The organism is Pelotomaculum terephthalicicum JT, from assembly GCF_022410535.1.
Classification (GTDB): domain Bacteria; phylum Bacillota; class Desulfotomaculia; order Desulfotomaculales; family Pelotomaculaceae; genus Pelotomaculum_D; species Pelotomaculum_D terephthalicicum.
Window position 1 is genome coordinate 1 of record NZ_JAKNBL010000026.1, and the last position, 42,266, is coordinate 42,266.

The window sequence follows — 42,266 nt, forward strand, 5'->3', positions numbered from 1 at the left end:
GATCCGAATTCCCAATTGGATGCGGATTTAAAAAAAATTCCTCTATGGTAAGTAGGAGGAATTCAATAACGATGGTTCAAGCAAAGCCTTGTGCCATCTGCCTCGGCGAATGCCGAGAGGCTATTTTGTATAAAACGATTATCGAAAGTATTATTTATTTACGCGAGGGGGACAATATCAGCGTTAATATAACGTTCAAATAAAAGGAGGTGGTTGCGCATGTTATCGGAGAAGAAAGTACCCAATAGATTGGCAAATGAAAAATCGCCTTACCTGCTCCAACACGCATACAATCCTGTGGATTGGTGGCCGTGGTGTGATGAAGCCTTTGCGAAAGCAAAAGCCGAGGATAAGCCGGTTTTCCTTTCTATTGGGTATAGCTGACTAACTTGCATTTATGAACTTGTCACTGGTGCCATGTAATGGAACGGGAATGTTTCGAAGATGAAGAAGTGGCCCGGGTCCTTAACGACGGGTTTGTTGCAATCAAGGTGGACCGGGAAGAGCGGCCGGACATCGATCACATCTACATGTCGGTCTGCCAGGCCATGACCGGGCAGGGGGGCTGGCCTTTAACAGTGCTCATGACGCCTGAGAAAAAGCCGTTTTTCGCCGGCACATATTTCCCCAAAAACAGCAAACGGGGTATGCCGGGCCTGATGGACATCCTGACCCGGGTCAAGGAAAAATGGCATTATGAAAAAGACACGTTTATCCGGGCCGGCGCTCAGGTGGCCGGAGCCATTCAACCCCAGCCGGACAGGCCTGCCGAAGGCGAACCGGGTGAAAACGATCTTAAAGACATGCTAAAAAAAGCTTTTGTTCAATACAAAAACCAGTTCGATGAACAATACGGGGGGTTCGGCGCCGCGCCCAAGTTTCCCACCCCGCACACGTTATCTTTCCTCCTGCGCTACTGGAAAAGAAACGGGGAAATAGAAGCCTTGGCCATGGTTGAGAAAACGCTGGAATCTATGTACCGGGGAGGCATCTATGATCATATCGGGTACGGCTTCTCCCGCTACTCCACCGACGGGAAATGGCTGGTACCGCACTTTGAGAAGATGCTTTACGATAACGCCCTGCTGGCCCTGGCCTATACCGAGGCGCACCAGGCTACCGGCCGTGACCTCTACGCCCGTGTCGCCAAAGAAATATTTACCTATGTCCTGAGGGATATGCGTTCGCCGGAAGGCGGGTTTTACTCGGCGGAGGACGCTGATTCCGAAGGCATTGAAGGCAAATTTTACATCTGGTCTCCCGGTGAAATCAAGGAAATTCTCGGCGAAAAAGATGGTGAAATATTCTGCCGGCTCTATGACATCACCGCCAGCGGCAATTTCGAGGGGCGCAGCATCCCGAACCTGATAGATCAGACTCCGGAAAATATAGCCGTAGCATTTAACATACGTCCCGGTGAATTCACTGATTTAACGGACAGGCTGCGGCGCAAAATCTTTGAAGCGCGCGAAAAGCGGGTGCATCCCTATAAAGACGATAAGATACTGACTGCCTGGAACGGATTGATGATCGCCGCCCTGGCCAAGGCGGCTGCCGTTTTCAACGAGCCTGTTTACAGTCAAGCCGCCGCCTGGGCGGCGGACTTTATCTTCAGAAAGCTTAGACGGGAAGACGGCAGGCTGCTGGCCCGCTACCGCGACGGCGAACCGGCCATCCCCGCCTTTCTGGACGATCACGCCTTTCTTGCCTGGGGACTGCTGGAGCTGTACGAGGCCACCTTTGCAGCTGATTACCTGCGCAAATCGCTTGAATTGACGAAACAAATGATCGCTTTATTTCAGGACAGGCAAAACGGCGGTTTTTATTTCAACGGCGCGGACGCCGAGGAACTTATCGCCCGTCCCAAAGAAATATACGACGGGGCCTTGCCGTCCGGCAATTCCGTCGCGCTGGTCAACCTGCTGCGCCTGGCCTTGCTGACAGGCGACGATGAACTGGCTGAGACAGCCGAAAAGCAAATAAATGCTTTCGCGAACATAGTTAAAGACCACCCCCGGGGCTATGCTCATTATCTCCTCGGAGTATACTTCTCCCTCGGTCCCTCCCGGGAGATAGTGATCGCCGGAAGAGCGGAGGATCCCGGGGTGATAAAAATGCTGCAGGCAGTGCGGCGTCAATTCCTACCTGACACAGTAATAATTTTTCACCCGGCGGGAGATGCTGTTCAAGGAATAGAAGAACTGGCGCCTTTCATCAGGGAACAACAGCCCATCGACGGCATGGCCACCGCTTATGTATGCCAAAACCATGCCTGCCTGTCACCTGTTACGGATGTTGACGAACTGTCCGGTTTATAAGGAAAGGGGACACACCTCCATTTAGGGTCTATCTTTGGGGTCGAAGGAATGTCCCCAATTTATGAAAGGGAACACACCTCTATTTAAGGCTTATTTTCGGGGTCAGAGGAATGTCCTCAATTTATGAAAGGGGATAAGACCGGGGTGTCTAAATGGCGAGCCAAGTCTATTGAACAGCTAATGGCCGAGAAGGAAACCAGCCGTCACCGCCTGCCGCGCACTCTGGGCGCTTTGGATCTGGCCACCCTGGGCATAGGCGCGATCATCGGCACGGGTATTTTTGTGCTGACCGGGGTTGTTTCCGCCAACTACGCCGGGCCGGGCATTGTCCTGTCTTTTGTGCTGGCGGGCATCGCGAGCGGGCTTGCCGCGCTGATATACGCGGAGATGGCTTCAATGATTCCGGTGGCCGGCAGCGCTTATACTTTCACCTATGTGTCGCTCGGCGAGATACTGGCCTGGCTGGTGGGATGGAATCTTATCCTGGAATACATCGTTTCCGCGGGCGCCGTGTCAATCGGGTGGAGTTCATATTTGGTCGATTTGCTGTCCGCCGCCGGAGTGACCCTGCCGGCTTCCATCACCAGCTCCCCTTTCAATGGGGGAGTGCTCAACCTGCCGGCGGCGCTTATTGTGCTCTTGCTCACGGGACTGATTATCACAGGCGCTCAGCACAGCGCGACAGCGAACAAATTCGTGGTAACGGCCAAACTCGCCGCGATCCTGCTGTTTATCGGGCTGGGCTTCAGACACATCGACCCGGCCAACTGGCAGCCTTTTTTGCCGTTCGGCGCCGCCGGCATCGTGCACGGAGCCGCTATTGTGTTCTTCGCCTATATCGGCTTTGACGCGGTATCCACGGCGGCGGAAGAAGTCAAAAATCCGCGGCGGGACTTGACTATCGGCATTGTGGCGTCCCTAATCACAGCCACCGTCCTTTATATCCTTGTCTCTCTGGTCCTTACCGGCATGGTTCACTACTCCACTTTGAACACCGCTTCCCCCGTGTCGGCCGCTTTACTGCGGGTGGGACTGCCGTGGGCCGCCGCCGCTATCTCCGTTGGGGCGTTAGCGGGACTAACCAGCGTATTGCTTGTCGTTCTATACGGACAAAGCCGTATTTTTTTCGCTATGGCGAGGGACGGGCTGCTTCCGCCAATTTTCGACTGGATTCATCCCCGCCTGCGCACTCCCCTGTGGGACAGTCTGCTTATCGGCCTGGTTGTAGCCGCCATCGGCGCCTTCCTGCCGATTTCCCTGGTGGCGGAGCTGGCCAATATAGGCACTCTGAGCGCCTTCATCGCCGTTTCGGCGGGGCTTCTGGTTCTGCGGGCCAAACGGCCCGACCTCCCCAGGCCTTTCCGGGTTCCATGGGTGCCGCTGCTGCCCGTGCTCAGTATGGCCATGTCCGCCTATCTGGCGCTCAATCTCCCCACCCTCACCATGGTCCGTTTCGTTATATGGATCGTCGCCGGATTATTAGTTTACTTCGCTTACGGATACAAGCACAGCAATTTATCCGGAAAAAGCAATCCCTCATTTTCTTTAAAACTCAACATGATGAAACCAGTTTCCAAAAAACTCCCCCCAGACCCGACAAAACGCGACTGATAACTTCTCTTATACCCTGGTATTGCCTTCGTCGGTTTCAGAAACAGATTTCGGCGTTCTGATAAATTTTATTCCCGTCCAGACCAGCACAACTGCGAAAATCATGCGCAAAGCAAGTTCCGGCAGGCTATGGGCAAGAGAGCCGCCAAAAAACGAGCCGAGCAGGATGCCCGGGATTAAACCCGGCAAGGTCTCTCTGCTGATATTCCCAAAACGCCAGTGGGTGTGTGCGCCGGCCAAACCGATAGGAATCATGGCCAGGAGAGAACTGCCTTGCGCGGTATACTGGGTAAAGCCGGTGAACAGCACCATCGCAGGCACCATTGTCGAGCCCCCGCCGACCCCCAGCATTCCGGAGAGGAAGCCGGTAACGCCCCCGGTTAACAAAAGAATGACCACTTTTGTCCATTCTGCTGGGGCTACCGTCATATGAGACGGATAAGATTTTAGCAGCAAAAGTATAGTTGCCACGAACAATAATCCGCCGAAAGACCTCTTCAGTTTCCATTCCGGAAGAGCATTGGCAAAGTTCGCTCCCGCCCTGGCAGTGAAAATGGCGGTAGAAGCCAAAATTATGGCGGCCGGCAGGTCAACGGAGCCTCTTGACATATAAGTGAGAGCTCCTGACACTCCGGTGAAGACTAGGGCAACAAGACTTGTCCCCTGGGCCTTGTGCTGTTCCATCTTTAGAATACCGACCATTAAAGGGATCATGATCACACCGCCGCCAATGCCGATAAGACCGCCAAAAACCCCCGTCGCCAAACCAATTAAAAAATTCAATAGAGATTCCCTCCGGATAACTGAGATCTTTTTTTTGCGTGCTGGAACATATTTACTTGGCCCATTTTTTGACTTTATCTCATAACCTGAAAAAAATCAAGAAAAACGCTAATATTTCCGCATATGAAAGCTATAACCACCGGGGAGTAAGACCGGTGGTTATAAAACGCAGTCTGGTCATCAGTTTGTATTTTTACATTTTAGATGCAGCCGCCACAGAAGCCCACACCGAAGACCAGCAGGATCAGAATTAAAAAGATAATAAACGCCTGGTTGCCAAAACCTAGACCTACAGCTTGCTCCGCTTTGACCTCGGACATAGAGGGTACCTCCTTAATATTGAAAAGTTTTTGTTTATTTCTACACTATATGAAAAGGACGATAAATGTGTTAATCCGCAGACTCCTGGATCTGCGGATTTTACGCGGCCGGAATGCAGAGATTCTTCGCGCCGGCAACATACAGTTTATTTTATGAATGTTTACTAAAATATTAAGTAAAACTGCCAACTTATTTTAAAACTAGGAAGGAGATTTTAATTATTATCAGAATCTATAATCAAAATCTTGAATTAGGTGTGCGGTGAATGAAAATAACATATTTTTTAGCATTATTAATAGCATTTACTGGGTTATACATACTATGGTCAATTTTTTTCAAAAAACCCAAAATTATGGATGATAATAGCAACAATAAAAAAGATAGGAATAAAGAATATAGACTAATTCAATCCCTTATTAGGAATATGGAGGAAGAAAATCCGCAACTTGTCAAAGATTTGATAGTACATTTAAACGCGGTGTCGAGATTAAATATTATCAAAAAATCTAATCCTGATGATATTAATTTGGTGCTTAAATATTGGTTGTATAATGACTGGTAGAGATTATGGAGAGAAATTTCAGCCCAATATATTCTCCAGCCAGCCGGGCGTGCTTAATATCAGCATTTGTTCAGTGATTTCAAGCTCAATTTTCTCAAGAGTTTCAATCAGCTTGAATACATCAACCGGTTTGCAGAAAAACGCATCTACCCCGCTATTCACCGCAGCAATAACAGCATCCATATCACCGCAGCCGGTGTTAATAATTATTTTCGCCTCCGGATTGAGATAGCGGATCTGCTTTAATATTTCAATCCCGTTCAAAACAGGCATTTTCATACCGATAATGACAGCATCATATTGATTACGCGCGTACGCCTCCAAGGCTGCCCCGGGAACGGTGAACTTGTCGCACCAGTGCCCGGCCGGCTCCAACACGGCGGCCAGGTTGTCTATACAATCCCCATCATCATCAAGCAATAGAATATTCATAATTCCTCCTGATTTTTGATAGCTCTTGACAATTTTATATTATCAATTTAATATGTCGGTTTTATGTTGATACTTTGAACATTTTATGAATATATAAAAAAATGGAGGACAACCCTCCATGCAGCCATCTATTAGTGAAACGCCTTCTATATCGTCAACTATAAAATAAGCACGACCCCTTTATTTTCCACGTAACCTTCGTAATAAATAATTAAGGATAAAAAACGGAGGGTAAAGATGATTGTTAAAAGCAGATTTATAATTGTCCTGGGTACAGTTTTATGCATGTTTCTTTCCTTAACCGGGTCCGCTCATGCCAATCTTTTAGATATTCAGGGACACTGGGCGGAACAGCAGATTAGCGATTGGCTCGATAGAGGTTTCGTTGCGGGGTACCCGGACGGAACATTTCAACCCGATAAGAGTATCACCAGGGCCGAATTTATTACAATGGTTAATCAATCATTCGGATTCAACGAAAAAGCTCAAGTTGCTTTCAGTGATGTTTCGCCCACCGCCTGGTTTTACGGGGAAATCGCCAGAGCGAAGGCGGCCGGATACATTGCAGGCTATGAAGACAATACAATAAGATTGGACAAGGCGATTAACAGGCAAGAGGCGGCGGCTATTGTTTTCCGTTTACTGGATATGGAAACCGTTGACGGCAGTAAAGCACTTTCTAAATTTGAAGACGCAGGCAATATTTCAGGCTGGGCAAAACCAATTGTTGCCGCTGTATCTGAGAAAAACCTGATGGAAGGCTACAGCGACCATACTTTCAGAGCACTGGACCGCACCACCAGGGCGGAAGCGCTGGTTATCCTGGATAGGGCTTTTTGGCTGAAATACCCAATAATTATTACCGGTGAAAAATAATATTCACATCAACCCTCTGTTGCCTTATTCCTTAAACCTTTTTTCAATTATCCGACCCATAAGTGCTCCTATAAAACCGCCAAGCATCCCGCCAAACATGGGACTGCCCAAAAGGGACCAGTATAAGCCGAAACTCCCGCCAAACTGAAAACCGATAAAAAATCCATTCCCCTTCCCACCTGCCCGATAGTATGCCTGCCACATGCCCAAATTAAGTATCGACGGGTAAAATAGAATCCATTTCCAATCCACCACTTTAAAAGACTCAGCAAAATCACCATTAAATGTGTAGTAAATAGACAAGTTTAAATTGCTGTTGATGTTTACTATTATTTCTAGAATTATCAGGACTATCCCGACTAAATAATCGCCGTTATAAAACTGTCCAAATCCCGGGAAAATGAACGACCATAAAGCGGCAACCCAAGGTTTTTTACCTTGCGAATCCTGATTCAATTACATCCACCAAGTTTCATGTTTTTATATCGTTCACTACAATAGTATTTACTATTAAGCTCAGTAAAATTAATCTGACCGCCGATACCTAATAAATTATCCCACGAGGAGTCCGCTATAAAAACAACCCCTGGGTACTCCAGGGGTTTCCTTTGCAATAAAAATCGGCTTTAAAAAATAACCACCGATTTAACGGGAACCGGTGGTTGTTATTTATATAATTTTCAGCCTAAATGCCGCAGCCACATACGCCCACTCCGAAGATGAGCAGAATGAAGATCAGGAAAATAATAAACCCGAAGTTGCCAAAACCAGTTCCGCAACCTGTGCCGCAACCTTCAGCAGCAGTACCGTATCCCATTTATATCACCCCTTTTTTCTTATAATATGCGGGATACGACAAAAATGTTAACCAGTGGATATTCACCCAAATTAATCTATTCACATAAGCTATAATGACAGTGGCAATAACTGTCACATTGACCTCCTTAGCAAAACCTGGCCGAATAAATGGCCAGGTTTTTGTTTTCCCGGCTGGAAAAAGCCACGGGCCGGTTAGTAAATTAAGTTTTTGAAATGTACAGCAATAGATTTTGGGTAATAATAATTGAAAGTGACTGATATCAAAAATTTGGAGACACTTACATAATGGCAAAACCGCGGGTAGCAATCATTGGTGCTGGTGCTGCCGGTCTGTCCTGTGCTCATGAATTGGAGAGACTGGGGTGTCAACCGGTAATTTATGAAATATCCCGTTCTGTCGGACACCCCTTTCCCCATACAGGAGCGATACTGGAAATTTTGTTTCGGTCTATTACTACCCAGGATCTTTTAGCATTTGCCCGGCAGACCTATGATATTTCTCTTATGCCTCTTAATAGAGTAAAAAAAATCATCCATATTTCCGCCAACAGCCGTTCCATAGTTCAAGGTGATTTGGGCTATCTTGTTATCCGGGGACAATTAGAAAACTCTATTGATAATCAGATTTCCGATTCATTGAAAAATACGCATATTTTATTTGACCATGCCCCGGACTGGCAAAAACTTACCAAGGTGTATGATTATGTGGTCGTGGCAACAGCACGTAAAGATATCCCCGCTTCCTTGGGATTATGGCAAGACACGGTGTCCACTTCCATTATGGGTGCCATTGTATTGGGCAGTTTTGACGAAAATACCCTTTCTATATGGCTGAACAATGATTATACTAACAAGGGCTATGCCTACCTGGCTCCATACAATTCAAAGCGTGCCAGCTTGGTTTTATGTGTGGCTAATATAGATACCGAACAACTTCCGGCCTACTGGAAAAAGTTTTTTACCATAGAAAAGTTCAATTTTACGGTTGTTGAAGAGTTTCAGACCACTCTAACAGCAGGCTTAGTCTACCCTCACAAGGTAAAAAATTTATATTTTGCCGGTGTATCCGGGGGCTTTATAGATCCTTTACTCGGCATGGGTGCTTTTCCCTCAATTGCCAGCGGAGTGATAGCCGCGCGCTCTACCATTTATCATTTGGATTACGAAAAGGAAATTTCTTTTTTGATAAATTTAATTAAAAAAGTTAACAATATACGTAATGCATTTATAAAACTGAATAATACGGATATCAACCGTCTAATAGCCATCTTGGGACTGCCTGGAGTGCAGCAACTCATTTACCGGACTAAAATAAACGTTATTGATCATATCCATTCATTAATAAATTTATGGTAAAGTCTTCGTCAGTTAAAAATCCTAGTTTGCCGGCTATACACGTATCCGGGTATACCATGGAAGTTTACTAATCAAATACCTGGAAAACTTATTTCATTGCTTCTTCAATTGCTACGGCAACCGAGACTGATGCTCCAACCATCGGATTATTACCCATACCAATCAGCCCCATCATCTCTACATGCGCCGGTACTGAGGATGAGCCCGCAAATTGTGCATCGGAATGCATTCTTCCCATGGTATCTGTCATTCCATATGAAGCAGGACCCGCTCCCATGTTATCAGGGTGAAGGGTTCTACCGGTGCCCCCTCCTGAGGCTACTGAAAAATATTTCTTTCCTTGTTCGATGCACTCTTTTTTATAAGTTCCGGCGACCGGATGTTGAAAACGTGTGGGGTTCGTTGAGTTGCCCGTAATTGACACGTCAACTGATTCATGATGCATGATGGCTACGCCTTCACGCACATCATCACAACCATAGCATTTAACCAAAGCTTTTTCACCTTTGGAAAACGGTTTTTCTTCAATAATTTTCAACTCACTGGTAAAATAGTCAAACTCTGTTTTAACATATGTGAAGCCGTTAATTCTAGAAATTATATAGGCAGCGTCTTTACCGAGACCGTTTAGTATAACCCTTAACGGTTGTTTTCTAACTCGGTTGGCGGATTTCGCGATGCCTATCGCTCCTTCTGCAGCAGCGAAGGATTCATGGCCGGCAAGAAACGCAAAACATTTCGTATCTTCCCTTAGCAGCATGGCAGCCAGGTTGCCGTGTCCGGTGCCAACCTGCCGCTGGTCTGCAACCGAGCCGGGGATACAAAAAGCCTGCAGTCCTTCTCCTAATGCTTCGGCAGCTTCGCTGGCTGTTTTTAGTCCCTTTTTTATCGCAATTGCGGCGCCGAGAGTATAAGCCCATACGGCATTTTCAAAACAGATTGTTTGAATAGCTTTTACAATGGTCTGCACGTCAATACCTTTATTCGCGCAAATCTGCCAAGCTTCGTCAAGGCTGCTCATTCCGTATTTTTCTAATACCGGGGTAATCTGATTTATTCTTCTCTCATAACTCTCAAATAGTTGCATCTCTTATTCCTCCTATCTCAAAATTATTCATGCCTGGGATCGATATATTTTACCGCCTCATCATATCTGCCGTACTGACCGGTGGCTTTTTGCACAGCTTCATTAGCATCAACGCCTTTTGCAACCATTTCCATCATCTTCCCAAGGTGCACGAACTTATATCCAATAACCTCATTGTTTTCATCCAACCCCATCCTGGTTACATAGCCCTCTGCCATTTCCAGATAACGTGTTCCCTTTATTTTGGTTCCATACATGGTGGCCACCTGGGCTCTCAACCCTTTTCCCAGATCCTCGAGACCGGCGCCTATGGGCAGCCCGCCTTCTGAAAATGCCGTTTGTGTCCTGCCATAGACTATCTGCAAAAATAGTTCTCTCATAGCTACGTTGATTGCATCGCATACCAGATCTGTATTCAGTGCTTCCAAAATAGTTTTTCCCGGTAGTATTTCTGAAGCCATAGCAGCTGAATGAGTCATGCCTGAACACCCGATAGTCTCAATTAAGGCTTCTTCAATAAGACCTGCCTTTACATTCAGGGTGATTTTACAAGCACCCTGCTGTGGCGCGCACCCACCAACCCCATGAGTAAGACCGGAAACATCTTTCACATCATAAACCTTGACCCAATTTCCTTCCTCAGGAATCGCCGCCGGTCCATGTTTTGGGCCTTTTGCCACGGTACACATGTTTTCCACTTCATGAGAATAAATCATTAAATTCTTTCCTCCTTTGAACATTTTTAATTTGGAATATCCAAAGTTGATTTTTAATTTAATCTATAATAAAAAAACTCCTACATTAATAAGTAGGAGTCATCAGCCTTATAGGCATTAGGCGAACTCCATCGCCTGCTGTCAAAAATATATAACCTGTATAATCTGATTTGTCACCTAATAAATTATCACATAAAGATTACTATTAGCAATAAAATTTTATTGATAAACAATTTTTATTCTTTTATAATCAATACACCTTTGTGTTTGGCCACGTAATTTGAAACACTACCCAAACCATATTGACCTAATAATTTTTTTCAGATAAAATGTTATAAGTTATATAACCCAGGTGATGGAGTTCACCCAACGTCTTTTGAGGCTAATAACTCCTACCAATATTTTTTATATTGGTAGGAGTTTTTTATTTTGCCGAGTGGGAGGTCAGAAATTAATGGAGCAAAGTTATGGGAAATTAAGAACTAAGGTCCTAGAAAACCTGGGATTACTCGAAAACATAGCCAAACAAAGAGAAATCGTCCACCTCGTAGAATACCTAGAAGAAATAAAGCAAAAGCTTTTACATGGCCGCTTTAATTTGGTTGTCCTCGGTGAATTCAAAAGGGGAAAAACAACTTTCCTTAATGCCCTTCTAGGGGAGGACCTTTTGCCAACTGCCGTCGTACCACTAACTTCCATTGTTACCTTGATCCAATATGGTGAGAAGATTAGTGTAAAAGTAACTTTCTCGGACGGGGGTGCCGCAGAAGCTACGCTGGATGATTTGCCCTTATACGTTACTGAAGAGGGCAACCCCTGCAATGAAAAGAATGTCAAGCTAGTTCATCTTGAGTACCCGTCGCCTTATTTAAATGACGGCGTCGTTTTAATAGACACACCGGGGGTCGGCTCAGTTTACCGGAACAATACGGATGAGACTTATAACTACCTGCCCAAGGTGGACGCTGCCATTTTTCTTTTATCGTCCGACCAGCCGATCAGCCAATCCGAGCTGGATTTTTTAAAAGACATCGAGCAGTATTCAGCAAAGACGTTCTTTATTCTAAATAAAATTGATTATTTAAATGAGCAGGATAAAAAAAAGGCACTTGAATTTGCCAAGAAAGTGCTAGCTGAAAAAGTCGGCTTCGAAGAAATAAATATTTACCCGGTTTCCGCCAAGTTAGCTTTGGACGGAAAAATTTCCTGCGACGATGAAAAGTTGAAAGCAAGCAACCTGCCGGCGTTTACCAACATTCTGGAAAATTTCCTGCTAAAAGAAAAGGGGCGTGCGGCTATAAACGCTACCTGCAATAAAGGCAACAACGCAGCCGGTGAATTGCAGCTCGGGTTGGAACTAGAGATGAAGGCACTTGGTATTCCTTTGGAAGAATTGAAGGCTAAGATAACCCTGTTTGACGAAATGGTCATGAATTTGCGGCAGGAGCAAGAGGATAACGGTTATATCTTTCAAGGTGAGAAAAGTAAGGTCTACCAGGAGCTTGAGCATGAAATAACCGTGTTCCAGGAAAGTCAAAACATGATCATTGCAAAAGACATAGAACAGGAATACCAGGCTAAAAAAGAACTCTCGGGACGTAAACTGATGCATTACCTGGAAGATTACATTGAGAAAAAGGTCCTGACGGCCTTCGACGAATGGCAACCCAAGGTTGAGGAAAAAGTGAGGGAGGCCTTCGACCGCGTAATTGCTCGGTTCACCAATAAAACAAATAAGGTAATCGGCGAACTTTTGAAGCAATCAGCGGAAATCTTTGATCTTAAAGTCGAAGGTTTTACCGAAGCAGAAGCGCTGACCGAGGAAACCAAACTTTATTATATCTTAGGCGAGCAAGCGAATATGTTTATCCCCAATGCGGCTAACTTATATGCGCTTTTTCTGCCAAAATTCATTACTGGTCCGATGATCATGCGGGTGATGAGAAAAAAGGTGGAACAGGATTTGGACCGTAACTGCGGCCGGCTCAGAACCGATTATAATGATAGGATTTCTAAAAGTGTCAAGGTTTTTAAAAACCTCCTCGAGGAAAAATTCAATTCAGCTATAGAAGGAACGCGACTTGTTTTAACCCGTGTCATTGAAAAAAGGGAGCACAGTGAAAAAGAAGCTGCCGAAGCTTATGAGAAACTGGCAGAACAGATGAAGACGCTGGAATCAGCCAGGGAAAGCTTGCGGGAAATCGCCGGGGTTAGGGTTAATCTCCAGACTTCCAAAATACCTGGCGTTTTGATGACTTTATAAAACGCCTCAAGACAGGAGAAAAATTGTTTGCTAAGTATTTAAATTTAATCCTTTTCCATGCCTATTCTACGGCCTTAGAGACAAAACCAACCTTTCCCAGCTTTATGGAATATTGGCAGAATAATTAAAAGCTGAATTTACTTTTTGAGTTGGGCTATATTCTCCGCAGTCGCGGCTATGTCGCGCATAAGCTGTTGGCGGGTCATGGCTCACCCCGGGGGCTTGGCATAGCCCGAAATGCTGCCGACATCGGGATAATCAAGCACGGTATCCATGCCGGATGGAAGGACGCCGAGGAAGTCTGCGAAACGATAGAGAAGTGCCGCCATCTGTTCACGGGTGATTTGGTCATCCGGACCGAACCTTCCGTTCCCGCTGCCTCCTATGATACCGTTTTTCGCCGCCCAAGCTATGTATTTGCCGTAATAAGCGCCGTAATCGCAGTCGGTGAAGACCCGCTCATCCGAGGGCTTGATTTCGCCGTAGCTGCGCTCATAAAGCCGCCCGATGACCGTTGCGAGCATGGCGCGGGTCATGCCCCTATCGGGGGAGAAGGTATTTCCTCCGGTGCCGGCGAAGATCTCCCGCTCGGTCACAAAGCCGATATACCCCGCCGCCCAATGTCCGGACACATCTGTGAAGCCCTTGCCGTTCTACATAACCGAAACGGTTACGCCTTCAGGAGCAATATATTTTCCGTTTGCCGCCAAGCCGATGAACACTTTGTTTCCATTGGCATTAAGGTAATACGGCACACCCGCCGATTCATCATAGCTTCCAGCCCTTCGGACCACCAGCGCGTAGGGCGAGAACTCCGTCGCCTCGAACACAAGGTACCAAACGCCATTCCTTTGTTCCAGGCGGGACGCAAGTGTCGTCACTTTGCCGCTATCCGATTTGTGCACGACATCGAGTAGCTCTTTCTTATCGAGCAGGTTTTCCGGCACCGGCAGGGAGATGGTTACAGCGTAGCCGGGCGCGGGCTGCGTTTTTTCGTTTGTGCCTTTGATGTACAGGGAGATGTCAAAGGGGTAGAACTCGTCGCCGGCACCAAGCTGAAAGCTTGCCTTGTCCTCGCCCGTATCCGTAACCTTAACCTCCACCGAATTAGAAAAGGCATTGTCCATATTGGCGCTGACGCTGATCTTGCCCATACTGCCGCTGAACAAACCGCTGCTCGTTTCGGTAACGGTGATGGTCTTTTCGGACGGCTTGACAGAGCTTCCGCCATTGTCCCCGTCTCCGTCATTGTCCCCGTCTCCACCGCCTCCGTACGTCCATTTAGCGTAGACGGTCATCGTGGCGTTTACTGGTGTCGCGGAGGTAAACTCCGTACCCGCGCCGTTTTCACCCGTGAACCAGCCGCCGAAGGAGTAGCTGCTTCTCGTCGGGTCAGAGGGAAAATTGCCGCTTCCGATGCTCTCGCCTGCGTTGACTGTTTTTGTGGCAGGTCCCGCCATTTGAGCTGAAGGTGACGGTATAGGTTGTAACCGGAGCCGCATTCACCGTTATATTGAAATCCTGCGTATAATCCGAGCTTGCGGTCAGGCCGTTTGTTACCGTTGCCCGCACAACAGCAACGCCCGCCGCCGTTGTGGACAGTATGTCCCCCGAAATTGACGCCCCCGTGTCTCCCGCGTTATAGACGCTCCATGTGACGGTTTGATTCGTCGCGTTAGCCGGTGAGACAGTGCCGATAAGCGTGAGCGGCGTACCCGCTGTCGCCGCAGCCGGCACTCTGGAAATGTCTGTTACCGCCACAAAGCCGTCCACTACATTTACCGTCAGGGTAGCTGTTGCTCCCGTGTTGAAGGTGAAAACAAAATCGAGGGCGGCGCCTGTCGTAAGCGGAAGATCGGAGAAGAAGCTGTTTTCTATGGTCAGGCCATTGCCTGCGACGGTATAGTCGTCCGAGTCCAGCGTATATACCGTTACGTCAGGTCTTATGCTGTAAACCGCATCGGTGACCGACACCGCGCTGTTCCATGTAATGGTTGCGGTTATATCGGCGGGGGCGTTCAGGTCATAATTGCAGGATGTGGGACTTATGGCCGGAGCGGCGCTGACCGTCAGATTGTTCGTCGTTGCGGTTTTGGAATTACAGGTCGGTGTTATTGCCTGCCCATTGTGGGTTGCCACCGACAGCGTCGTTCCATTGGCGGGGCTTGCCGTTATGCTTTTGCTTGCGAAGCCAGCAAAAGCCACATCCTCGGTAGAGCCGTCGTTGTATGTGAGGGTTACACTTCCAGCCCTGTAAGATCGAGGGCTTCTCCCGCCGTGTAGCTTAAGTCAGACGGCTGCGTCTTTACCGCGATAGCCGTTCTGGTGTACGGTGATATGGGGGTCTTAATGACGTCATTGACAGATCATAATCGATATCCGAACCGTTGGCCACTGTTAACCAAAGAACCGCCCGGCCTTCGCTGCTGGGAGCTTGACACTAGCAGGAATTATAAAAGCTTAGGTTAAACACCTAAGCTTTTTCTTTTAAAAATTCTAGTTGTGGTCAACTTCAAAACCCTAGAACCCTTGATTTCACTGGAGCAGGTGAAGGGGATCGAACCCTCAACCCTCAGCCTGGGAATTTGAGGAAACAAGGAAAATGTAGAGTCACAAACGGAAAACACCTTAAATAACGCGGTTTTACGGGTTCTGTGAACGTAATGTAAAACTAAGTATAAAAGCAAAAATTAAATCGCGTTGTCGTCAGAACAATTGTTTGCATACTTAACATACTTAAATTTATATATATTAATGATGGTGATGATAAAATCCAGTTACTAAATAATGAAAGAGGGGGAACCCCCTCTTCTTATTGAATGAAAGAAATTATTTGGAAACAAGTTCTAGTTTAGTGTCTAAAGCATTGGCGATTTTAACCAGGTTTTTGTAATTCGGAGGGTATTCCCTTTTTTCTATCCGGGATACCATCTGTTGGGTCAAGCCGGATTTATCAGCAACGTCTTTCTGCGTCAATCCTTTTGCTTTCCTGGTTTTAATTATTTGAGCAATTAAATCAAGCTCTGCACTTGCTTCCCGGAACGCTTCTTTAAATTCCGGGTCCTTCTCACTTTTTTCTTTTATTATTCTGCTAATGTCTATTTCCTTGAACGGCATCACAACCACTCCTTTATATTTCTACCTTAATACTTCCTTCATCCTTTTTTCAGCAGTTTCAATCTCGAATAACTCTGCTTTTCCTTTCTGTTTTTTGCAAGCGTGAAGCAGATAAACGCTTCCCTGTTCAACCACAACATAAAAAATCCGGTTTTTCGCGCGGAACTTAATCTCCCATAACTTGCCTTTGATTTGCCTTGTAGTTATGCCCTCCAGAGCGTCAAATCCCTGCTTTGAAAGCCTTTCGATTATAGCATATCCGAGCGCTGATTCGTCTTTGGGTAAGCTGTCCAAGTATTCTAGGATTAAATCTTTACCTCCGCTTGTGTGGTAGGTAAATACTCTCATTGGGTAGCCTCACAATATATTATATTTTTAATCTAAGAAAATTATACATCACCTATGATGTGAATTCAATAAATATTACGTTACAAAAAACCGTAAATGATTGTTTTATTTGGGGCAGGGATAATAATGTTTCTCTCTTTTATCATGGATTCCTTCGCATGTTTTACCGACTATGCAGAAGGAAGCGGCAAGCATTGTAGAGGGTTTTTTAACGACCATGTGACAAAAACGGCCTCCCCAAGAACGGGAGGCCTTGATTTTCCTATAAAATTCTGGAGCGGGTGAAGGGGATCGAACCCTCAACCCTCAGCTTGGGAAGCTGATGCTCTACCATTGAGCTACACCCGCTTATGGTGACCCCACCGGGATTCGAACCCGGGTTACCGCCGTGAAAGGGCGGTGTCTTAGGCCGCTTGACCATGGGGCCAATATCGGAAGCCGGAAGTCGGACATCTGAAAACTATTGTTTTCCAACATCCGACAGCAGACATCTGGCATCTGAATTGGTGAGCCATGGTGGACTCGAACCACCGACACCCTGATTAAAAGTCAGGTGCTCTACCGTCTGAGCTAATGGCCCAAAAGCCTTACATTTAGATATGTTACTATAACAGCGGCACAGTGTCAACAGTGAAATAACATTTTCACTTTATCTATAACTGTTATACAGTTCAGCGGTCAATATGGTCTGGCTGCGTTTGCTCCCAACACCGATTAGGCCGATAGGCGCGCCGGCAACCTCACTGATGCGCTCCAGGTACTTCCTGGCATTGACCGGCAGGTCCTCCAGCTTTCCGGCGGTGGTAATATCTTCCCGCCACCCCGGCATTTCCTCATAAACCGGCACACATTCGCCCAATACCTTGAGACTGGCCGGAAAATCTGTTAAAACATCGCCTCTGTACTGATAACCTGTACATATTTTTACCCTTTCCAAACCGCTTAAAACATCAAGTTTGGTAATGGCAAGGTAATCCAGGCCGTTAATACGGACCGCGTAACGGGCGATCACCCCGTCGAACCAGCCGCAGCGGCGCGACCGGCCGGTCGTAGTGCCAAACTCGCCGCCTTTGTCCCGCATAAACGCGCCTACTTCATCATTCAGCTCGGTTGGAAAAGGTCCTTCACCCACCCGGGTGGTATAGGCTTTCATCACGCCAAGCACGCGGTCGATTTTGGTCGGGCCGATGCCCGCGCCGATGCAGGCCGCGCCGGCGGTGGGGTTTGAAGAAGTAACAAAAGGATACGTGCCGTAGTCAAGATCCAACAGCGTTCCCTGCGCCCCTTCAAAAAGTATGTTTTTTCCCTGCTTAAGCGCATCGTTTACAATAACCGGCACATCCGCCACATATTTTCTGAGAGTGTCCGCATAGCCTTTATAGGTTTTTAGCACAGCCTGGCAGTCGACGCCCTCACTGTCGTAAACCCTGGTTAACATGCGGTTCTTGCCTTCCACATTCCTTTCCAGCAAAACCGCCAATTCATCGGGATCGATCAAGTCAATCATCCTGATCCCTATACGCGCGGACTTATCCATATAAGCCGGGCCGATCCCGCGGCTGGTCGTTCCAATTTTATTCTTCCCCTTGCTTGCTTCCTCCGCCTGATCCTGGAGCTGGTGGTAGGGGAAAATGACGTGAGCGCGCTGGCTGATCTTTAAATTGGCCGCGCTAATCCCGCTGCTTTCCAATGTTTCCAACTCTTTAATCAACACCGCCGGGTCAATCACCACACCACTGCCGATAATGCAGGTTTTATCCCCGTAAAGAATACCTGACGGGATTAAATGAAGCTTATAGAGTTTGTCGTCAACAACCACCGTGTGCCCGGCGTTGTTGCCCCCCTGATAACGCACAATCACATCAGCTTTTTCAGCCAGGAAATCAGTAACCTTCCCTTTACCTTCATCCCCCCACTGAGTGCCGATAAGAACAACAGTAGACATTGGCAACCCCCTAAATCCGATTTATTATTTCCCTCGCCGCCAGAACTCCAGCCGCTGAAGCCTGGGCCAATCCTCTGGTTATACCGGCCCCGTCCCCGGCGGCAAAAAGATTCTTCACCTCAGTTTCAAGGCAGTTGGACAGTGCCAGGCGGGAAGAATAAAACTTAACCTCGACACCGTACAGCAGCGTATAGCGCGAGTAAACTCCCGGCGCAATCTGGTTGAGCGCCTTTAGCATCTCCACGATCCCCATCAAGTGGCGATAAGGAAATACCAGGCTCAAATCGCCGGGGGTCGCTTCGGCCAGCGTCGGCATTGTCATGCACTTGGCCAGCCTATCCCTGGTAGACCGGCGGCCGGCCACCAGATCGCCCAAACTCTGAATAATGACACCGCCTCCCAGCAGATTGGCCAAACTGGAAATATATCTGCCGTAAGCAATCGGCTCTTTAAACGGCTGGGTGAAGTTCTTGCTGACCAGCACGGCAAAATTTGTGTTCTCGGTTTTATTAAAAGCATGGCTATGGCCGTTTACCGTCACCAGCCCGCCGTTATTTTCCAGAACCACTTCCCCATTCGGGTTCATACAAAAGGTTCGCACTCTATCGCTAAACGTTTTAGAATAATATAATAATTTGACTTCATAAAAAATGCGGGTGAGGTGCTCCATTACCGCGGCGGGCAGTTCCACCCGCACACCGATGTCCACCGGATTCACCGACATCTGCAAGCCAAGCTGCTGCGCCTCCCGCTTCAGCCAATCCGCGCCTTCCCGGCCCGGCGCCAGAATTACGCACCGGGCATGGTAAACCTCGCCGTCCCGAGTGACAACCCCCTGGACGACCTGATCTTTTACCAATACTTCCTCAACTTGGCAGGAGGTCAGCACATCCACGCCCCGGTCAACGAGAAATTCCTTCATTCTCTCTAGTATTTCCCCGGTGCGGCCGGTGCCCATGTGCCTGATCCGGACCGGCAGCAGCTTCAATTCAGAAAGCACCGCGCGCCGCTGCATATCCTGGATCTCTTCCTCATGCTCCATGCCGAATACCTGCTCAGGCGCTCCAAAACGGAGATACTCCCGGTCGATATAATCAATTAAATCCGCCAGCTTCTTTTCTCCGGTATACATTCCCAGGCTGCCGCCCACCTCTGTGGACAGGGTCAGCTTGCCGTCGCTGAAGGCGCCGGCTCCCCCCCAGCCGCAGACAGTGGAGCAAGGCTGGCATTTGAAGCAGGCGGCGTTTCGCTCGCGGGCGATACAAACGCGCTTCTCAATTTCCCGGCCCTTTTCAATAATTAATATTTTCAGGCCGGTTTTCGCCTGAACAAGTTCAAGGGCGGCGAATATACCGGCCGGCCCCGCTCCGACAATGATTATATCATACTGTTTAACCAAAAAACTTCCCCCATATGTTTCCATACCGTTAATCATGCATTTATCGTTTTCCAGCCGACATAAAAATAACCCAAACAACAAACATTTACCAGTTGCTATTTGAGTCTTCCGCATTTTGCCAGGGCTGAAATTGGCTTGGTATCCTTTCCGGTCAACATAAATATTTTAATGAACAATGTCCCCGGTGTCAATAAAATAATAGCGGATATTACGGCTGGTAATCACCGGCGTTTTTCAACAAGGGCACAAACTTGGTCAACTCTTTGAGAAAACCCAGTTCAACTGTTCCGACCGGGCCGTTGCGGTGTTTTGAGATAATAATTTCCGCAATCCCCTTTTTCTCCGAATCAGGATTATAATATTCATCCCGGTAAATAAACATTACCAGGTCGGCGTCTTGTTCCAGCGCGCCTGACTCTCTCAAATCGGACATAATCGGGCGCTTGTCCTGCCGCTGCTCCACCGCGCGGCTGAGCTGCGCCAGGGCCATGACCGGCACGTTCAACTCTTTGGCCAAGCCTTTCAGGGCGCGGGAGATATCCGCGATTTCCTGCTGGCGGTTTTCCGAACGGCGGGTGCCCTGCATCAGCTGAAGATAATCGATAATAATCAGGCCCAACCCTTTTTCCACCTGGAGCTGCCGCGCCTTGGCACGGATCTGCCTGGTAGTGATGGCGGGCGTGTCATCTATATATATGGGCGCCTTGGCCAGCCTGCCGGCAACCTCGTGCAGGGCCTGCCAGTCTCCCTCCTCAAGCGAACCGCTGCGCAGGCGTTGCTGGTCGATCTTGGCCTCCGCGCAGAGGATGCGCTGAACCAGCTGCTCCTTGGACATTTCCAGGCTGAAGATAGCCGCCGGAACATTATGCTTTAAGGCGGCGCTGTAACCTATGCACAAGCCCAGGCTGGTTTTGCCCATGCTGGGCCGGCCGGCCAGAATAATCAGGTCACTGGGCTGCAGCCCGTGGCATATTTTATCCAGGTCGCCGAAAGAGGTAGGCACACCGGTAACGCTGCCCCGGTTGTTATAAAGAAATTCCATATGGGTCAAAGCATCCAGCAGAATGTCCTTGATTGAAAAAAAGGCGCCTGTCACGCGGCTGCTGCCCAGTTCCATGATCATCCGCTCAGCCTCGGCGATCAGCTTTTCCGGCTCCTCGCTCTCCTCGTAGCCCATGCCGGCGATCCGGGTGGAAAGCTGAATCAAAGTGCGCAGCAGGGACTTTTCCTGGACAATGCGCGCGTAATACTCCACATTAGCGGCAATAGGGGCCATCTCCGCCAGCGAGGCGATATAAGCCACGCCGCCGGATTTCTCCAGGCTCCCCTGCTGCCGGAGTTGTTCCGACACGGTAATCAAGTCAACCGGGCTGCTGTTCTCATTTAACGCAAGCATGGCCTCGTAAATCAACCTGTGGTCTTCCCGGTAAAAGTCTTCGGGCCGGACCAGTTTCATGGCTTTATAAACAGCTTCCCGGTCAAGAAGAATAGCGCCAAGCACGGACTGCTCGGCGTCAATGTTCTGAGGGGGTACTTTTTCCAACAATGGGCTCACCTACTAACTGACTAAAACATCAATATCCGCGGATTGGAAAACATAACTCATCATCTCTTCCACAGAATTAACCGGGATCACCCGGATTCCCTTTAAATCCGCTGGGATATCTTTTTTATTTTCGTAAGGAACCAGAACGGTTTTGATACCCGCCTGCCTGGCGCCGTATATTTTTTCAAAAACGCCGCCCACCGCGCGTACTTTACCCTGGATGGACACTTCACCGGTTACAGCTACGTCCTGAGGTATGGAACGGCACTGGATCGCGCTCAAGACAGCCAGGAAAATGGCCGCGCCCGCGGATGGACCGTCAATCCGGCCGCCTCCCACCACATTAACATGCACGTCATAATTTGCCAGATCCTCACCCGTCAACTTGCGGATCACTGAAGCAGCGTTAAAAACCGAATCCTTGGCCATACTGCCGGCGGTATCATTGAACCGGATAGCTCCCTGTCCTTGATTGCGGGCGGGGAAAGCCACCGCTTCGATCTCCAGCACTGAACCCAGAAAACCCAGCACGCCCAGGCCGAAAAGCTTTCCCACCTCCCGCTGAGAGGAGGCCTTGCGGGTCACATGCGGGCTGAGCCGGCTAACCTGTACCACCTCCAGGACATCCTCAATGGTTATCACCGGGAGAGCGCCATCCTGCTCGCTGCGGTAGCAGGCTAATCCAAAAGCGTCGGCCAGGATGTTAATAGCCTTGCGGCCCTCAATCGTATACTCGCCGATTATTTCCGGGACCTGCCCGTCCATCTCCACATTCAGCTTGACAGCCGCTTGTTTTAGGATCTCCTGAATGTCTTTGGGCGTAAGCGGCTCAAAATAAATTTCCGCGCAGCGGGAACGAATAGCCGGGTTAAGATCAAGCGGGTCGCGCGTGGTGGCGCCGATGAAGATAAAATCGGCGGGCGCCCCTTCTTCAAAAATCTTTCTTATATATTGAGGTATGCTGTTTTCATGCGCGTCATAATACGATGATTCAAAAAAGACCCTTTTGTCTTCAAGTACTTTCAGCAGCTTATTTTGCAGAATGGGATCCATTTCACCAATTTCATCAATAAAGAGCACACCGCCGTGGGCATCGGTAACCAGACCCAGTTTTGGCTCGGGTATGCCGGTATCAGCCAGGTCCCGCCTGGCCCCCTGGTAAATTGGATCGTGCACCGAGCCGAGGAGCGGGTTGGTTACTTCACGCGGGTCCCAGCGCAGGGTCGTCCCGTTGACTTCCACAAAAGGCGCGTCCTTGGCAAAAGGCGTTTTTTTCGCCCGTTTCGCCGCTTCCAGCGCCAGGCGGGCGGCCGTCGTCTTGCCCACGCCGGGCGGCCCGTATAAAATAACATGCTGCGGATAAGGAGAGGACAGCTTGGCCAACAACGCCTTAATTGCCCGGTCCTGACCGACAATTTCCCCAAAAGAAGCCGGTCGTAAAAAATCCATCGCCGAACTGGACAAATTTTTCTGCTCCAGCTTTTCCAGCACAGCCAGCTTTTTTAACGTCTGGGCATTTTCAGGCCCGGCATTATCCTTAAGCACTTGTATTTTTATTTCTTTAATGTAATCTTCATGTTTCTGCTGGAGTCTTTCACTAACCTTTCTTTCCAGTTGATCCTCCACTGTCCGGCGGGCAATGCTGTCAGCGATTTCTTCCTCAATCTGCTCCAGAATTGGCGGGATGTCCGCCAGCGCAGGCGGGTTTTCGTAAGTCGGATCATCAAATACCAGTTTCTGGAGGGCAAGCACTCTCTCTTCTAACTTTTCAGAGCGCATTAACTGCAGCGCCTCCAGTTTGCCTGCGCGCAAAACCAGCTTGTCCGAACCGTACAGGTTGGCCAAAAGGTCATACAGCACATTTACCTGGCGTTTTAACTGGGCGTACCTTTTATGTCTGCCTTTCAGTTTACTGGTGGTGTCTTTTTTGGAAACCCCGATACACTTTTCGAGGAATGCTTTCATCTTCTGCTCCTTCCCGATCTGGCTATGAAGTATTACTCCCCAACCACTTCCACCATAATTTCAGCCTGGACAACAGGATGCAGCTTGGCTGTCACCGGGTAACTCCCCAGTTGTTTAATCGGCTCTTTGATTACAAGTTTCTTTTTATCCAGTTTGATTTTGTGCTGGTCGGCCAGAGCATCGGCAACATCCTTATTATTGACCGACCCGAAGAGTTTGCCCGCTTCGCCGGTTTTAGTTTTAACAACAACGGTAAGGTTGTTCAAACTCTCCGCCAGTTCCCTGGCCGCCTGCTCGATCTTCCGCTCTTTAACTTCGGTGGCCTGCCTGCGGTGGGCCATCTCCTTCAGCCTCCCTTGAGAAGCCTCGCCGGCCAATCCGCGGGGAAACAGGTAATTTCTGGCGTACCCTTCGGCAACATTGAGCACATCTCCGCGCTTACCCTGACCAGCCACATCTTTTAGCAAAATAACTTTCATCTCGCGCCTCCCCGTAAGTTGGTCTCAATAAGGAAAGGGGACACACCTCTCTTTAAAGCTTGGCTTTGGGGCCGAGGAATGTCCCCTAATTTTGAAAGGGGTCACACCTCTATTTAAAGCTTGGCTTTAGGGTCGAGGAATGTCCCCTAATTTTGAAAGGGGTCACACCTCTCTTTATAGAGCTGACTTTAGGGTCGAGGAATGTCCCCAACGAATGCTGAACGAGTTCACTTCAGGTCCGGCAACCGCCGGAAATTAATCAAGGGGTCAGTTGCCCCCAACAACAACAATACCGTAATGCTAAAGGGAAGGTAAGAAAAAGACAGAAACAAAAAAATTATTTTCAGCGGCAGCGCCAGTTTAATCTTCCGGTAATAGAAAACTGCCACTGATAATCCCATAAACAGGTACAGGCTTAACAGAACAAATAAAATGTTTTTTCCCGCCTTCGCCAGCAACGGACTAAACTGGTCACCCAGCAAGATAAACCCCAGGCCGGCGATCAACCCCCAAATACTATACCACGGCAAATACATGGTGGAAAATAAAGGAGCCGGAGGAATCTTGAACTGCAGACGCTCCAGAACTATCCTCGCCAGAATGTATGTCAGCGCGGCGGAAATTGCCGATGAGACAACAATCTGACCGGGAATATACAATTCATAAATACTGATCAGATATTCATTAAAATCCGCCTGTCTTTCCGGATGCATATTTTCGAATGCCTGCATTTGCTGGTTCATGGCCATCCACTGCTGCTCCAGCAAACGGCGTTCTTCCTGTCCCAGCGCCAGAGGGTTTTCACCGGTCAGGGCATACATCAGCGCCACCGACGCCACCGTCAGCGCTACCGCCGCCGAAAGGGCGGCAGCAAGACTCTTGCCTGAAGAAACATAATTCTTGAAAAGCATCCCGTACACTATTCCCAGAAGTCCGTAACGAATGATCATGACCAGCGCCGCCGCCGGCTCCTGTCCGGCAAAGAGCATTACAAAGCCGGCCGTGGCCAGCCCCAGAACACCGTACCTGGCATCAAGGCGTAACACCAAAAGTATTGCCGGAAGCGGCATAAAGACTACCGCCGGAAAATAAAATAAAGGTAAAAAAACACCTGCCAGACCGGTAACAGCGATAAGAGCGGTATAAGCAACCCATTCCAACAGGCCCCCGGTTTTTTCGCCGGCTGCCAAGGGATCACCTCTTTTTGTCAACCAGGTAATTTAACAAGTTGGAAATATCTCCGTACCATCTTTCCACTTCGTGGTTCTCATCAATACCCTGGCGCAGTTTGGCTTCGATCTTCAAATCGAGGCGGGGAAAGCTGATCCCCAGCCGCCTGCCCAGGATATAACAGGTGATCACCAAGCTGGCCAGCGCGTCGAGGATCAGCTCCTCACTGCCCCTGAGCATCGATTTAAAAAGTGCTGCAAGGGAGGTGAGCAGGTCGGCTTTTAACCACTCGATAATCTTGATATTCTTGGCGATACCGCCCTCCTGGCCGCCTGTAATCATTTTATGTCCTCCCGGCATGAAACAGATAAAATCTGCATAGCAACAATAGCTTCTTATATTCTATGCAGCTAGTTTTTTTTCCTCCCTCGCTCCGCAACGAATCAGCTGTTATTTGTTCCCCTATTTGTTGCGTGGTTAGCAATAAGTAAGGGGAGCTTATCGGCTCCCCATGTTGTCATTCCGCTGTATAAGGCAGAAGGGCGATATAACGGGCCCTTTTTATCGCCGTCGTCAGCAGCCGCTGATGCTTGGCGCAGTTGCCGGATATCCGCCTAGGCAGGATTTTCCCCCGCTCGGTAACGTACTTTTTAAGACGCGGCACATCCTTATAATCAATGGCCGCCATTTTTTCCACACAAAAGCTGCAGATCCGCTTTTTGCCCCTGCGGCCTCTTTCACGTTTCAATAAAATACCTCCTTATGCCGGCGCCTGAATAACAGCCGCCTGTTTTTTAAAACGGAATATCATCTTCGTTAAACCCAATCTCGCTGCCGTAACCCTGATTCTCACCGGCAGCCGCCCCGGCTTCTTTAGCACGGTCGAGAAAACGCACATTGTCGGCGACTACTTCGGCAGCTTTCCTGCGAACGCCCTGGTTGTCTTCATAAGAGCGCACATGCAGTCTGCCTTCGACCGCTACCAGCCTGCCCTTGCCGAGATAGTTGGCACAAGTTTCGGCCAATTTCTGCCAAACAACAATATCAATAAAGTCTGTTTCTTTTTCCCGATCTTTCGAAACGCGCCGGTCAACCGCCAGGGTAAACTTCGCCACGGCAATTCCGCTCGTGGTATAACGCAGATCAGGCTCTTTGGTCAGCCTGCCGATTAAGACGATTCTATTCAGCATATTTTCACCGTCCCGGTCTTTCTAACCCCGGCTAACGCGGAGTTGACTTTATTCTTCTTCGCGGACAATGATATGCCTAAGCACTTCATCCGTAATCTTAAACACACGGTCAAGCTCAGAGGATACTTTTGATTCAGCGTTAATATGGAATATAACGTAAAAGCCTTCCCTGAAGTCTTTCACCTCAAAGGCCAGCCTGCGCTTACCCCACTTATCCACTTTAAGTACCTCGCCGCCTTGGCTCTCAACCAAGTCTTTGAATTTATCAATGACCGCCGTGTTTTTATCATCGTCCAGATCAGGACGGATAACAAAGACTACCTCGTACTTGCGCAAACCATTCACCTCCTCCCCATGGACTGTGGCCCTACAGCAAAGTAGAGCAGGGTGGAACGTCAAAACCCATATTTTGACGTATAAATTATAGCACAGTGCTATTAAATTGACAAGAATAAACGGTGTTAGACACACGTCGCTATATTCGCTATTACTCGCTCTTAGCGGCGTCCGGCGCCGGACGCACAACTTCCTTTACCGATTTTTCAAATTTGGGGCGGGGCAGCAGCAATACTCTCCCACACTTCAAACATTTTATCCGGAAATCTACTCCTGTGCGCATTATCTCCCACAGGTCACTGCCGCACGGATGCGCTTTTCTGGTTTTGATTACATCGCCGACCGAAAATTTTTGCAAACCCTAAACCTCCCCGGCACTTAAATATAATTTGATATAATGCTGCTATATGGCAACTCCTCGAAGAACTGCACAAACCATTAAAGTCCGAATATTCAATAAATGATAAATAATAATATTATAGCGCAAGATTTAAAAAACTATCTTACGCTATTTATCAATAGTTTCACGCTATTTGTCAAACAGTTTGCTTACTGAAAGATCCTCGTGGATTCTGATGATTGCCTCGCCTAACAGCGGCGCCACAGAAAGAATCTTAATTTTGTCAATCAACTTTTCTTTCGGCACCGGTATGGTGTTGGTAATCACCACTTCTTTGATCGGCGATTCCGCCAGCCGATCGAGCGCCGGGCCGGATAAAACACCGTGGGTGCAACAGACATATATATCATTGACGCCCCATTTTTTCAAGGCGGCGGCGCCCAGGGTTATCGTGCCGGCCGTGTCGATGATGTCGTCGACCATGATCACAGTCTTACCGTGGATGGCGCCGATTATATTGGTAATTTCCACCATATTGGGCTCCGGCCGGCGTTTGTCGATAATGGCGATGGGCGCGCCGATACGCTCGGCTAAGTCCCTGGCGCGGGTAACCCCGCCCAGATCGGGCGACACCACTACAACATTATCCAATTTAGCCTGCATAAAATATTCAGCCAGGATCGGCACTCCCGGCAAATGATCCACCGGTATGTCAAAAAAGCCCTGGATTTGACCGGCGTGCAGGTCCATCGTGAGAACCCGCCTGGCCCCGCTGGCGGTGAGTATATTGGCAACCAGCTTCGAGGTAATGGGATCGCGCGCCCTTGTTTTCCTGTCCTGCCGCGCATACCCGTAGTAAGGCATCACTGCCGTAATGCGCCTGGCGGAGGCTCTCCTGACGGCATCGATCATGATCAGAAGCTCCATCAGGTTTTCATTAACCGGTGTGCTGGTGGGCTGGATCACAAAAACATCCGCCCCCCTGACACTCTCATCAATCCTGACCTGCACTTCCCCGTCACTGAAATGCGTAACTTCCGACGCCCCGATAGTAACGCCAAGGTACTGGCAAATTTCCTCCGCCAGTTCAGTGTTGGCGTTGCCGGTGAAAATCTTTAGATTTTTATAACGCGATGTCATCCAGCCAGACCCCCAAATCTTTTATCAAGGATTTTAAATATTACCAATCTTTAGCTAAATTTTTAGCTAATCTTTTATTTTCTTCCTATCGGCCCAGTTTTTTATGACTATTTGCTTCGCTCTCTCAACACCCAGCGCGCCGGGGGCTACATCCTTGGTAATCGTAGAACCCGCGCCTGTTACGGCCTGTCCCCCCACTTCCACCGGCGCCACCAGATTGGTGTTGCTGCCGATAAAAGCCCCGTCGCCGATACGTGTCGTCCATTTTTGGCGGCCGTCGTAGTTGCAGGTGATAGTACCCGCTCCAACGTTAACTTTTTTGCCGACCACGGCGTCACCCACGTAGCTTAAATGAGGAACCTTGCTGCCATCCCCGATGACTGACTTCTTTATCTCCACGAAATCGCCCACCTTGACGGTTCGCCCCAGGGTGGTTTCGGGCCGCAGGTAGGCGTAAGGACCGATATTGCAATTATCCCCAATATCGCTATCCAAAACAATTGAATTCTGGATGGAGACACCGTTACCCACAGCGGCGTCAACCAGACGTGAGCCGGGGCCGATCACACAGTCCTCGCCAATCACGGTTTCACCTTCGATGATAGTAAAGGGGTGGATCACTGTGTCACGCCCCACCCGCGCCTTCCGGCTCACAAAAGTTGAGAGCGGGTCAATAACTGTCACCCCTGCTCTCATCAATTCATTCAGCACCCGCCTGCGCATGTATTGTTCCACTTCAGCCAGCTGCACGCGGTCGTTAATGCCTGTCATCTCCATGTGGTTTTTCAGGACAACAGCCCCGACAGTCCGCCCGTTTTTCGCATATATATCGATAATGTCGGTAAGATAATATTCACCTTGGGCATTCGCGGGAGTAATCCGCGCCAGAGTGTCAAAAAGTCCGGCTCCCTCGAAGCAATAAACTCCGGTGTTCACTTCACGGACCAGTATCTCATCTGCGGACGCGTCTTTTTGTTCCACAATTTTTAACACCCGGCCCTGTTCGTCCCGGATCACCCGCCCATAACCCGCCGGGTTCTCCATCTCGGCGGTCAATACCGTGGCCGCCGCTCCCATGGACCGGTGCTTTTCAACTAATTCAGCCAGGGTTCCCGCTTCGATTAGGGGAGTGTCGCCGCACAGCACAAGCAGACAGCCTGAAAAATCTTTCAACAGAGGACCGGCCTGCGCCAGCGCGTGGGCCGTGCCAAGCTGCTCCGCCTGAAGAACCACTTCAGCCCTGCCGTCAACCTCACGGGCTACCTGGTCCGCTCCGAAGCCCGCGACAACGACCATCTTTTGCACACCCGCTCCCGCCGCCGCGTCAACAACACACGACAGCATCGCGCTGCCGCATACTGTATGCAATACTTTGGGCAGTTTCGACTTCATCCTCGTACCTTTACCCGCAGCTAAAATCACTGCCGCCAGTTCCATCCGGCGACCCCCTTTTATCAAGAATTCAGCAGTCAGCAGTCAGTAGTCAGAATACTTCGAAACAATTTACTGTTCTCTCTTCCAACTATTGACTACTGAATAGTCACAAGTACCTTTGTAAACGAAACCACTCAGTTAATTTGCAAAGTTATTACATAGACCATTCTACCCAAAAATCATTCTACAAAAAAATTTTATTTCCTTTCATCAAGGAGAAAAAAAGAGAGCTTACGCCCTCATTATCATAAAGTTGAAAAATTCAAGATATTCTAAACTAAATAACTTCCCCGTATGCGTTTAATACCGCTGTTTGAATCAACTCGCGAGCTGAAGATGTAATCGGGTGTGCGATATCGCGAAACTCCCCATCCGGAGTCTTCCGGCTCGGCATTGCCACGAATAAACCATTGTGCCCTTCTACCACTTTGACATCGTGAATGACAAATGAATCATCTAAAGTTACCGATACAATCGCCTTCATTTTCCCTTCCATCAATACTTTGCGCACTCTAACGTCGGTAACTTCCATGATATCACCACCTCTCCCCACAGTTAGTTAACGTATCACCCGGTTATATTTTCTACAACTACAGGCAAATTCCTCCTGTTTTTAATTAATTTAAAGAAATTTTCCCTGATTTATGAAAATATTTCCGGCATGTAACCAGCTGCCGCCAAGCAGGCGATCACTTGTTCAATATGTTCTTTGTTTCTCGTTTCCAAAGAAAGTTCCACTTCAGCTTGCTTTAAAGGAATCCCCTGCTTGATCCGGTCATGGCTGACAGAAATGACGTTGGCGCGGGCTTCCGCCACCACTGAGAGCAATTTCAGGAGACTGCCCGGCCTGTCCGTTAATATAGTGCGCAGCCGGACATACCGGCCGGTTTTGGCCAAACCACGCTCAATAATAATTGACAGTATGTTCACATCAATATTGCCGCCGCTTAAAATAACAGCCGTTTTAACATTTTCCAGCGCGATTTTCTTGTGAATCAGCGCCGCCAACCCCACCGCGCCGGCGCCCTCCACCACAATCTTGGCTCTTTCCAGCAGCATTAAAATCGCGCTGGCGATTTCTTCATCGTCCACGACAGCGAATTCGTCCACATAACGTTTAATCAAAGCGAAAGTATTTTTACCAGGTTCTTGGACGGCGATGCCGTCCGCGAAGGTACCCGCGCCCTTGACTTTGTGCAGGCGGCCTTCTTTATAGGAACAGTGCATTGCCGGCGCGCCCCCGGCCTGTACGCCGATCACCCGCACCGAAGGCTTGATCTCCTTCAGAGCAAAGGCGATGCCGGCGAGCAGACCGCCTCCGCCAGCCGGCACCAGCACCGCCTCGACACCGGGCAACTCTTCCAGCAGTTCGAGGGCGATGGTCGCCTGGCCGGCGATCACATCCGGATCATTAAAGCCGTGCACGAAAACAGCGCCGCTTTTGCCTTGCAATTTTCTGGCCAACCGGTAAGCTTCATCATACCCGCCGCCGGCCAGAATCACTTCCGCGCCGTATCCCTGCGTAGCCACAACCTTGGAAATCGGCGCGCCCGCAGGCATTACCACGGTGCAGCGGATACCTGCCACGGCGGCGGCATAAGCCACGCCCTGGGCGTGATTCCCGGCGGAAGCGGCAATAACGCCCAGGTCCCGTTCCGCCTTGCCCAGGCTCATCACTTTGTTGTAAGCTCCCCGTATTTTAAAAGAACCTGTCTTCTGCATGTTTTCAAGTTTCAGATAGACAGAGTTGCCGGTTACTTTGCTGAAGGTGGTGGAGTAGTCCAACGGTGTGCGCCGGGCTATTCCGACCAGCCGGTCCCGGGCGAGGCGGATCTTTTCCATGGACAGCCGTTCAGCCGCCATATCATGAATTAACTCCCTTCCTGGATAAACACGTGTTATTATCGGCGTTGGCAGTCCGCCGGTTTCGCACCGCAGTTCGGTTACCCTCGCTTCGCCGGGTGCTGTTACCGACGCTCCGTAAAGTCGTTCGCTCTATGCACACGCCATGCCTTCATTGGCGGGTTTATTGTATGCTTACGCGCCGTTAGACCGCCCGGCGCGGCGGGCAATCACCCAGAAACCGCCCGGCCAACTCCAGGTCGCCGGGTTTATCAACGTCCACGCCTATTTCGGGATACTTTGAAACAACCACTTCTCCCTTAACCCCCAGCAATTCGGAAGCCCTCTTACACACGTCCTCAATGTCAAGAATACGCAGCAAATACTTAAGCACAAAAGAGAAACCGATCAAGCGGCAGAGCCGCAAAGGACTCTTGCGCAGCCCGAAAATTCTTTTTCCGTTCTGAATGCACCGACCGAAAACCGCGGGATTAAACAGAAAAATATTCCCCCCCGTGAATACTCCTTCTTTTAATGCGACATATGTACGCCGGGTGGAAGCAAAACGCTTTTCCACAACTTCTTTTGGTATGATCGGATAATAAACATCACCGGCCATATCCCCGCAAAGCTCGATAAAGTCGTCGACCGAACCGGGGGTCAGCATAGGTATGTCCGAAGTGACCAGAAGCACTCTCTTTTCGCCGGGCAACAGGTTCAGCCCGGCCCCGATATTTTCCATGATCCCGCCGGCCGCACCGGTCAGCGTCACTCTCGTTTCACTCAGCAGCGGGGACAGTTCTTTCACCGGGCCAACCACCACAACCCGGTTGATCCGCCGGGCGCCGAGCAGCGCTTCCACCACGTATTCAACCATGACCTTTGGGCCTACCGGTATCAACGCCTCATAGTCAACCGGGCTGTACTCCCGCAAAGGGCCGTTATTCAGGCTCCCGCCCAGAACCACGGCGTTAATCATTACTTTCTTCTTCCTTTCTGACTGCGTTTAATAGAATCTGCTCAGCGTTCTCAATATGTTCCCTCGCCAGCAGCCTGGCTTGCTCCACGTCGCGGTCAGATATGGCTTCGACAATTTTTTTATGCTCGTCCAGGGCGAACTTGGTCCGGCCCGGCTGAGATAAAGACGTCATTCTGAAACGCTGGATCTGCTCCCGGAGGTGCGTGATAATCTGCTCCAACTGCTGGTTGCGGGAGGCCCGGTAAATAATATCGTGAAAAGCCGTGTCTCCTTCGACGACAGCATTGAGGTTGTCACCTGATTGAGATTCTCTGATTTGCACCAGGGAACGTTCCAACTGGTCCAGTTCCTCTTCAGTGATCCGCTCCGCCGCCAACCCCGCCGCCATGCCCTCCAAAGCCGCCCGCACTTCAAAAACATCCGCGATGTCTTTGAGGGTGATGGCAGCCACATACGCGCCCTTGCGGGGAACCATTACCACAAAACCGTCCAGCTCCAATTTTCTGATTGCTTCCCGGACCGGTGTGCGGCTTACTCCCATTTCCTCGGCCAGCTGCACTTCCATCAAACGTTCTCCGGGCTTAAGACGTCCCAGCAGAATCGCTTCCCGCAGAGATTCGAAAACCAACTCCCGCAGAGGCTTATAATTATCCAGAATGATCGGTACTAATCTAGGTTCCCCCATATTGCCCCTCCTAATGAATATGTATGGTGTAAAAATATCTGCCAGGTAGTCAGAAGTCAAGAGTCAGGAGTCAGAATCCAGAATAATAAAACCTTCTTTTTTATTATGACTACTGATTACTTACACTTATTGTAACCTCTCTCCGCCTATTGCTGCAAGTATACCCTGCGGCAACTATATGTATAATTTTTACACAAAAGACTGATTGCTATCCGGGTTAAATGTCTCGGTTGCCAGCACCCGCTCACCGCGGTTTTCATAGCGCGCGGCCACCGCGCGGGCCTCCTCAAGGCAGGCGGCCACCCCGAAAACAGTCGGGCCGCTGCCTGACATGAGCACTCCCAGGGCCCCCGCCTCCAGCAACCTATTTTTTATGGCAGCGATTTCCGGGTGCATGGATATTGTGGCTGTTTCCAGCACGTTGGCAAGGTTTTGGATAATACCGTCAATATTTTTATCCTTGACAGCCTTGATCATGGCGGCAGTTTCCGGCCTTTTGACCGCCGGGAACGAATCATAGGCATGGTAGACCGAAGCGGTTGAAACACCGAAAGGCGGCTTTACCAGCACCAGACCCATGCGGGGACACGGGGAAAGCGATTCAAGCCGTTCTCCCCTGCCACCAGCCAGGGCTGTCCCGCCAAGCAGGCAAAAAGGCACGTCGGAACCCAGCTTTTCTCCCAATAACAAGAGTTCCCGCAGGGGGAGGCGAATCCCCCAGATATCATTCAAAGCCGACAGAGTGGCCGCGGCATCCGCCGACCCCCCGCCCAGGCCGGCCGCCACCGGGATGTTTTTATTCAGCTTAATGCTTATCCCGCGTGTGCCACCGGCGCGTCCCCGCATTAAAAGAGCCGCCCTGTAGACCAGATTATCCGCGCCGGAAGAAACCTCCCCGCCCGCCACCGTGAGTGAAACGCCCTCCTCCCGTGGCGCGAATTCCAGGCAGTCGCTCAGTTCAATCGACTGCATTACCGTTTCCACCTGGTGATAGCCGTCCGGCCGCTTCCCCAGCACATCAAGAGTCAGGTTGATTTTAGCCCGCGCGTAAACCCTGATCGCCATATTCACATCCCCAATAACATATTCTAAAATACAATCAATATTTTTGCGGCTGGAGCCGTCCGCCGGTTCAGCCGCTCAACCCTAATTATACCTGAGCACAACCAATCACAGCAATTCTTTCATAAAATTAAGTTAATGACCATTCACGTATTCAGGAGTCAGCAGTCAGTAATTAGCAGTCAAACTCCTGACTCCTGCTCTTAAGCAGTACAAAAAATATATACAAACGGAGGGTGTAATATGAAAAGCTCGACTAAATCTTACGGCAGTCACATTTCTATCAACCTGGCCACCCGGCGGCTGACTTATTACGAGAGGGAACGCTTAATAAAAATTTATCCCGTCGGCGTCGGCAAACCGTCAACCCCGACACCGACCGGGAATTACATGGTGGTTGTAAAAATAATGCACCCGGGAGGAATGCTGGGGAGCCGCTGGATGGGTTTATCCGTTCAGCACGGGAATTACGGCATCCACGGCACAAACAATCCGTCTTCAATTGGCGGCTACGTGTCAAACGGCTGCATCCGCATGTACAACCAGGATGTTGAGGAGCTTTTTCCAAAGGTTCAGATCGGCACACCGGTAAATATTTCCTCCGGCGCAAATGAACCGGGGCCAAATAATGTTCATAACAACGCACAAAACCCGACAACCAACCATACCGTCCAAGCGGGAGAAACACTTTGGGAAATAGCTGAACGATACGGCAAAACACTTAATCAGATCCTCGCGGCCAACCAAATAAACAACCCCGACGTGATCTACCCCGGCCAGCAAATTATCATCCCTGGTTAAGGCATACCGCCGTCCCTTTTCTAATACAATCGGTTTATAGGGAAAAATATATTGAAGGCGGGTAAAATATTGGATGGTATCGTTCTGCAGGGACTGATCGCCGGCCTTGGAACATGCCTCGGAGCATTGCTCGTAATCACACTCGGACGGATGCGGCCGGGCACCCTTTCTCTTATGCTCGGCCTGGCCTCCGGGATAATGACCGCCGTAATCATCTTCGACCTGCTGCCGTCCTCCCTTCGCTACGGCAGCCCCATAGCGGCTCTGGCCGGTTTTATGGGAGGAATCACCCTCATGCTGGCGCTGGACCTGGGAATCAACATATTTGCCCCCGCTGCCCTGCAAGGAAGAGACTACTTGAAAATGGGCTACCTGATCGCCACCGGGATCGCCCTGCACGATCTTCCCGAAGGGCTGGCCATCGCCGCCGGCTTCGCGACAGCCGAGAAGCTGGGGCCGCTTCTGGTCCTGGCTATCGGCCTGCACAACATCCCGGAAGGAATGGCGACGGCGGCCCCGCTGCGCCACGGGGGGTTAAGCGCGGGGCGGGTGCTGGCAATCAATATCTTGATCAGCCTGATCACGCCGGTCGGCACCTTCTTCGGGCTGGCCCTGTTGGAAAGCTCCCGCTCCTTCATCGGCCCGCTGCTGGCTTTTGCCGCGGGCGCCATGACCTATATCGTGCTTGGGGAACTTGCCCCCGAGTCCCGCCGCAACAGCAGGCCGCTGGCCTACCTGGGCATGCTTTTCGGGCTGAGCCTGATCCTCATGCTGAGTTTCATTGTTTCAGGATAAGCCAGGCGCCTCCCGCCATCAGCAGCGTTCCCAAAACATTCCACAGGCTGAAGGGGATCTTTTCCATCCCGAACAGCCCAAAATGGTCAACCAAGCCCGCCGTAAAAACCTGCCCGACAATGATCGCCGTGGTGGCGGGCGCTACCCCGACTTTCGGCATGGTGCTGACCACCCCGTACACAATCAAAACCCCCAGTATACCGCCGAGGTAAGTATACCAGGGCGCCTGGGGAAATTTTGCCAGGCAGCCGTCACCCAAACGGCATATAAACAACAAAACAGTAACAAGCAGAAGCCCGACCAGGTGAACGATAAAAGTTGCTTCCCATAGCCCGATTACTTTGCCCAGGGCGGAATTAACAGACCCCTGGATGGCCATGATAATCCCGGCCAAGGCCGCTATAGCCAGGGGTAAAATCTCCGGTGTCATGCTCATTTCCCCTTCGCCGGCTCATTTTTCTGTTGCATCTATTTATTTTCTTCCGTCCGGCCGGCGGTTATTCTGCCAACTTGATCCTTTTGACCGCCTGCCGGAACATGTTCATTCAATACAGGGGCCTCTTATATTATCCTCACTTTCCTTACGTCAGCCTGCTTTATTAATAAGTAAAACGATCCGATAAACTTTACAGGGAAAAAAACAAAAGGAGTGGGAGATATTTTTTTCAAAAGATTCACGGACGCACCAGGTGATCTCGACATCCTTTTAAGCAGGGCAAGAAACGGTGACGGCGACGCCAGGGAAAAACTAATAGAAGGGTGCCGGAGATTTATAGAAAAAAAAGTTGCCCGCCAAACTTATAACTCCCTGGATCTAAAAAGCAGGGACGAATACAGTATCGGGCTGATTGCTTTCAATGAAGCAATCGATAAATTTGACCCCGGCCATAACCGCGCTTTCCTTTCTTTCGCCGGTGATGTGATCAAAATGCGGATTATAGATTACTACAGAAAGAATAAAGCTGAGGCTAACTGCCTCCCCCTCTCCGCTTTTGAATGTTCGGAAGAGATTTCTTACGGCCGTCCGGCGGCCGGCGCTTTGGATCCGGTTGGGGAAAGGGTGGAGCGGGAATGCGACCTGGCTTCCTTTTTAGACAGTTTAAAAGAATTTAAAATAAGCCTGGACGATCTGGTTAAAAACACCCCCAAGCACCGGGACTCACGCCTGCTGTCAATCAAGGTCGCCCGGATTATCGCCGGTGATCCTGAACTAATGGGCGATTTATATAAAAAAAAGACAATTCCTTTAAGAAAAGTGCTCGATAAAATTAAAATTAACCCCAAAACCGTGGAAAGGCACCGAAAATATATTATAACAATATGCCTGGTGCTCACCGGCAACATGGAAACCCTGAAAGGATACATCGAGCAGACCGAAAAAGGAGGTGGAGACGATGGTTTATGAGGGTACGGTGATCACTCTGAAAAAACGTTCCGCCGTGGTTATGACCGGCGATTGCCAGTTTAAAGAAATAAAGAGGACACCCGCCACGCTCAGCGGTTTCAAGGTCCGTTTCACCGACGAGGACCTTTTCCAACCGGCCGTAAAAGCCCCTCTGCGCTTTGCCGCCGTCGCCGCCTCCCTGCTGGTTTGCTTTGTGCTGGCCTATTCACTTCTCCAGGGCATTGCCGGCGCGCGAACATTTGCCTACATCGGCCTGGAAGTGAACCCCGCCCTGGAAATATCCCTTGATCAGGAAATGATGGCTATTAAAGTAACCGGCCTCAACGAGGACGGCCGGGAAGTGGCCAAGGGACTGAGAATACAAGGGCAAGACGCCGGTGAGGCGGTCCAAACCGTGCTTGCCGCCTGCGCGGCAAGCGGTTACCTCAACAGTGAGCATAACCAGGTGCTCATGGCAACCACTTTTTCCGTAAAAAATGACAAACAGCAGGAGGAACTGGACTACCGTATTTGGATAGCGGCCCGACAGGCTGTGGCCGCGAACCAGGGCGAGGCCTCCGTACACATTTTAAACGCTGATCCCGCATTAAGAAAGCAAGCTGTGAAACAAGGCGTGTCCGCCGGGCGCTACCTGCTCTGGCAAGACGCCCAAAGCAGCGGCTCCACATGCGATCTTGACAGCCCGCTCTCCAGCCCGGCTTTCAGCCGTTCAGCCGGCAGACTGTCGCTTCCCTTTACTGAAAGCGACAGTGCCGTCCCCGGCCCGGCTCTTCATTCCATACCTAGTGAACGGACCGAGCAGGCCCCCTCCTCCCCTTCTCCCGGCGTCGGGACGGCCCCGGGTAACCCCGGCAACTCATTTAATGACAGAATCACCACGCCGGGCGCGGGTAATGACGCAAATAACGGTAAAGATACCGGCGGCAACAAGCCGGATAATAATACGGGAAACGCCAACCCGGCAGCTCCCGGCGAAGCGAAAAAAGCAAACAACGGTTCCGACAATTCAATTTCCGGCCAGTCGCCCCTTGGCGGCGTTAAAGACAACAAGTATGAAAATGCCGCTAAACCGGCAAACAACGCTCAACCGGCAGAGAACTCCACTGATAAGGTTAAGGACAACAGCACCGGCAATGTACATTCCAGATCTCAGGAAGTCAAAGCCGGCAGTGCAGGCGGCAACAGCGGCTCGGGTTCTGTCGGACGCAGTTCGAACGGCAACAATTCCGGCTCGGGCGGTAACAGCTCCGGTTCGGGCGGCGGCTCAGGCGGAAAAGGAGGCGGCAAAAAGTAAAGAATTGTTTTTCATACCCCTAAAAAAATTTCTTTCTCCCGAAGATAAAGTAAAAGAAAACCTGCTTTCCGGAAAGGCAGGTTTTAATATCAGACGGAGGTGTACTTCATGAAAAGGTTAAAACAAGGGCTTATTTTGTTAGTTGCAATCGGGTTGTTATGCATTTCGCCGGTGACATTCAACCAGGCGGCCGCTGATATTCCCCCGGACAGCGTTTTATATGCAAAGGGAGGCAACAGCCACGGCGGCTCAAACTCCGGGGCAGGCCCAAATTCAAGCTCAAGTTCCAAATCCAACGCATCACAGAACCAAACTCAAACCGCCGAGCAAGTCCAAACCAGGAAAAACACCCCGGACAAAGTCAACGGCCAGCATTCAAACCGGATAATGGAAAACGCCCGGGGCACTTTAAAACAAATCCAGGAGCAGACCGCGACAGGGGATAGATGGCAAGAAATGCGGGGACAACTCAGCCAGGTCAAGGAGCAGTACAAATCGCGGCAGGTAACCAGGGAAGAGGCCAAGGCGCTGCTCAACGAAAGTCTCACGCTGGCCGAAGAGCAGCAGAACCTTGAAGAACAGGAAAACTGCCTGGAAGATCTGGCAGAAATCGATCCGGCCGATCAGGAGACTTACAAAAAACTGGGCGCCACCTACCGGATGCGGGGAAGACAAGGTGTAAAGGTATTTTCCAACGGGACTGAGATCAAGTTTGACGTCCCCCCGGTCATCAAGGAAGGCCGCACCCTGATCCCGGTCAGGGCGCTCACCGAAGGTTTCGGGGCAACTGTGGACTATGACGCCGAGAACCAGACAGTTACCGTCACCAAGGGAGAAACCACCATCGTCCTCACCCTCGGGCAGAACGTCGCCCTTGTCAACGGCCAGGAAGTGACCCTGGACGCCAAGGCGGAATTAAACAATTCCCGGACCATTGTCCCCTTGAGATTCATCGCGGAAACATTCAAGCTGAATGTAGACAACCCTGATGAAGATATCGTCACTGTAAACGACCCTGCAACGGACACTACCACCGAAGACAATACCGGGGACACTTCGGAAAGCGGTACTGATACTACCACAGACACCACTACAGACAGCACCGATACAACAGACGATACCACGGACAGCACTACGGACAACACAACTTCGGATACCACTACCGGAGACACTTCGGAGAACGATACCAATACTACCACAGAGCCAACAACGGAAAGTACCGAAACAACCACGGATTGAAGTACTACTCAAAATACTGGGACAAGCCAACAATAATACACAAAAAGACTGCCTGGCGCGCTGAAAATGCTCCGGCAGTCTTATTATAATACGACCAGTTTGATTCCGTGCAGGTTTCAATTCCTTATAGGCAGTCTAAAAGTAAGAATATAGGTGGAAATATCACCTATAGTTAGTTTCAATTCCTTATAGGCAGTCTAAAAACGGAGGGATACGCGCAGATTGCCACCTACCCGCCCGACGTGTTTCAATTCCTTATAGGCAGTCTAAAAACACAGATTTAATGCGTCGGAGTACGATGGCAACCCGTGTTTCAATTCCTTATAGGCAGTCTAAAAACTTGATCTGTTTGGGCGTGCCATGTACCCAGGTTACATGTTTCAATTCCTTATAGGCAGTCTAAAAACGTCGCCATACCCAGGAGATTGAACGCGAGGCCGATCGTTTCAATTCCTTATAGGCAGTCTAAAAACTCCACCTCCTCCCGCGCCCACGCGCGCACGTATATAAGTTTCAATTCCTTATAGGCAGTCTAAAAACTTGGTGATCGTGAATACGGCTACGCCCTGGGAGTTAGTGTTTCAATTCCTTATAGGCAGTCTAAAAACACAGCGATGCAATTATGATTATGGCCCGGACTAGAAAGTTTCAATTCCTTATAGGCAGTCTAAAAACCTTTACCGACCGTGAGAGAGGTTTTGGGAATGAGAGTTTCAATTCCTTATAGGCAGTCTAAAAACCGTAATACGACGGTACGCCGCGAGAATCCTGGGCCATGTTTCAATTCCTTATAGGCAGTCTAAAAACATGTGCTCCAGGCGGACAGACAACAGGATAATATAGAGTTTCAATTCCTTATAGGCAGTCTAAAAACCATAGTTCTGCACTCGAAGCTTCGCCCTTTTCACGGCGGTTTCAATTCCTTATAGGCAGTCTAAAAACGCGTAATCAGTGAAAATAGTTGGTATTGTTGATGAGGGTTTCAATTCCTTATAGGCAGTCTAAAAACATGGCACTCCGGCTGACGATACCGTTATAAGTGTTAATTGTTTCAATTCCTTATAGGCAGTCTAAAAACGCGCCAAACCAGCGCACTCTTTCCGCAAGTAAATGGTTTCAATTCCTTATAGGCAGTCTAAAAACCTACATCAGCCTCATAAGGCTGGCCAGACCAGGGGGGTTTCAATTCCTTATAGGCAGTCTAAAAACCGAAAACTGGAAATCCGGGGGCTGCTGGAGAGTGACAAGTTTCAATTCCTTATAGGCAGTCTAAAAACCTTCCCGGTTTCATAAACAAGATGCCGGAAAACGTGTTTCAATTCCTTATAGGCAGTCTAAAAACGATGGAGCTTAAGCAATTGCTGACATTGCCAACCCCAGGTTTCAATTCCTTATAGGCAGTCTAAAAACTTGTGCAGTCATCATTTTTTACTTTCTGTGCATATTATGTTTCAATTCCTTATAGGCAGTCTAAAAACTCATGCGTATGGGACGATAGTCCTATAAAATTAGGACGTTTCAATTCCTTATAGGCAGTCTAAAAACGCAAAGTGACATACCGGGGCTTGGCGGTGGCTGACGGGTTTCAATTCCTTATAGGCAGTCTAAAAACGTTCGCCATTTACAGTCATGATATTACTACCGATGGTGTTTCAATTCCTTATAGGCAGTCTAAAAACGTTTTGCTACTGTGACGCAAGCGCAAACCGAAAAGGGTTTCAATTCCTTATAGGCAGTCTAAAAACATGCTCTCTTGCTTGCTCAATGGTTGCTTTTATGGTGGTTTCAATTCCTTATAGGCAGTCTAAAAACTCTATTTCTTTAGTGTTTTGTTCTGTTTTTAACATTGTTTCAATTCCTTATAGGCAGTCTAAAAACTAAAACAAAGGAGGATTTTAAATGTTAGAGTTTACCGAGTTTCAATTCCTTATAGGCAGTCTAAAAACTATGGATAATTTTATTTATCATTTCTCTATAACCGTCATGTTTCAATTCCTTATAGGCAGTCTAAAAACGGTAATAATGCAGTAATTGCACACAATTCTAATGCAGGTTTCAATTCCTTATAGGCAGTCTAAAAACCTGTTTGTAGTTCTTTAGCAGTAATCCCGATGCTTTCGTTTCAATTCCTTATAGGCAGTCTAAAAACGTTTTTAGCTTCAATGTACTCCCGGCCGCGTAATGGTTGTTTCAATTCCTTATAGGCAGTCTAAAAACTCTTCGGTCATGTTTGCCGCATTGATGGTGATATTGAGTTTCAATTCCTTATAGGCAGTCTAAAAACTGTTTTACGCTTCTTCTTAACCGTGTCTTCCGGGAGTTTCAATTCCTTATAGGCAGTCTAAAAACTTCCTCCTTGTATTATTAAGTTTTATTTAGGATATTTGTTTCAATTCCTTATAGGCAGTCTAAAAACCATCCTATTTAAAATTTTAGTTTTAATGCATATTACGCTGAGAAAAAACACCTAAACCGCCGAAGTTGAACACTTAGACCGTTTTAATTGAACAGTCTCTCCGCAGAAACTGTACATTGATAGCCAAATAACCACATGGTATACTCATAATGCTTTTACTCATAAGCAGGATAGGGCAACACTGAGGAGTGACCC

The 42,266-nt window shown here is 49.1% G+C and carries 43 protein-coding genes, 3 tRNA genes, 2 pseudogenes, 1 CRISPR repeat array and 2 riboswitches; of the genes and pseudogenes, 14 read left to right on the forward strand and 34 right to left on the reverse strand.

The window, feature by feature from the left end:
• Positions 1-71: 71 nt before the first annotated feature.
• The 4 genes from L9W92_RS18940 to L9W92_RS13200 all read left to right on the forward strand — a co-directional run bounded on the left by L9W92_RS18940 (position 72) and on the right by L9W92_RS13200 (position 3,929).
• On the forward strand, positions 72-203 hold the full coding sequence (locus L9W92_RS18940) for a hypothetical protein (protein ID WP_282442364.1): 132 nt from the start codon (positions 72-74) through the stop codon (positions 201-203).
• A 16-nt stretch (positions 204-219) separates the two neighbouring features.
• Positions 220-384 (forward strand): DUF255 domain-containing protein, encoded by a 165-nt coding sequence (locus tag L9W92_RS19585; RefSeq protein WP_502687930.1) that lies wholly within the window; start codon positions 220-222, stop codon positions 382-384.
• Positions 385-422: 38 nt separating this feature from the next.
• Positions 423-2,318: a thioredoxin domain-containing protein gene (locus L9W92_RS13195; protein WP_512699409.1), complete on the forward strand. Its 1,896-nt coding sequence runs from the start codon at positions 423-425 to the stop codon at positions 2,316-2,318.
• Positions 2,319-2,462: 144 nt separating this feature from the next.
• Positions 2,463-3,929, forward strand: coding sequence for an amino acid permease (locus tag L9W92_RS13200; RefSeq protein ID WP_240084222.1), 1,467 nt, complete (start codon positions 2,463-2,465; stop codon positions 3,927-3,929).
• 9 nt (positions 3,930-3,938) lie between these two features.
• Here the strand turns inward: L9W92_RS13200 and L9W92_RS13205 are convergent, their stop codons facing one another.
• The gene (locus tag L9W92_RS13205; RefSeq protein WP_240084223.1) at positions 3,939-4,712 is read right to left on the reverse strand and encodes a sulfite exporter TauE/SafE family protein; all 774 of its coding nucleotides are present in this window, start codon (positions 4,710-4,712) and stop codon (positions 3,939-3,941) included.
• Between the two features lie 586 nt (positions 4,713-5,298).
• On the opposite strand from L9W92_RS13205, the gene L9W92_RS13210 reads away from it, so the two are divergent.
• Positions 5,299-5,595: a hypothetical protein gene (locus L9W92_RS13210; protein ID WP_240084224.1), complete on the forward strand. Its 297-nt coding sequence runs from the start codon at positions 5,299-5,301 to the stop codon at positions 5,593-5,595.
• 18 nt (positions 5,596-5,613) lie between these two features.
• On the opposite strand, the gene L9W92_RS13215 is transcribed toward L9W92_RS13210, so the two are convergent.
• Positions 5,614-6,027, reverse strand: a complete 414-nt coding sequence (locus L9W92_RS13215; protein WP_240084225.1) for a response regulator — start codon at positions 6,025-6,027, stop codon at positions 5,614-5,616.
• Positions 6,028-6,264: 237 nt separating this feature from the next.
• On the opposite strand from L9W92_RS13215, the gene L9W92_RS13220 reads away from it, so the two are divergent.
• The gene (locus tag L9W92_RS13220; protein WP_240084226.1) at positions 6,265-6,903 is read left to right on the forward strand and encodes an S-layer homology domain-containing protein; all 639 of its coding nucleotides are present in this window, start codon (positions 6,265-6,267) and stop codon (positions 6,901-6,903) included.
• A gap of 24 nt (positions 6,904-6,927) precedes the next feature.
• Here L9W92_RS13220 and L9W92_RS13225 read toward each other — a convergent pair whose 3' ends face one another.
• Together L9W92_RS13225 and L9W92_RS18945 are read right to left on the reverse strand one after the other, a co-directional pair.
• Complete coding sequence (locus tag L9W92_RS13225) at positions 6,928-7,359, reverse strand: hypothetical protein (RefSeq protein WP_240084227.1); 432 nt, start codon at positions 7,357-7,359, stop codon at positions 6,928-6,930.
• Positions 7,360-7,588: 229 nt separating this feature from the next.
• Entirely contained in the window at positions 7,589-7,720 is a 132-nt protein-coding gene (locus L9W92_RS18945) for a hypothetical protein (protein ID WP_282442365.1), read from the reverse strand.
• Between the two features lie 287 nt (positions 7,721-8,007).
• Here L9W92_RS18945 and L9W92_RS19385 point away from each other — a divergent pair.
• Positions 8,008-8,112, forward strand: a pseudogene (locus L9W92_RS19385) (NAD(P)-binding protein); the annotation flags it as partial.
• Positions 8,113-8,295: 183 nt separating this feature from the next.
• On the forward strand, positions 8,296-9,078 hold the full coding sequence (locus L9W92_RS13230) for a hypothetical protein (RefSeq protein WP_240084228.1): 783 nt from the start codon (positions 8,296-8,298) through the stop codon (positions 9,076-9,078).
• An 88-nt stretch (positions 9,079-9,166) separates the two neighbouring features.
• Here L9W92_RS13230 and L9W92_RS13235 read toward each other — a convergent pair whose 3' ends face one another.
• Entirely contained in the window at positions 9,167-10,165 is a 999-nt protein-coding gene (locus L9W92_RS13235) for a GGGtGRT protein (RefSeq protein ID WP_240084229.1), read from the reverse strand.
• Positions 10,166-10,188: 23 nt separating this feature from the next.
• Positions 10,189-10,881 (reverse strand): iron-sulfur cluster assembly scaffold protein, encoded by a 693-nt coding sequence (locus L9W92_RS13240; protein ID WP_240084230.1) that lies wholly within the window; start codon positions 10,879-10,881, stop codon positions 10,189-10,191.
• A gap of 86 nt (positions 10,882-10,967) precedes the next feature.
• Positions 10,968-11,026, reverse strand: a riboswitch (Fluoride riboswitch).
• A 197-nt stretch (positions 11,027-11,223) separates the two neighbouring features.
• Positions 11,224-11,283, forward strand: a riboswitch (Fluoride riboswitch).
• A gap of 52 nt (positions 11,284-11,335) precedes the next feature.
• Here L9W92_RS13240 and L9W92_RS13245 point away from each other — a divergent pair.
• Positions 11,336-13,144, forward strand: coding sequence for a dynamin family protein (locus tag L9W92_RS13245; RefSeq protein ID WP_240084231.1), 1,809 nt, complete (start codon positions 11,336-11,338; stop codon positions 13,142-13,144).
• 209 nt (positions 13,145-13,353) lie between these two features.
• Here the strand turns inward: L9W92_RS13245 and L9W92_RS13250 are convergent, their stop codons facing one another.
• From L9W92_RS13250 to ispE, 27 genes and pseudogenes are all read right to left on the reverse strand, one after another.
• Positions 13,354-13,668 (reverse strand): S-layer homology domain-containing protein, encoded by a 315-nt coding sequence (locus L9W92_RS13250; protein ID WP_240084232.1) that lies wholly within the window; start codon positions 13,666-13,668, stop codon positions 13,354-13,356.
• A 12-nt stretch (positions 13,669-13,680) separates the two neighbouring features.
• A pseudogene (locus L9W92_RS19390) lies at positions 13,681-13,776 on the reverse strand (S-layer homology domain-containing protein); the annotation flags it as partial.
• A 21-nt stretch (positions 13,777-13,797) separates the two neighbouring features.
• Positions 13,798-14,604, reverse strand: a complete 807-nt coding sequence (locus L9W92_RS13255; protein WP_240084233.1) for an InlB B-repeat-containing protein — start codon at positions 14,602-14,604, stop codon at positions 13,798-13,800.
• A complete protein-coding gene (locus L9W92_RS13260) occupies positions 14,537-15,349 on the reverse strand; it encodes a X2-like carbohydrate binding domain-containing protein (RefSeq protein WP_240084234.1) in 813 nt (270 codons plus the stop codon). The genes L9W92_RS13255 and L9W92_RS13260 overlap by 68 nt, the downstream gene beginning before the upstream one ends.
• Before the next feature lie 624 nt (positions 15,350-15,973).
• Positions 15,974-16,261, reverse strand: a complete 288-nt coding sequence (locus L9W92_RS13265; protein WP_240084235.1) for a helix-turn-helix domain-containing protein — start codon at positions 16,259-16,261, stop codon at positions 15,974-15,976.
• 21 nt (positions 16,262-16,282) lie between these two features.
• Complete coding sequence (locus L9W92_RS13270) at positions 16,283-16,609, reverse strand: type II toxin-antitoxin system RelE/ParE family toxin (RefSeq protein ID WP_240084236.1); 327 nt, start codon at positions 16,607-16,609, stop codon at positions 16,283-16,285.
• Positions 16,610-16,882: 273 nt separating this feature from the next.
• Positions 16,883-16,957, reverse strand: a tRNA-Gly gene (locus L9W92_RS13275).
• Between the two features lie 3 nt (positions 16,958-16,960).
• Positions 16,961-17,036, reverse strand: a tRNA-Glu gene (locus L9W92_RS13280).
• Positions 17,037-17,113: 77 nt separating this feature from the next.
• A tRNA-Lys gene (locus L9W92_RS13285) sits at positions 17,114-17,189 on the reverse strand.
• Positions 17,190-17,258: 69 nt separating this feature from the next.
• Positions 17,259-18,554 (reverse strand): adenylosuccinate synthase, encoded by a 1,296-nt coding sequence (locus L9W92_RS13290; RefSeq protein ID WP_240084237.1) that lies wholly within the window; start codon positions 18,552-18,554, stop codon positions 17,259-17,261.
• Positions 18,555-18,564: 10 nt separating this feature from the next.
• Positions 18,565-19,953 (reverse strand): NAD(P)/FAD-dependent oxidoreductase, encoded by a 1,389-nt coding sequence (locus L9W92_RS13295; protein WP_240084238.1) that lies wholly within the window; start codon positions 19,951-19,953, stop codon positions 18,565-18,567.
• A gap of 208 nt (positions 19,954-20,161) precedes the next feature.
• On the reverse strand, positions 20,162-21,499 hold the full coding sequence (gene dnaB, locus L9W92_RS13300; protein ID WP_240084259.1) for a replicative DNA helicase: 1,338 nt from the start codon (positions 21,497-21,499) through the stop codon (positions 20,162-20,164).
• Positions 21,500-21,511: 12 nt separating this feature from the next.
• Positions 21,512-23,464: a Lon family ATP-dependent protease gene (gene lonC / locus L9W92_RS13305; protein WP_240084239.1), complete on the reverse strand. Its 1,953-nt coding sequence runs from the start codon at positions 23,462-23,464 to the stop codon at positions 21,512-21,514.
• A 32-nt stretch (positions 23,465-23,496) separates the two neighbouring features.
• Entirely contained in the window at positions 23,497-23,943 is a 447-nt protein-coding gene (gene rplI, locus L9W92_RS13310) for a 50S ribosomal protein L9 (RefSeq protein WP_240084240.1), read from the reverse strand.
• Positions 23,944-24,170: 227 nt separating this feature from the next.
• Positions 24,171-25,133 (reverse strand): YybS family protein, encoded by a 963-nt coding sequence (locus L9W92_RS13315; protein ID WP_240084241.1) that lies wholly within the window; start codon positions 25,131-25,133, stop codon positions 24,171-24,173.
• Positions 25,134-25,137: 4 nt separating this feature from the next.
• The gene (locus L9W92_RS13320) at positions 25,138-25,455 is read right to left on the reverse strand and encodes a MazG-like family protein (RefSeq protein WP_240084242.1); all 318 of its coding nucleotides are present in this window, start codon (positions 25,453-25,455) and stop codon (positions 25,138-25,140) included.
• A gap of 175 nt (positions 25,456-25,630) precedes the next feature.
• Complete coding sequence (gene rpsR, locus L9W92_RS13325; RefSeq protein ID WP_240084243.1) at positions 25,631-25,861, reverse strand: 30S ribosomal protein S18; 231 nt, start codon at positions 25,859-25,861, stop codon at positions 25,631-25,633.
• Between the two features lie 46 nt (positions 25,862-25,907).
• A complete protein-coding gene (locus tag L9W92_RS13330; RefSeq protein WP_240084244.1) occupies positions 25,908-26,303 on the reverse strand; it encodes a single-stranded DNA-binding protein in 396 nt (131 codons plus the stop codon).
• A 48-nt stretch (positions 26,304-26,351) separates the two neighbouring features.
• Positions 26,352-26,639 carry a 30S ribosomal protein S6 gene (rpsF, locus tag L9W92_RS13335; RefSeq protein WP_240084245.1) on the reverse strand — a complete coding sequence of 96 codons (288 nt, stop codon included), beginning with the start codon at positions 26,637-26,639 and terminating at the stop codon, positions 26,352-26,354.
• Positions 26,640-26,790: 151 nt separating this feature from the next.
• Entirely contained in the window at positions 26,791-26,997 is a 207-nt protein-coding gene (locus tag L9W92_RS13340) for a DUF951 domain-containing protein (RefSeq protein WP_240084246.1), read from the reverse strand.
• A gap of 171 nt (positions 26,998-27,168) precedes the next feature.
• Positions 27,169-28,119 carry a ribose-phosphate diphosphokinase gene (locus L9W92_RS13345; protein WP_240084247.1) on the reverse strand — a complete coding sequence of 317 codons (951 nt, stop codon included), beginning with the start codon at positions 28,117-28,119 and terminating at the stop codon, positions 27,169-27,171.
• Positions 28,120-28,185: 66 nt separating this feature from the next.
• Positions 28,186-29,556 (reverse strand): bifunctional UDP-N-acetylglucosamine diphosphorylase/glucosamine-1-phosphate N-acetyltransferase GlmU, encoded by a 1,371-nt coding sequence (glmU, locus tag L9W92_RS13350; RefSeq protein ID WP_240084248.1) that lies wholly within the window; start codon positions 29,554-29,556, stop codon positions 28,186-28,188.
• 274 nt (positions 29,557-29,830) lie between these two features.
• Positions 29,831-30,085, reverse strand: a complete 255-nt coding sequence (gene spoVG / locus L9W92_RS13355; protein ID WP_240084249.1) for a septation regulator SpoVG — start codon at positions 30,083-30,085, stop codon at positions 29,831-29,833.
• Positions 30,086-30,195: 110 nt separating this feature from the next.
• Positions 30,196-31,416, reverse strand: a complete 1,221-nt coding sequence (ilvA, locus tag L9W92_RS13360; RefSeq protein WP_240084250.1) for a threonine ammonia-lyase — start codon at positions 31,414-31,416, stop codon at positions 30,196-30,198.
• Positions 31,417-31,600: 184 nt separating this feature from the next.
• On the reverse strand, positions 31,601-32,374 hold the full coding sequence (locus L9W92_RS13365; protein WP_240084251.1) for a nucleotidyltransferase family protein: 774 nt from the start codon (positions 32,372-32,374) through the stop codon (positions 31,601-31,603).
• Positions 32,367-33,059, reverse strand: coding sequence for a GntR family transcriptional regulator (locus tag L9W92_RS13370; protein ID WP_240084252.1), 693 nt, complete (start codon positions 33,057-33,059; stop codon positions 32,367-32,369). The genes L9W92_RS13365 and L9W92_RS13370 overlap by 8 nt, the downstream gene beginning before the upstream one ends.
• Before the next feature lie 189 nt (positions 33,060-33,248).
• Complete coding sequence (gene ispE, locus L9W92_RS13375) at positions 33,249-34,124, reverse strand: 4-(cytidine 5'-diphospho)-2-C-methyl-D-erythritol kinase (RefSeq protein ID WP_240084253.1); 876 nt, start codon at positions 34,122-34,124, stop codon at positions 33,249-33,251.
• 240 nt (positions 34,125-34,364) lie between these two features.
• On the opposite strand from ispE, the gene L9W92_RS13380 reads away from it, so the two are divergent.
• Together L9W92_RS13380 and L9W92_RS13385 are read left to right on the forward strand one after the other, a co-directional pair.
• Positions 34,365-34,922, forward strand: coding sequence for a L,D-transpeptidase family protein (locus L9W92_RS13380; RefSeq protein WP_240084254.1), 558 nt, complete (start codon positions 34,365-34,367; stop codon positions 34,920-34,922).
• A gap of 69 nt (positions 34,923-34,991) precedes the next feature.
• Complete coding sequence (locus L9W92_RS13385) at positions 34,992-35,717, forward strand: ZIP family metal transporter (RefSeq protein WP_240084255.1); 726 nt, start codon at positions 34,992-34,994, stop codon at positions 35,715-35,717.
• Here L9W92_RS13385 and L9W92_RS13390 read toward each other — a convergent pair.
• The gene (locus L9W92_RS13390; protein WP_240084260.1) at positions 35,701-36,147 is read right to left on the reverse strand and encodes a DMT family transporter; all 447 of its coding nucleotides are present in this window, start codon (positions 36,145-36,147) and stop codon (positions 35,701-35,703) included. The genes L9W92_RS13385 and L9W92_RS13390 overlap by 17 nt on opposite strands.
• Before the next feature lie 219 nt (positions 36,148-36,366).
• On the opposite strand from L9W92_RS13390, the gene sigI reads away from it, so the two are divergent.
• From sigI to L9W92_RS13405, 3 genes are all read left to right on the forward strand, one after another.
• The gene (sigI, locus tag L9W92_RS13395; protein ID WP_240084256.1) at positions 36,367-37,122 is read left to right on the forward strand and encodes an RNA polymerase sigma-I factor; all 756 of its coding nucleotides are present in this window, start codon (positions 36,367-36,369) and stop codon (positions 37,120-37,122) included.
• Complete coding sequence (locus tag L9W92_RS13400; RefSeq protein ID WP_240084257.1) at positions 37,112-38,416, forward strand: anti-sigma factor domain-containing protein; 1,305 nt, start codon at positions 37,112-37,114, stop codon at positions 38,414-38,416. The genes sigI and L9W92_RS13400 overlap by 11 nt, the downstream gene beginning before the upstream one ends.
• Before the next feature lie 108 nt (positions 38,417-38,524).
• Positions 38,525-39,655: a copper amine oxidase N-terminal domain-containing protein gene (locus L9W92_RS13405; protein ID WP_240084258.1), complete on the forward strand. Its 1,131-nt coding sequence runs from the start codon at positions 38,525-38,527 to the stop codon at positions 39,653-39,655.
• Between the two features lie 113 nt (positions 39,656-39,768).
• Positions 39,769-42,071: direct repeats of the CRISPR family, unit length 30 nt; unit sequence GTTTCAATTCCTTATAGGCAGTCTAAAAAC.
• The last annotated feature ends 195 nt before the right edge of the window (positions 42,072-42,266 follow it).

Coding starts and splice junctions, on each gene's coding strand:
- L9W92_RS13210 (WP_240084224.1), top strand. CDS start 5,299: ATGAAAATAACATATTTTTTAGCATTATTAATAGCATTTACTGGGTTA.
- L9W92_RS13220 (WP_240084226.1), top strand. CDS start 6,265: ATGATTGTTAAAAGCAGATTTATAATTGTCCTGGGTACAGTTTTATGC.
- L9W92_RS13245 (WP_240084231.1), top strand. CDS start 11,336: ATGGAGCAAAGTTATGGGAAATTAAGAACTAAGGTCCTAGAAAACCTG.
- L9W92_RS13380 (WP_240084254.1), top strand. CDS start 34,365: ATGAAAAGCTCGACTAAATCTTACGGCAGTCACATTTCTATCAACCTG.
- L9W92_RS13320 (WP_240084242.1), bottom strand. CDS start 25,455: ATGATTACAGGCGGCCAGGAGGGCGGTATCGCCAAGAATATCAAGATT.
- L9W92_RS13270 (WP_240084236.1), bottom strand. CDS start 16,609: ATGAGAGTATTTACCTACCACACAAGCGGAGGTAAAGATTTAATCCTA.
- ilvA (WP_240084250.1), bottom strand. CDS start 31,416: ATGGCGGCTGAACGGCTGTCCATGGAAAAGATCCGCCTCGCCCGGGAC.
- L9W92_RS13365 (WP_240084251.1), bottom strand. CDS start 32,374: ATGATTAACGCCGTGGTTCTGGGCGGGAGCCTGAATAACGGCCCTTTG.
- L9W92_RS13400 (WP_240084257.1), top strand. CDS start 37,112: ATGGTTTATGAGGGTACGGTGATCACTCTGAAAAAACGTTCCGCCGTG.
- L9W92_RS13330 (WP_240084244.1), bottom strand. CDS start 26,303: ATGCTGAATAGAATCGTCTTAATCGGCAGGCTGACCAAAGAGCCTGAT.
- L9W92_RS18945 (WP_282442365.1), bottom strand. CDS start 7,720: ATGGGATACGGTACTGCTGCTGAAGGTTGCGGCACAGGTTGCGGAACT.
- lonC (WP_240084239.1), bottom strand. CDS start 23,464: ATGAAAGCATTCCTCGAAAAGTGTATCGGGGTTTCCAAAAAAGACACC.
- L9W92_RS13195 (WP_512699409.1), top strand. CDS start 423: ATGGAACGGGAATGTTTCGAAGATGAAGAAGTGGCCCGGGTCCTTAAC.
- L9W92_RS13255 (WP_240084233.1), bottom strand. CDS start 14,604: ATGGCGGGACCTGCCACAAAAACAGTCAACGCAGGCGAGAGCATCGGA.
- L9W92_RS13215 (WP_240084225.1), bottom strand. CDS start 6,027: ATGAATATTCTATTGCTTGATGATGATGGGGATTGTATAGACAACCTG.
- spoVG (WP_240084249.1), bottom strand. CDS start 30,085: ATGGAAGTTACCGACGTTAGAGTGCGCAAAGTATTGATGGAAGGGAAA.
- L9W92_RS13250 (WP_240084232.1), bottom strand. CDS start 13,668: ATGCTCGCAACGGTCATCGGGCGGCTTTATGAGCGCAGCTACGGCGAA.
- L9W92_RS13390 (WP_240084260.1), bottom strand. CDS start 36,147: ATGACACCGGAGATTTTACCCCTGGCTATAGCGGCCTTGGCCGGGATT.
- glmU (WP_240084248.1), bottom strand. CDS start 29,556: ATGGAACTGGCGGCAGTGATTTTAGCTGCGGGTAAAGGTACGAGGATG.
- L9W92_RS13235 (WP_240084229.1), bottom strand. CDS start 10,165: ATGCAACTATTTGAGAGTTATGAGAGAAGAATAAATCAGATTACCCCG.
- L9W92_RS13405 (WP_240084258.1), top strand. CDS start 38,525: ATGAAAAGGTTAAAACAAGGGCTTATTTTGTTAGTTGCAATCGGGTTG.
- L9W92_RS13370 (WP_240084252.1), bottom strand. CDS start 33,059: ATGGGGGAACCTAGATTAGTACCGATCATTCTGGATAATTATAAGCCT.
- ispE (WP_240084253.1), bottom strand. CDS start 34,124: ATGGCGATCAGGGTTTACGCGCGGGCTAAAATCAACCTGACTCTTGAT.
- L9W92_RS13290 (WP_240084237.1), bottom strand. CDS start 18,554: ATGTCTACTGTTGTTCTTATCGGCACTCAGTGGGGGGATGAAGGTAAA.
- L9W92_RS13240 (WP_240084230.1), bottom strand. CDS start 10,881: ATGATTTATTCTCATGAAGTGGAAAACATGTGTACCGTGGCAAAAGGC.
- L9W92_RS13265 (WP_240084235.1), bottom strand. CDS start 16,261: ATGCCGTTCAAGGAAATAGACATTAGCAGAATAATAAAAGAAAAAAGT.
- L9W92_RS13345 (WP_240084247.1), bottom strand. CDS start 28,119: ATGACATCGCGTTATAAAAATCTAAAGATTTTCACCGGCAACGCCAAC.
- L9W92_RS19585 (WP_502687930.1), top strand. CDS start 220: ATGTTATCGGAGAAGAAAGTACCCAATAGATTGGCAAATGAAAAATCG.
- L9W92_RS18940 (WP_282442364.1), top strand. CDS start 72: ATGGTTCAAGCAAAGCCTTGTGCCATCTGCCTCGGCGAATGCCGAGAG.
- rplI (WP_240084240.1), bottom strand. CDS start 23,943: ATGAAAGTTATTTTGCTAAAAGATGTGGCTGGTCAGGGTAAGCGCGGA.